Consider the following 56700-nt stretch of genomic DNA (forward strand, 5'->3'; position numbering starts at 1 on the left):
CCCGCCACGCCGATGAATGATGCATGCTTTATTTTGGGAGGAGAAAGCAATGAATATCAACAGACGTACCATGCTCGCCGGCGCCGGTTCCGCCGTTCTGGCCACAGCCTTCGTGTCGCGCGCCCGCGCTGCCCAGTACAATTATAAATATGCCAACAATCTGCCTGCCGCGCACCCGATGAACATTCGCGCCAAGGAGGCCGCTGACCGGATCGCCAAGGAAACCGATGGGCAGGTGATGATCAATATCTTCCCCAGCAGCCAGTTGGGCGCAGATACGGACGTGCTGAGCCAGGTGCGCTCGGGAGGCGTTGAATTCTTCACGCTGTCGCCGCTGATCCTGTCGACGCTGGTGCCGAACGCCTCCATCAGCGGCATCGGTTTCGCGTTCCCGAACTATGATTCCGTATGGGCGGCCATGGATGGCGATCTCGGAAAATATGTGCGCGGCGAAATTGCCAAGCAGAACCTCGTTGCCATGGACACGATCTGGGATAACGGCTTCCGCCAGATCACCAGCGCGTCCAAGCCCATCGCCACGCCGGCCGATCTCGAAAGCTTCAAGATCCGCGTGCCGGTAAGCCCGCTCTGGACCTCGATGTTCAAGGCCTTCAAGTCGGCCCCCGCCTCGATCAATTTCGCCGAGGTCTATACCGCGCTGCAGACCGGCGTGGTCGATGGCCAGGAGAATCCGCTGGCGATCATTTCCACCGCCAAGCTGTTCGAAGTGCAGAAATTCTGCTCGGTCACCAACCACATGTGGGACGGTTTCTGGTTCCTGGCCAATAAGCGCGCCTGGGAACGTCTGCCCGATGACCTGCGCGCCATCGTTGCCAAAAATCTCAACCAGTCCGGCAAGGATGAACGTGCTGACGTGGCGAAGCTCAATGCCTCGGTCAAGGAAGATCTGATTTCCAAGGGCATGACCTTCAACGACACGGATGCGACACTCTTCCGCGCCGCGCTGAAAGACGCAGGCTTCTATTCCGAATGGAAAGGCAAATACGGCGATGAAGCCTGGGCCATTCTTGAAAAGGCCGTTGGCGCAAGCCTGACCTGATCGGTCCGTTGTATAACTGGCCCCGCCCGTAGCGGGGCCAACCCGACTATGTCTGACGATTGGAATGGAGACTGCTTTGACAGGTCGCCTGACGGGAAAACGCGCGCTTGTGTTTGGCGCAGGATCATCGGGTCCGGGTTTTGGCAACGGCAAGGCTGCAGCCGTGCAATTTGCCCGCGAAGGCGCGCGCGTAGCCTGTGTCGATCTCTCCGCTGACGCGGCTGAAGAGACGGCTGAGATCATTCGCGGCGAAGGTCTGGAGGCGATTGCGGTTGCTGCCGATGTCACTGATCTACAGTCCGTATCGGTCACCGTTGACCGCGCCTGCGAGGCCTTTGGTGGCATCGATATTCTGCACAATAATGTCGGCGTGACCCATATGGGCGGGCCGGTTGAGCTGGATGAGGAAAGCTTTCGCGCCTCGGTCGATCTCAATATCGGCTCCGTTTATCGCACCTCCAAGGCTGTGTTGCCGGTGATGTTGGCGCAGGGCGGAGGGGCCATTGTCAATATCTCGTCGCTCGCCTCCATTCGCTGGACCGGCTATCCCTATTTTGCCTATTACGCCATGAAGGCAGCTGTAAATCAGGCGACTGTGGCGCTGGCCATGCAATATGCCCGGCAGGGCATTCGCGCCAATTGCATTCTTCCGGGGATGATCGACACCCCACTGATCTACAAGCAGATCAGTAATCAATATGCGTCTGTCGAGGAGATGGTGGCGGCGCGCAATGCCGCCGTCCCGGTGGGCCGCATGGGCGATGCCTTCGATATTGCCCGCGCCGCCGTTTTTCTCGCATCTGATGAGGCTAAGTTCATCACCGGCGTCTGTTTGCCGGTCGATGGCGGGCAAAGCTGTGCGGTGGGGGCGTTTTCCTGAAATGGCAACAACAACAACGATCCCGGTAGAAAACGATCTGACAGGCGCGCGCGCGGTGGACCGGGCTCTGGCGCTGCTTTCCATGGTCGGGAGGCACGCGGAACGCGGCGTGGCGCTTTCGGTCATCGTGACAGAAAGCGGACTGAACAAACCCACGGCCCGCCGCCTGCTGCTGGCTCTGATCCGCGCCGGCCTTGTGGAGCAGGATGAGGAAACGCGGCGTTATTACCTCGGCGAAGAAACCTATGTGCTGGGCAGCCTGTCATCGCGCCGGTTTGGCCTTCTTCAAATGGCGCAGGACGGCCTGACGCGCATTTCCCGCCGCTCGGAGGACTCGAGCTTCCTTTCCGTGCGCCGTGATACATTTGCCCTGTGCCTTTACCGCGAAGAAGGCACCTGGCCGGTGCGCACCCATGCGCTTCAGGCCGGTTTCGAACACCCCTTGGGTATTGGTGCGGGTTCGCTCGCCATGCTGGCGGCGCTGCCAGACGCCGAGGTGGAAAGTATCATTGCGGCCAATAGCGGGCTGATTGCCGCCAACTATCCCGGCATCACGCTGGAGGGGCTGCGCCGTGATGTCGAGTTGACGAGAACCAATGGCTATTCGCTGAACCCCGGCCTGATCCTTTCTAATTCCTGGGGCATCGGCGTCGCCATCCGCACGCCTGACGGCGCGGTGGCGGGAGCGTTGAGCATTGCCGCTGTGGATAGCCGCATGCGGCCGGAGCGCCAGCCGGAACTGGCGGCGCTGCTGCGCGAGGAAGTAACCCGCATCGAGACACGCATCGCAGAAATGATGGCCAGCCGCGCCCGCACGCGCGGCGAAGGCGACACGAAACGGCAAACAAGGAGAACGAGCAAATGAGCAAAGCGCAGATCGTTGGCTGGGCGCATTCGCCTTTCGGCAAGTCGGCCCTTGAAAATACCGAGCAACTGATGGCTTCGGTCGTGGCGCCGGCCATAGACCATGCGGGCGTCGATGTCGGCGATATCGACGGCATTTTCGTTGGCGTGATGAACAATGGCTTCTCGAAACAGGATTTTCAGGGTGCGCTAGTAGCCATGGGCGATGAGCGCCTCGCTTATACGCCGGCAGTGCGTTTCGAAAATGCCTGCTCAACGGGATCGGCCGCCCTCTACAGCGCCATGGATTTCATCGAAGCCGGGCGCGGCCGCATCGCGCTCGTTGTCGGCGCGGAAAAAATGACGGCGCTGCCGACCGCAGAGGTGGGCGAAATCCTGCTCTCCGCCTGTTACCGTGCGGAGGAGGCCAATATTCCCGGCGGGTTTGCCGGCCAGTTCGGCCGCATCGCACAGGCATATTTTCAACGTTATGGCGACCGCTCGGAAGAGCTGGCGATGATTGCCGCAAAGAACCACGCCAATGGCGCGGTCAATCCCTATGCCCATATGCGCAAGGATTTCGGCTTCGATTTCTGCAATACGGTTTCGGACAAGAACCCCTACGTCGCAGGCCCGCTGCGCCGCACCGACTGCTCGCTGATTTCGGATGGCGCTGCCGCGATCATTTTGGCCGACGAGGAAACGGCAGCCACACTCAACCGCGCCATCGGTTTCCGGGGCCGCAAGCATGTCAACGACGTCATGGCATTGAGCCGTCGCGATCCGTTGGCATTCGAAGGCGCGCGCCGCGCCTGGGCCGGCTCGCTGGAACTTGCCGGCGCAACGCTCGACGACCTCTCTTTCGTTGAAACGCACGACTGCTTCACCATTGCCGAACTTATCGAATATGAGGCCATGGGGCTTGCGAAGCCCGGTGAAGGATATCGCGTTGTCCAGGATGGAACGGCGCTGAAGACCGGACGTCTGCCAATCAACCCATCGGGTGGATTGAAATCGAAAGGTCATCCCGTCGGGGCGACCGGCGTTTCCATGCATGTCATGGCGGCGATGCAATTGATGGGCGAGGCAGGCGACATGCAAATTCCCAAGGCCTCCCTGGCTGGCGTGTTCAACATGGGGGGCACGGCGGTTGCCAATTACGTCTCGATCATGGAGCGTGTGAAATGACGATGCAAAGTGCCGTGCAGCATCCCGCGGGCGGGGTTGCGCCCTCCACCACGCGGGTGATGAACCTCTCGCATTTCCTGACGCAGGCGGCACGCCGCAACCCGGACCATATCGGTTTCGTCTGGGGTGAAAAGACTTGGAGCTGGGCTCAAATGGAAGCCCGCGTCGACGCAATGGCCCATGCGCTGGAGACTGAATTCAACGTCCGAAAGGGGGACCGCATTCTGGTGCAGTCCTCCAACAACAACCAGATGTTCGAATCCATGTTCGCATGCTTCCGCGTGGGTGCGGTGTGGGTGCCGACCAATTACCGTCAATCGCCCGATGAAGTTGCCTATCTGGCGAAGGCCAGCGGCGCACGCGGCATGATTTGCGCCAGTGCTTTTCCCGATCATGCTAAAGCCAGCCATGAGGCAAGCAAGATCGATTTCAGCATCGCCATCGGCACGGCAGAGTTCGGTGAGGATTACGATGCAATCGTGGCCCGTCATATGGGGCACAAAGTCAAAAGCCAGGCAGTGGATCGGGATGACCCGTGTTGGTTCTTCTTCACCTCAGGCACCACCGGCCGGCCCAAGGCTGCAGTGCTTACCCATGGCCAGATGGCGTTCGTCATCACCAACCATCTCTGCGATCTGATGCCCGGCACCGGACCGGACGACGCCTCCATCGTCGTTGCCCCGCTTTCACACGGTGCGGGCATTCACCAGCTGGTGCAGGTGGCGCATGGCGCGAAAACAGTGCTTCCGGCGGCGGAAAAACTCGATGTGCCCGCCGTCTGGGCGCTGATCGAAAAATGGGGTATCACCAACGCCTTCACTGTACCGACCATCCTTAAAATGCTCGTCGAAGACCCCTCTGTGGATCGTTTCGATCACTCCTCGCTGCGCTATGTCATCTATGCCGGCGCGCCGATGTATCGCGCGGACCAGAAACGGGCGCTTGCAAAGCTCGGCCCGGTGCTGGTGCAATATTTCGGCCTGGGTGAAGTCACCGGTAACATCACCGTGCTGCCGCCTTCTTTTCATAACGCCGAGGACGGTCCGGAAACGCGCATCGGCACCTGCGGCTTCGACCGCACCGCCATGGAAGTGCAGATCCAGAACGATGCTGGCGAGGAGGTTGGCGCAGGCGAAACCGGCGAAATTTGTGTAATCGGTCCCGCCGTTTTCGCCGGCTACTACGATAATCCCGAGGCAAATGCCAAAGCCTTCCGCAATGGCTGGTTCCGCACGGGCGACCTTGGTCATCGCGATGAGAACGGCTTCCTCTACATCACCGGGCGCGCCTCCGACATGTATATTTCCGGCGGCTCGAACATCTATCCGCGCGAAATCGAGGAAAAGATCCTCATGCATCCTGACATCAGCGAGACTGCGGTTCTGGGTGTGCCGGACGCGGTGTGGGGCGAGGTCGGTGTGGCCGTGTGCGTGGCCCGCGAGGGCGCGGATATCGCCGCCATCGATCTGAAGGCATATCTGGAAGGCAAGATGGCCCGCTACAAGCTGCCGAAATCAGTGGTGTTCTGGGATGCCATGCCGAAATCCGCCTACGGCAAGATCACCAAGAAAATGATCCGCGAGGAACTGGAGAAACGCGGTCAGATGCCGGCTTTCGAAGAAAAGCGGACAGGCTGACAGGCGTGACATTCAATCGGGAGGAGACGGTATGACACAAGAGAAAACAGGGACAAAAGGGGCCGTCGCGATCACGGGTGGTGCATCCGGCATCGGTTTCTCCACTGCGCAGCTCCTGATGGCGCGCGGCTGGCAGCCATGGTTGCTGGATCTCAAGCGCGAGGCGCTGGATATAGCCTGCGAAAAGCTCGGTATCGATCTCTCGCGGGGCATCGTCTGCAACGTTGCGGACGAGGCATCGATAGAGACGGCTTTCGCCGCCCTGACGGCTAACGGTGCCGATCATGCGGTTGATCTGGTCGCCGTCGTCAACAGCGCCGGCATCGGTATCGACAAGCTGTCCGTCGACACAAGCGTCGAAGAATTTCGCCGTATCGTTGATGTCAATCTCGTCGGCAGCTTCGCGGTAGCGCGCACTGCCGCACGTTACTGGCTGGAGCGCGATATTGCCGGCTCGATCGTGAATATCAGCTCTGTTTCCGGCATGTGTGGAAATCGTGGCCGCAGCGCCTATGGCGCTTCGAAAGGCGGCGTCAATCTTCTGACGATGGTAATGGCAAACGAGCTGGGTCAATCAGGCATTCGTGTCAACGCAATTGCTCCCGGTCCGGTCGACACCCCGCTGACCCAGGCGGTTCATACGGAAAATGTCCGCAACCAATGGCATAGCCGCGTTCCCATGCATCGCTATGGCAGGACGGACGAGATCGCCTCAGCCGTGGCGTTTTTGGTGTCGGACGACGCGAGCTACGTCAACGGACAGGTGTTGGCCGTGGATGGCGGCTTCATCACTGCAGGCCTTGCGGTATGACGGAGACAGCCACGCAAGAGCTTCCCCGCCGCATCGTCCATCCCGGACCGACAACGCCCGAGCGCTTTCGCGTTCTCGGCTGCCACGCGCATCCGGTCACGCTGATGGTGAGGCCCGGCGTGTGCGTTAACGAAGCGATTGCCGATGCCTTTGCGGAGCAGGGTTTCGATGGCGGTTATGTCCGGCTGAAAAATGTGCCGATGAAGCATTTGCACTACGTCATGCCCGCGGCCGCCCCCGATGACAGCCATGCCGCTTGGTACAGTGAAACCTTCTCCATGCCTGATGGCACCATCATCGACGCCGGCCTGCATATGGGCCGGCGGGATGGGGAGCCGTTTCTGCACTGCCATGGTTCTTGGAAAAGTGCCGACGGCGTTGTCTCCATGGGGCATCTGCTGCCCTTCGAGGCCGAATTTGCCGGGGAAACGCCGCTTGAGGCGCTGGCGCTGGATGGCGCAATCCTCGATGTGCAAAAGGATGAGGAAACCAATTTCCCCCTCTTCACCCCTATTCCGCAACCGCGCAGCCGAACAGGTTCAGGCCTGCGGGCGTTGTTATGTACGGTGCGGCCAAATACCGATATCTGCACCGCCCTTGAAGCGGCCTCTACCCAGTTCGGTCTTCGGGAGGCCGAGGTCAACGGCATCGGCAGCCTGATCGGTGCGGACTACGAAGACGGAACAAGTCTCACCGCCTATGCCAGCGAAATCCTCATCCGCAATGGCCGCATCGGCCCTTCCGCCGCGGGCGGCGAACAGGCGGTGTTGGATATTGCGATGGTCGATCTCACCAAGCATATCAGCGGCGGGCGGCTGGTGCGCGGCAAAAACCCGGTCTGCGTCACGTTCGAGCTGCTTCTGACCGAAAAACAAGGGCGCGCCGCATGAGTTGCCCTGCGCAACTTAACGGCCCGCCTCACCGCAATTCACGCCGCCTGCGGCTTTTCCGCGGGCAACCATTCTTCCAGCGTCACTTCAAACGTCATGCAAACCGGGTTGGCGCCGGCGATGAAGGGTCCGCCATAAACCGAACCTTCGGTATCGGCCACGACACCGGTCAACGCGGCACGCAGCGAGCCATCGGGCTGGGCGCGCACCTCACCGGCGATGGAGACGATTTCAACGGCGGGACCGCTTATCTGCAAGAATGCGCCGCTGCGCGTGCCAAGGCACGCATCGACCAGACTCCCCAGCGCACCGCGCACGAAGGCATTTCGAAAACCTTCGGCCAGACACAGTTTTTCGACACCGAGAACGAGGTCTTCATTGGGTGCGATGCGGGCATAGGCCACACGCCCCATGGAGCCGGTCTCGACAGTGTTATGCGTGTTCATCGGCGCGCTCCGTACGGTTCCTTGGTTGAAGAAGGGGAATATTGGTTTCAGGGTCGAAGGACTGCTGCAGCACGAAACTGTCGAGTGACGTCACCAGGGCGGAAACGCCGTTTTCGCCGACAATACAGGATTCAGTCAGCAAATGGCCGCCTTTGACCACACCCGCCGCCGTGCGCATGGCGGCATGGCAATGGACGATCGGCTCTCCCTTCATGCTGCGCCCAAGCGTGGCATTGCCGAAGACAAGCCAGGCAGCACCGGCGTCGATGGGCTTGGTATAGGCAATGACCGCCCTGCCGGAAGGGTCGGGCGGGGCCACGCAATAGGACAATATGTCAAAATAGCCGCCGAGAATGGTGAGCGAGGCATTCTCAATGCCGTTTTCGAAGAGCGGCCGCACGATGCCGTCGTAAAGGCTACGCCCCGGCGCGATGAACAGCCGCACATGGCGCGCAGATGGCGAGCGAAGGCTGTTGATGCGCACCGGCGCAGAAATGCCGGGATGGATGAGCGTTCTCGGCCTTGGAAAATGTTGCTGTTCTATCGGTGCCACGCCTGCTCCTCCTGCTGCCTGTACCTTGCAGTACGGTACTCAAAGATCAGCCGAAGGTGCTTTCGAATGACACCACCAAACGGCGCGTCGGAAAACACTTCTTTCGCAGGCTGCCGCCGCGACGGCAGATTTTTTTGCAACGTATTTTGGGGAGGCCGGCATGACGAAGCCGCTGGACAGAATTGACCGCAAAATATTGCGCACCCTGCTGGAGAACGGCAGGTTGAGCAATTCGGAGCTTTCGGAAAAGGTGGGGCTTTCGCCCAGCCCCTGCTGGCAGCGCGTCAAGCGGCTGGAAGACGAAGGGGTCATTCGCGGCTACACCGCCATTCTCGATCAGGCCAAGCTCGGACTGACGGAAACCGTCATCATCGAAGTGATGCTGGAGCGCCACGACGACGAGGTTCTGGAGCGTTTCGGGGAAGCGATGGCCGCTCTTCCGGAGGTGTTGGAAGCCTATCTGACAACAGGTGAATATGATTATCTCATCAAGGTGGCGGTGGCGGGAACCGCAGGTTACGAACAGTTTCTGCGGCGGAAACTCTATAAGATAGAGGGCGTGCGCCACTCCCGATCCTGTTTCGCGCTCAAATGTCTCAAACACACATTATCAGTCGTACCCGATCCCGAACCTCCTTTAATCGAAGCGACGGGCATTGGCCGCGTGCCGGCAAGATAGCGGAATGCATACCCCTTCTTTTGCCGGGTCTGCGGATGCCTGTCCCTAATATACGATCAAAGTTCTCACAGATCAGGTCAACGGCGCGATCATCCAGCATGAGGTCTATGCTGACGCCGGGATGCTCATCCAGTCGACCTCCCGGCATCCGGCCGACGGCTCTGACGATCATTGCACCAGCACGCGCGACGGCCGCCGCAACGGGCAGGTCATGACATATAGCACCGTCCCGACATTGCCGAGAGCTTCAAACGACTACGCCATCCGTTGCATACCGCCAATCATTGCGCTACTTTGGCCCCGTCGGAAAAGGCAGACTTGGTTTGGTAAGCCCAAGTCCTTCTGGTAACGGAAGCTCTGGTCTTTGGCCTCTGGTCGGAGATCCCCGCGACGAACGAAGGATGCATTGCGCATCCATCTGTTCGTCCGTGTGGGTCTCAGGTTGGAGAAACGCTCCGGTCGAACATCGACTTAAAGGAGCCCGACCATGCGCACACCCCCTGTTTATTTTCATGACGTCCTGATCGCCGGCGCTGGCCCGGTCGGCCTGTTTCTCGCCTGTGAGTTAAGGCAGGCCGGTTGCTCGGTGCTGGTTCTCGAAGCATCGCCATATCCGGATTCACCCCTGAAGCGGCCTCCTTTCGGCCTGCGTGGCCTGACGGCGCCAACGATCGAGAGCCTTGATCGGCGTGGTCTGCTAGAGGCGATCAAAGAGCGGGAGGCCGGCCGTGACACGCCCGGGACAGCGCATTGGATGAAAGAACAGCAGCGGCGGCCCGCCGGGCATTTCGCAGGCATCCAGTTTTTTCATGACCAGATCGACACGCAGCGCTGGCCCTATCGCCTCGCCGGTTCGCCCAGCAACCTTGCCACCGACATGGCGGGTATAGAGACCGTTCTGGCGGCGCGGGCCGAGGCTCTGGGCGTCGAGATACGGCGCGGTTTTGCCGTGGAAGGTTTCGAGCAATCCGAGGAGGATATCACCGTTCAGGCGGGCGGTGCGGTGTTTCGGGGCCGCTGGCTTGTCGGGGCCGATGGCGCTCGCAGCCTGGTGCGCAAGGTGGCGGGGATCGCTTTTGCCGGCACCGAACCAGAATTCACCGGCTATTCAGCACAGGTCGAACTGGCCGATCCCGAGGCGCTGAAGCCCGGCCGCCATTATACCGCTGCTGGCATGTATATGTTCACGCCAACAGGCACGATCGCCATGGCCGATTTCGACGGTGGCGCTTTTCACCGTTCCGCATCGATCACGCGCGAGCATGTCGAAGCCGTGCTGCGCAGGGTCTCGGGCACGGATGTTTCGGTAACAAGGCTTGATCTGGCCACCACATGGACCGACCGCGCCTTCATGGCGGCGGAGTATCGCCGCAAGCGCGTGCTGCTGGCGGGCGATGCCGCCCACATTCACTCGCCGCTGGGCGGCCAGGGGCTCAATCTCGGCCTCGGCGACGCGATGAACCTTGGCTGGAAGCTTGCTGCGGTCATCCGCGGCGACGCGCCGGCAGACCTGCTCGACAGTTATGCCAGCGAGCGCCAACCCATAGCCTCGCAGGTTCTGGACTGGTCGCGCGCGCAGGTGGCGCTGATGCGGCCCAGCCGAAGCTCGCGGGCGCTGGAAGGCGTCATCCGCGATCTCGCCGCCACGGGCGATGGCGCAACCTATTTCGCCGAGCGCGTCTGGGGCATCGGTATCCGTTACGATCTCGGCGCTCCTCACGCCCTTGTCGGCCGCAGTGCGCCGGATTTAACTCTCCTTGACGGCACACGGCTGAATGAGCACCTGCGGAGCTGCCGTGCGGTGCTGCTCGATTTCGATGCGCGTCCAATGTTCGGCGATGTCGCGGAACACTGGTCTGATCGGCTAAACTACGTTGCGGTGGATGCCGAAAATCGAATGGACGTGAGCGCATTGCTGATACGCCCCGATGGCATTGTCGCCTGGGCCTGTGAAGGCGCTCCTCGGGAAGCGGAACTTGAAGAGAGTATCGCTCGCTGGCTGGGCGTCTCGGTTCTGGAACCGGAGCGCCCAGACGGTGGATAGAACGGCGTGATGGAATCAACCGGATTTTGCGATCAGCGAGCGAAACCGCTCGCTCATCTCGGAATTGGCGGGATTATAGACCATCATGTTGAGATCCGAGCGTCCCTCCACCGCAAAGCTTGAAAACTCCAGTTCAATCGTTCCGAGAACCGGGTGGTGGAGGCGCTTGAGGCCCTCATGCATGCTTGTGACCTCGTTATCATCCCACATGGCCTTGAATTCGGGGCTGGCGGCCGAGAGCTCATCGACCAGTTGCTGGATGCCGGCCCCCGCGCCAGCGCGCGCCGCATCCGCCCGGAACGCGCCGACGACATAACGGGCGACATTGCGCCAGTCCTCCTGGGCGGTGCGCACCCGTTCGTCGGAGAAGATCAGACGCAGGATGTTGCGGTTCTCCCTCGCCAGCTTGCTGTAATCCGTCAGGATGAGGGCGGCGGCGCGGTTCCATGCCAGAACATCCCATGTCGCCGTCCTGATGATGGCGGGGCTGAAGGGCATGGCGTCAAGCACGCCCTGCAGCCGGGGCGTTATGGTCTCGGGCTGACGGTAACGCTGCTCGGGCGGATGTCCGAAGGCCAGTATATGCAGGTGGTCGCGCTCGGGATCGGTCAGCATCAATCCTTTTGCGATACGATCCAGCACATCCGCCGAGGGCGAACCGCCGCGGCCCTGTTCCAGCCAGGTATACCAGGTCGGACTTATGTTGGCGCGCTGGGCGACCTCTTCCCGGCGCAGGCCCGGTGTGCGGCGGCGGCCGACGGGAAAACCGAACGTTGCGGGATCAAGCCGCATACGGCGATCCCGCAGAAAGGTGCTGAGTGCATTATCCGCCATTGCATTTCCCGCCGCAGCCTGTTGAGAATTATACCATGATAAAGTCACTACTTTAACAGGACAATTCTTCATGAGATCACCGCCCCCGTCAACGCGGGAGATTTATATGCGTGTTTTTCTGACAGGTGCCACCGGGTTCATCGGATCCCGTATTCTTCGTGAACTGCTGGCGAGCGGCCATGAGGTTATCGGCCTAACCCGCTCGGAGGCCGGCGCAAGAGCGCTGCAGGCCGCAGGCGCTTCCGCCCATATCGCCACGCTGGAAGATGCGGCGGGGCTTGCCGCGGGCGCGGAAACTGCCGATGCCGTCATCCATACGGCTTTCGATCATGATTTTGCGAATTTTGCCGCCAATTGCGAAAAGGATCGCCGGGTGATCGCGGCGTTGGGCTCCGTATTGGCCGGCTCCGAACGGCCGATGCTCATCACCTCAGGGGTCGGCATGGGCGATCCCGGCAATGGCGAACCCGCGCGGGAGGATGTCTTCGATACCCATCATTTCAACCCGCGTATCGCCTCCGAACTGGCGGGCCAGGAGCAATTGCAGGCGGGCGTCAATCTCGGTGTCATCCGGCTTCCGCAGGTGCATGACACGGTGAAGCAGGGCCTCATCTCGCCTTATATAGAGATGTCGCGCGACAAAGGCGTCGTTGCTTATGTCGAGGACGGCGGCAATCGCTGGTCGGCCGGTCATGTAGACGATGTGGCGAAGCTCTACGTGATGGCGCTCGTTCGGGGTGAGCGGGGTGCTCGATATAATGCCGCGGCGGAAGAAGGCGTTGTCGTGCGCGACATTGCCGGGATCGTTGCTGAGGGCCTTGGGCTGCCCGTTGTCTCGCTGCCGAAAACGGAGGCTGCCGGCCATTTCGGCTGGTTTGCCCTGTTCGCCTCCATGGACCTCAGGGCCTCCAGCGCCCTGACACGGAAGAAGCTCGGCTGGGTGCCGAAAGGGCCCGGCCTGCTCGATGATCTCAGAGCCATGGACTACTAATTTGGCTGGCAGGCGTCCGTTGAGGCGGACGCCTGCCTCCAGCATCCAAGCGGCACCGTCCAGCTTTCGTAAAGTGCTGCAGGAACAAGGAAAACGATGAGGAACGAAAACACCATCAGCATGGGCGCCTGCGCACCGAACTGGCGTTCTCTTGGTGCTCTCAAACACAGGCTCATGGACAGGCTCGACCCGTCCGAGGTGCTTCCACGCATCTGTGAGGGGGCCTGCTCGATAGATCCCGGCAGCATCGGGAAACCCGATGCTGCCTCTCCAGATGGCGGATGTTCAGGCGGCAGTCATCACTTGCCTGACGCGAGCCTGCCAAGACCCAGCAGGTGGTAGAAGGCAATCGCCCCGATTGTTGCCGTGCCGATGCCGTCGAGCGTGAAGCCGGCGACATTGAGCTTGAAGTTGCCGGCGCCCAACACCAGCGCGATACCCACGGTGATGAGGTTGCGGGGTTCGGAAAAATCGACCTTGTTTTCAACCCATATCCGCCCGGCGGTCGCAGCGATCAGGCCGAAGACCACGACGGAAAGGCCGCCGATGACCGGCCCCGGTATGGTCTGAATGAGCGCACCGAATTTCGGCGAGAAGCCGAGGATGATGGCGACGAGCGCAGCCACGATGAAGACGAGCGTCGAGAAAATGCGGGTTATCGCCATGACGCCCATGTTTTCGGCGTAGGTCGTCATGCCGGTTCCGCCGAAGGCGCCGGAGAACATCGTCGCAATGCCGTCACCGATAAAGGCGCGGCCGAGATAACGATCAAGGTTCTGCCCGGTCATCGCGCCTATCGCCTTGATATGTCCGAGATTTTCCGCCACCAGAATGACGACGACCGGCGCGATCAGGGCAATCGCGGATCCTGAAAACACCGGTGCGGTGAATGTCGGCAATCCGAACCACGGTGCAGCCGCCACGCCCGAGAAGTCGACGGACTTGCCGAAGCCGAAGCCGTTGGCGAGCACGAGATAAGCGAGATAGGCAATCGCGCCGCCGAGAAGAATGGGCAAACGGCGCGCCATGCCGGGCGCATAGACCGCAATCGCACCGACCGATGTGACCGTCAGGATCGCAATCCAGCGCGACAGCTGGTCGCCATCGGGATTGCCGGGGCCGGAGCCGGAAGCGCTTGCGATCGCAATCGGGGCGAGAACGAGACCGATTGCCGCAACGATCGCCCCGGTCAGAACCGGCGGCATCAGCTTTTCGATCCAGTTATGGCCGGCGATCATGACGATGACGCCGATCAGCGCATAAAGCACACCGGCGGCGATGATGCCGCCGAGTGCGAGTGCGATATCAGGACTTGCCGCACCCGCGGCTGCGCCCGTTGCCACAAGCACCGGGCCGATGAAGGCAAAGGAGGAGCCGAGATAGCTCGGCACACGACCGCCGACGGCAATGAAGAAAATGAGCGTCGAGATACCCGAAAACAGGATCGAGACATTCGGATCGAACCCCATGATCAGCGGCGCAAGAACCGTGGAACCGAACATCGCCACGACATGCTGAAGACCGAGTACCGCTGTCTGTCCCGCAGGCAGCCGCTCATCGGGCAGGATGCGCCCTTCGGTTTTCAGTCGCCAGCGCGGAAAATAACCACCGGTATCGCTCATGTCGTCCCCCCAGGAAACAGCCGGCACGCGCTTCCCGGGTTTTCCCGTTTCAGTCCGTAGCCGCGCAGAGATTTGCTTTTATGATTTGCGCGTGTAACCGAGATCGAATCGGCAGCCGGCGCATCTTTTCTCCGTTAGCGCGATTGCCTGCCTCTGTCATCGGCAACGGCGTGTTACCCACTGTTACGCATTCCGGCGCGGAAAAATCGGCTCCCGCGCCGGTAAAAAGCACCAGATCGACGGACGGTCTTATTGCGCTTTTTCAAGCGCCGTCATGATCTCATAGGCAGCGGAAACCCGCTCCTCGTTGGGATAGTTTTTATTGGCCAGAATGACGATGCCCAATTTCTGTCTGGGGATGAACGCCACATAGGCGCCGAAACCATTGGTGGAGCCGGTCTTGTTGATGAAGACATCCTGACGCGGCTTCATCGGCGGCGAGATTTCGGAGACCGGAACGGTCTTGAGCAAGGCGCCGGAATTCAGGTCTCGCAGCGTCTTAAGCGGCGTTGGATGGGCATATTGCTCCCAGACCATATCCTGCGTCATGGCGTCGACGCTGAAATATCCCGTATGGGTGTTGATGAGCGCCTGCTGGATTTTTCCGTCCAGCTTTTCAAGGCCCATATTGGCGTTGACGAAGCGGATCATGTCCTGCGCTGTCGATCTGACGCCGTAGGCCTCGGATGAAAGAATGGCGGGCGTCATGCGGGCTGGTTCGCTGGTTCGCTTATAACCCTGCGCGTAGTCACCCATCTTTGCCTTGGGCACCACGGTGAAGGTGTTCTTCAGGCCAAGCGCGGGGAACAGCGTGTCCTGCATGGCGCCATCAAAGCTCTGCCCCATGGCTTTTGCGGTGATGTATCCCAGCATTCCGATGCTGGGATTGGCGTAGCTTCGGTGCGTTCCGGGCTTGTAGGAGGGTTTCCAGGCCTTGAGATAGGCCAGCAACTGCTGTTCCGTCTTGATGTTGTCGGGCACCTGAATCGGAAAGCCGCCGGCAGTGTGGGTGCCGAGATGCATCAGCGTGACATCGCCGAAAGGCTTGCCCTTCATGGAAGGAAGATAATCTTCGACCTTGCCGGAAAGCGAGAGCTGGCCGTTTATCTCGGCATAGGTGCTGAGCGTGACGGTGAATGTCTTGGAGATGGAGCCGAGTTCGAACAGCGTCTGCGGGGTCACGGGCTCATTCGTGCTTTTGGACATGACGCCATAGGTGAAGATGTGGCTCTGACCATCAACGCTGATACCAACGGCAAGACCGGGGATGCCGTTCTTCTCCATGACCGGCTTGATCGCGGCATCCGTTATCGCTTTCAGCCTCGTTTCATCGGCGGCAAAGGCCTCCGTGAACAGGCTCGTCGAGAGCAACGCAGCCAGTGCGATATGTCTGCGATTAAGTTTCATCTTTCGCATTCTCCAAAACCTTGAGTGGATTTTCGGCTTGTTCGCCATCCCCAGCGAAAAACGTTTAACCGCCCTACATTGCACGAACAAATCATGATATCTCGGAAGAGACACAAGAAAATCTAGGTCTTGAATGGTTCGGCAATTTCTTCCCCTGAACGGCTTGCGGGCCTTTGAAGCATCCGCCCGGCACCTGAGCTTCACCCGCGCGGCCATCGAACTGTGCGTGACGCAGGCGGCTGTGAGCCAGCAGGTGAAGGGGCTGGAAAAGCGGCTGGGGGTTGCGCTGTTTCAGCGGCTTCCACGCGGGCTGAAAATTACCGCCGAAGGTGAGGCCCTGCTGCCGACGGTGACCAGCTCCTTCGACCAGATGGCGACGACGCTCGACCGGATTGAGGCCGGACAGGTGCGCGAGCTGCTGTTTCTGGGTGTCGTGGGAACCTTTGCCGTGGGCTGGCTGCTGCCACGGCTGCAGGCGTTTCAAAAGCAGCATCCCTTCATCGATGTGCGGGTTTCCACCAATAACAACCGCGTCGATATGGCGGCTGAAGGGCTGGATTTCGCCATCCGTTTCGGCCAGGGCTCCTGGCACGGCACGGATGCCTTTCGACTATTCGAGGCGCCTCTTTCCCCGCTTTGCACGCCGAAACTGGCGGAGATGCTGAAAACGCCCGCCGATCTGATGGAGGCGACGCTGCTGCGCAGCTACAGGGCCGATGAATGGAGTAACTGGTTTGCGGCTGCCGGCGTGACGCCCGCGGCGCAAGTGAATGCAGGCATTGTTTTCGACACGTCTCTTGGCATGATGGAAGCCGCCCTGCAGGGGCTCGGCGTGGCGCTGGCGCCGCCATCGATGTTTTCGCGGCATCTCGCATCCGGTGCGATCATCCAGCCTTTTCCGGTTACCATTTCGCTCGGAAGCTATTGGCTGACCCGGCTGCAATCGAAACCGCCCACACCCGCCATGCAGGCCTTTTCCGACTGGATGTTCGAGACCATGGGCGTTACGGGATGACGCCTATATCAAGGCAAGCAGAACGCCGCCCGCCCCGCAGAGGACGACCACGGCCCATGGCGGCGTTTTCCAGATCGTCAACAGGATGAAGCCTGTCAGCGCCAGGGCGAAATCCTTCGGGGTGAAGATGGCGCTTGTCCAGACCGGATCATAAAGCGCTGCGCCGAGAATGCCGACGACGGCGGCATTTGCGCCACGCATGGCAGCCTGCGCCAGAAGGTGCTTGCGGAACCCTTCCCAGAAGGGCAGCGCGCCGACGAGCAGCAGCATGCCGGGAAGGAAGATCGCGACAAGGGCGATCGCCGCCCCAGCAGCACCGTTGGGCTGCGGCCCCACCACCGCACCAAGATAGGCGGCGAAGGTGAAGAGCGGACCGGGCACGGCCTGGGTTGCGCCATAACCCGCGATAAAGGCATCTTCCGTGACCCAGCCTGTGGCGACGACTTCCGATTGCAGCAGCGGCAGCACCACATGGCCGCCGCCGAAGACGAGCGCGCCTGCGCGATAAAAGGCGTCGAACAAGGAGAGGCCCTGTGAAGCCGCCGCAGCAGCAAGCAGCGGTAGGAAACCGAGCAGCAGGACGAAGGCGGCAAGCGCGATATATCCGACGCTTTTGGGTACGCGGAAGGCGAGATGGGTGGCCTGCCCCGCGGCATCGGAACGACAGAAGACAAGCCCGGCAACGGCGCCAATGGCAAGCGCCAGAACCTGCCCGAAGGCGCCGGCGACAAACACCACGCAGACGATGCCGACCAGCGCGATGCTGGCGCGCTCACGATCCGGCGCGAGGCTTTTCGCCATGCCCCAGACCGCCTGCGCGACGACAGCGACGGCGACAATTTTCAGCCCATGCAACAGGCCGGCGCCGACCGGCCCTTCGATGGAGGCGGCGACCATGGCGAAGAGAAGGAGGAGAATGGCGGATGGCAATGTGAATGCCGTCCAGGCCGCGAGCGCACCGAGCGGGCCTGCGCGCAGCAGCCCGAGCGCAAACCCCACCTGGCTGGAGGCTGGGCCGGGCAGAAACTGGCACAGCGCCACGAGATCGGCGTAACCGGTCTCATCGATCCATTTGCGCCGCACGACCAGCTCATCGCGAAAATAACCGAGATGGGCGATGGGACCGCCGAAAGAGGTGACGCCGAGTTTCAGGAAGGCCGCAAAAACCTCGCCGGGCGTGCCGCGTCTCTGGCTGCGCACCTCGGTCTCTATGGTTCGTGTTGACGATTTCACGAAAGAACTCCCTGCGTGCAACGGCTAGTCGTCAACACATATCGACCAAAAGGCGGTTTCGGTATCAGACACCATTATGACAGGGATATGAAGGGGCTGGCGGCAGGGACGCCGGAAAGTTGCGAGAACTTTCCGGCGTCGTCTGGCGATTATCCGACGATGGGCCTATCGCTCGGTCGGCAATAAATCGGAGAAGTGCGAAATCCAGCCATTTTCATCCGTACCACCGGAAAAACCCGTTGCCTCCCAGATGATGTGATGCCTGTTGCTGCCGTTGTGAATGGTTACCGCGGCGGCGATAGGGGTCGGCGACCGCCACGAAAAGTTTCGGTTGGGACCAGGCTCGAGATGGCTGAGGGATTCAAGCTGGACATCATCGAGGAACAGCACCGTACTCATCTGGGTCTCATAGAGGTTTTCCCATCGCGCCTGCGCCAGCGCATTTGCTGCCGCAACGAGAAGATTGCTCTCGCCGACGGGATCAGCCAGGGCCGCCAGACGCCATGCCGCGAAGATATTGGTGATATCCCCCGTGCTGAGCCCGAGGCTCGAGAGGAATTCGATCGTCTGCGCATTGCCGAAAGCATCATAACCCGCTTCACCAAAGGGCCGGATATGCTTGACCACGAAATTGCTGAGAATTGGCATGTGTGTCTCCTTTTTTGAACATGAGCCACCTGTTCCCGGGCGTTGACGTGCGGGATCGCGTGGCGGGATCTGGTGTTGATTGGGTGCCGGAATATCTCCGGCAGTCGATGGGAATGCAGTTGGCGGCCGGCGCTCCGGCCTAACCGAAGGTGATGGCGACGCGGGCCGGCATGCCCAAAAATTCCTGCAGTCCGAGGCGCGTTCTGGCGCCGCCCCGCCCGGCCGGCCATGGGTCGAGAATATGCAGTTCGAGATCCTTGCCGTTCACGGTGTAGCCGTAGACGAGGTAATAATGGTATTCGGTTCCGATCACGAAGACGCGGTTGTTATCAATCTCGCTCCTGACGATATCGGCGGTCAGACCGTTGACGAAATGGCCGCCGGTCGAGGTGTGATCGAAGGCGTTCCACTGGCTGGACACCAGCTTGACGATATTGCTGTTCGGATTTGCCCCGCCCAGTTCAAGGATGCCGGCGGATTGATCCAGAACCTGCGCCAGCTCCCAGCGTTCCTGAACCTGCGGATCGACGGTCGCGAGCGCTGCGGTATTGCGTCTCGCAATATCGTATTGCGTGGCCGCAGGAAGCCCGCGATAGGCCCGCACCATCTGCTCGACGGCGGCAAAGCACCAGGCGGGGGTGTCCTGAGGCACCAGAACGGGAGGGTTGTTGACTGTCGGCATGGTCTTCTCCTTTCTGAAAATGACGCGGCATGGGGCGCTTCGATGGCGGCCGGATGCCCGTCGTTGATTTGGTGAATGTCGAAGTTTCGGTGGCCGCCCTGCCGGCATATGCGCCGGCAGGACATTGCCCATGATCCATGCCAAGGGGGACGATTCCGGCTGAGACCATGGATGCGCTTCCTGCCGGGCCGGAAAGGGAACGGCAGGGTCTCAGGGGATCAGGCGGTCTTGCTCAGATCCTGACGATACGCCTGCAGCGACGCGATTTTTGCGTCCGCAGCGGCCTCGCGTTCGGCGACGATGGCCGAGAGCTTCTCCGAGGCTTCCGCCATATAGTTCGTCAGTGCGGGGCCTGTGATATATGAGCCTTGCAACCCGTTGAGCTTCGACCATCCGTGCGCAAAGCTGCGGTTGAATCTGTCACTGACGGTCACCACCGCGTGCCATTGGGCGGTCTGCCTGACGAAGAACTCGTCAACGGAGCGAACGAGCTGGGCGAAGCGGTTCCTGCGAATAGTCTCCTGCCCCGCGACATTTTCGATGCCGTCGATCTGATGCTGTGCATCGTCGGCTACGGCCTGCATGAAATCGGCGAAGCCTTTGAAGAAAAAGGCGATTTCCTCAATAATTTCCTTCATGCGTTTCAGCGCCGAAATGCTGACGTTAAGCGACTGGACCGCAAGCTTGATCTTGTCATCCTCGGCCTGTTTGCCCTTGAGCAGAGCGTTGATCTTTATGAGTTCGGCGGCCTGGTTCCGGCGTTCTTTCTCATAGGTTTCCACCTTGTCGATCATCTTCATTTGCATTTCACGCAGGCTCGCCGCCTGCTGCTGCTGCTCGTCGGTGAGCTTGCCAAGCCCCTTGTCGAGCGCGTCGAGCGAAGCCTGCAGGCTGGAAATCAGGGTTTGCTGACTTGCAATCTTCTCCTCCTGCGCTTTCAGTTCTGCAGCACGCGCGGTCAGTCGTTTATCGAGTTCGGCAAGCTCCACGGCCTTGCTCGATTTCGGATCGGCGCCGTCGGCCTCCTTCGCCAGCGCCGACCTGCTGTCCTCCAGCGATTTGATATCCGTCTTCAAGGTGTCGCGTTTTTCCTCGGCTTTGCGGAGTTCAGCCTTCTGCTCGGAAATCTTGCTCTGCGTTGCCGCCGCATCCGTCTTGCCGTCGCCGGTTGCGGGCGTGCGGCCGCCACCACCCTGCCCCTGTCCGTCAGCACCCTGCCCGCCTTTGGACTGCCCTGAGAGAGCACCGCCAACCGAGGACGCCAACATCGAAGCCGGTCCGCCCGCGACCATGGCGATGGCAGGAACGACGCCGGAAATCATCTGCGCGCCGACACGAACGATCGACATGACAAAAGCGCGCTGTTCGGCCGTATTCGCCCGCTGTTCGTATTCGCGGGCTTTCTTTTCAAATTCCGCAACCTGCGCCTTGAGATCGTTCACAAGTGATTCAAGCTGTTGGCGCCGCGCATCGGCCTCGTGGATTTCCCGCTCCATCACCGCCTTGTCTTCGAGACGCCTGCTCAAAGCCGTTTCGCTCATGCTGGTGGCTTGAGCCGTTTTCGCAATGATGGCGTCATATGTGTCGGCAAGATTAAGAAGATCGTTGCGCACCTCCAGTGCTCTATCGCGGATATTTTTCGCCAGTTTTATCAGGTCGTTGGAGACAAACGCCTTGATTTCGGCCTGATCATTTCCCTCCCTGATATCGAGCCAATCCGGGAAAAGATCGGCGATGGACGAACCGATGCGGGTGGCCGTCCCTATCGCGCCTCTCATGACTATTTCGCTCTTCTGCTGCGAATCAATCAATCCATCCATGATCGCAGTGATGCGCGCGCGAATTTTGTCCTCTTCCTGCGGTGTTGTGTTGTAGGCGATGTAAAGCAGGTCGATCGCATTGTCGGTGTCACGCTTGGCGCGCTCGACATCATAGGTTCCCTGGATTTTATCGACATAGGACCGGACAAGCGCCGTATCAGACTTGGGAAGGCTGAAATTCGGCTGCGAAACGATCGCATCGACGCCGGCGTCGATCGCGCTGTTGATTTGGGCGGTCCGGCTTTCAAACGTCACGACATTGTTCATTTTCCATGCTCCTGTTGATGGGTGGTTACGCACACTCATGGGGTTGATCGTTCACGATCCGCACTGCTTCTTCGCGTCGTCCGGCAGTCCGGCCTCGGTGGAGGAAATGAACTGCGGCACGTCTTTGGTCAGGCCGTCGATCTCGGCGGACAGCCGCGTAACCTGACGTATTTTCGCGTCGTCAGGATTGACCTCGCTCGCTTCCTTGAGAGCGCTGGTGAAGTTGCCGACCTGAATGTTGAAGTCCTGAACCTTGACGTTGATGGTGGAGATCGCCGCTTTGAGCCTGGTGATCTGCTCCTCCAGAGTTTTCACCGCCTTCTGGTTTTCCGCGTGGCTCTGCTGTGCCGCCGCAAGCTGGCGGCGATTGTTTTCGAGCTGGTTGCGAACGCCTTCAAGAGCCGCCCGGGCATTGTCCAGACGTGGCTGCGCGATGCGGTATTCCCTCTCCGCATCCTTCATCCAGCCCAGCGCCTTCACCGCGGCGTCACCGATCTGGCAAATTCCCGGCAGGAAGAAGAGGACGCCGCTGCATATTTTTACTCTCTTGGCCTGCTCGTCCATTTCCCTGCGGGCTTTTTCGAAGGTGGCCTGACGCGCCCTGACGTTCTCGCTCTCGGACTGAACCAGCTCCTCATAGCCCTTCACGCTGGTTTCGGACTGCACCACCTGCCGCTCCAGCTCGATCTGCAGGTACATGGCCTGCCCCAGCGCCTTCTCGCGGTCGGCGCTGAGCTGCTGTTGCGCCGTCAGATGTTCCATCAGGCACACGGATCGGCGGCCGAGCAGTTCGCGGCTAGCTTCCGCCTGTTCCAGTTTCGACTGGAAAGCCGCCGTCTGCTCGGCGGTGAGGGTTGCCGCGTTCGCAAGGGCCGGCTGGCCCATGGACGGGATATCGAATTGCATCGCGATGGCCGCAAGGCCAACAAAAGCAACATGTTTAAGTTGAATCATTTCAACCTCCTCTGAATAATCGGGGATGAATAAAAGGCATGACGGGCTCCACGCGCCGCCCGGCATCGCTGCCGACCGCGCCCGAGACATGGCAGTAACATTCGGGTGTCATGTGGTTTCGGATGCATCTTTCGCGATGTCGTCAATGCCTAAAAAGCAACCATCAAAGATTGTATTCACGGCAAATGGACGAAAGATTTCGCATCCACGGCTTCATTAAATTATGCAATAAAAACAGTAGATAACTTCATTTTCAGCGTCACCCTCGCAAACCGTCTCAAAAGGGAACACATTTTAACGCGCCCCTTAACATTCAATTTATGAGAGTATTTTTTAATACCGCGCAACAGAGCCTCGGGGGAGTGCAACAAAATGCACGCATCTTCCGGAGCGGAACCTTTCGGCTGTCACCCCTGCCCCAAGCGGCCGTCGTCAGCGAACAGAACTCACGCTTTCGAATTCGCCATAAAGTAGCGAATAGAAAAAACATGGGAGAAAGGTATCCGGAAAAGCAGGCGCTCCAGCTTCAAAGACGCACCCCAAAAGGGACTTCGTCCGGCCTCAGCCGGACGTGCTTCGAGAGAGGCTGGACTTACTTGCGAACCGCATCCTGAACGATGCCGCCTTTGATGATGCTGTCACCTATCTTTGCACCCACATATCGGCCGTCTTCAAACAGGAGCAGCGCCTCGTCCGCGCGTTTGGAGACTTCGGCGCGTTCGCCACCGTCATGTGCGCCATCGGCCTCGGATCTGGTCATGGCGGGCAATTTACGCTGGCGGCGGTTCAGGCAGTTGTCGTGCCACCCGGCTGGGCATCCAGCCGCAGGACACGCGCATTGATCGACTGGCTGGAGCTGGAAAATACCGCGCAGCGGCACCCGCCAGGCGGGGATAACCGCGAGCGGCCATGGCGCCTGAGCGGCTGGCTCATTACGGCAATCGAGACGCTCGCCACGGCCTATCTCACCGCGGCTTCGCCATGGGAAATCTCCCCGGCAATGGAGGCATCAGGCGAAAAGGCTGTCGGAACAGACGCCGTTATCGACGGTGTGAGCTGGTCACTGCGGCACGCGCAGGATTTGTCTTTTGTTTCGGAGGAGATGCGGATGTTCCTTGGGCATGCGCCCGGTTTCCCCATCCTGTTGGACTTACTGTCGGCCGCGAAAACAGAGGCGTGCGATGCGACGGGTTGCGTGTTCTCCCGCAAGGCGGCCGCCCGTGCGTACGGGATCAGCCGCGCTCACGTTACGGCCATGCTTGCCAGGGCCGAGCGGTTCAACATGCTGATGAGAAACGGATCAAGAATAGTTCTGAGCGATCCGGCATTGCAGAACGTCCAGCGCGATCTGGCCTATCAGCTCGCCTTCGTCGTTTTATGGACGGAGGCGGCGAAAACGTCTCCGCCGTCTGCCGATGGCCCGGAGAGCCTGTCCGGCCGAAATGCCTCCAGCAATCCGCGATAGGGCTTGGTGAGCGGCGTGGCATAAGCGCCGCGCTTGGCGGTTGATAACCCCATCGACACCAGAGATTCCGCCTGTTTGACGGCCGCCGCGACGCCATCGACAACCGGTACACCGAATTCATCGCGCAGTTCGGCGGCAAGGTCGGCCATGCCGGCGCAACCGAGCACGATCGCCTCCGCCCTGTCCTCTTTCAGCGCCAGCGAGATTTCCTCCCGCAGCCTTTCGCGGGCGTTCGAGCCGGGATCTTCCAGCGACAGGACAGGAATATCGGCAGCGCGCACGTTGCAGCGGGCGGACATGCCGTAACGGTGGACGAGATGTTCCAGAGGCAGCCGTGAGCGTTCCATCGTTGTGACGATGGTGAATTTCTGCGCGATGAAGGCGGTGGCGGAGACCGCCGCCTCGCAGATGCCGATAACGGGAATATCGGCGAGCGCGCGGGCCGCATCGAGCCCGGTATCGTCGAAACAGGCGATGACCGCCGCGTCGGCTCCCAGCGCCGGGGCCTTTGCAAGCTCCAGCAGGAGGCCGGGCACAGCGAAAACCTCGTCGTAATAACCTTCGATGGAGACGGGGCCCATGGACGAGGTGACGGCCAGTATTTCCGTATCGCGGCCGGCTATCCGCCTCGCGGCGTCGGCGATGGTCGCGGTCATGGATTGCGTGGTATTGGGATTGATGACGAGAATGCGCATTTTACGTTTCTTTATCCGCGTGAATGGCGGCGATTGAGCGTAACGATCAGGCCAAGCGTGGCCGCAATCACCAGGAAGGAAAACAGGGTTGTAACAGCACCGAGCGCATAAAGCACCGGCGTCGTGACATTGGTGGTCATGCCGTAGATTTCCAGCGGCAGCGTGTTGTAGGTGCCTGACGTCATCAATGTACGGGCGAATTCGTCATAAGAAAGCGTGAAGCCGAACAGGCCGACGCCGATCAGGCTCGGCGCGATCATCGGCAGCACCACATGGGCGAAGGTCTGCCAGGAAGACGCGCCGAGATCGCGGGCGGCTTCTTCATAGGACGGCGAAAAGCGGTTGAAGACGGCGAGCATGATGAGTACGCCGAAGGGCAGCGTCCAGGTGAGATGCGCCCCGAAAGCTGATGTATACCATGAAGGTTCCAGTCCAAGCTGCTGGAAAAGAACACCAATTCCGAGCGAAATGATGATCGATGGCACCACCAGGCTGGCAACCGACAGGTAGAATAGCGGCGTCGCGCCGATGAACCTGCGCCGGAAGGCAAGGCCCGCCAGCAGCGACACGAGCACCGTGACGGCCATGACCATCAGCCCGAGGCCGAATGAGCGGCGGAAGGAGCCGCCGAAATCGCCGACCGCCTGCTGTTCGAAGAGATTGCCGAACCAGTGCAGCGAAACGCCGTTCAGCGGGAAGGTCAGGCCGCCATTCGGCCCCTGAAAGGCGAGGATGAGGATGGCCGACAGCGGGCCGTAAAGAAACAGCACGAAGAGGGCGAAAAAGAAGGCGAGGATATAGAATTCGCGGCCGCGTTTTTCCTGATGCATGGGACTATAGCTCCTTGCGGATATCGACGATGCGCAGGATGCCCGCGACCATCAGAAGAACGAGGATGAGCAGGATGACGGCATTGGCGGCGGCGGCAGGATATTGCAGCAGCGACATCTGGTTCTTCATCATCAGCGCCACCGACGCGCTCTGGCCGCCGGACATGACCTGAACCGTGGAGAAATCGGCCATGACCAGTGTGACGACAAAGATGCTGCCGATGGCCATGCCGGGCTTGGCAAGGGGAATGATGACGTTGCTGAGCGTCTGCCAGCCCGTCGCACCGGCATCACGCGCCGCTTCGATCAGCGATTTGTCGATGCGCATCAGCGTGTTGAAGATCGGCGTGACCATGAACAGCGTATAGAGATGCACCATGGCCAGCACCACGGCGAAGTCCGAATAAAGCAGCCATTCGATCGGCTCGGGAATGATGCCGGTGCCCACCAGCGCGCTGTTGACGAGACCGTTTCGTCCCAGAACCGGGATCCAGGAAATCATGCGAATGATGTTCGACGTCAGGAAGGGCACGGTGCAGACGAGAAACAGCACCATCTGCATCGTGGTGGTGCGGATATGGAAAGCGAGGAAATAGGCCACCCAGAAACCGCAGAACAGCGTGATGGCCCAGACCACGGCGGCATATTTCAGGGTGTTGAGATAGGTCTGCCAGGTGACCCACGAGCCGAGCGTTTCCAGATAATTGAAGGTCACGAAGTCGGGATACATCTGGGCAAAATCGTAATCCCAGAAACTGACGACGGCGATCATGAGGATCGGCAAAGCCAAGAAAAAGCCGAGGATCAGCAGAAGCGGGGCGGCCTGCACATAGGACACAAGCTTTTGCGGCAGCGCGAAGCTACGGGGCGGCCTGTCCTTTTTGTCGCTGACGCCGATGAGCCTGACCGTCACCATCATGAAGCCTTTCCCTGAATTTGCGGAAGCGCCGGCGGCAATGCCGCCAGCCAGCACGTGACAAGCCCTCCACACTCTCGACGTCATCCTCGGGCTTGACCCGAGGATCCAACCACGTCTGAGGTGGTGGATCGTTAGATCCTCGGGTCAAGCCCGAGGATGACGGACGAGAGGTTTGTGCGCCTGCCGATTTCAGGACCGGCGACGATAAGCCGCCGCCAGTTCCGTCTGCATACATCAGGCCGCGATGAATTCGTTCCAGCGGCGGACCATGTAGCGGTCTTCGTCCATGACGGAGTTCCAGCACGCAACCTTGCCCATGCGCTCCTCGAAAGAGCCGCCATCGCGCACCGCGCCGGCCTTTTCCATGACCTTGCCGTCGGGCGCGATGATGTCGCCCTGCGCTGGCTTGCCTTCGACCCAGTAACCCCACTCGTCGGCGGACATGTGCTCCTTAGCCGTTTCCATGGCGGCGGAATAATAGCCCTGGCGGTTGAGGTAAGCGCCGACCCAGCCCGAGGTGTACCAGTTGATATATTCATAGGCCGCATCGAGTTTCGCGCCGGATAGATGCTTGGCGAGGCCGAGGCCGCCACCCCAGGAGCGATAACCCTCCTTCAGCGGCTGGTATTTGCAGGCGATGCCCTTGGAGCGGACCGCAGCAACCGCAGGCGACCACATGGACTGGATGATGACTTCGCCTGATGACATGAGGTTGACGCTTTCATCGAAGCTCTTCCAGAAGGCGCGGAACTGGCCGTCCTTCTTGGCCTTGATGAGGAAGTCGATGGTCTTGTCGATCTCCTCCTTGGTCATGTTGCCCTTGTCGGCATATTTGATGTTGCCCATGGCTTCCATGATCATGGCCGCATCCATGATGCCGATGGAGGGGATGTTGAGGATCGAGGTCTTGCCCTTGAACTTGGGGTCCATGATATCGGCCCAGCTGGTGATATCGCGGCCGACGAGATCGGGGCGGATGCCGAGCGTATCGGCATTGTAGATGGTCGGGACCATGGTGAAATAATCGGTCTCACCCTTGGCGAACTTCTTGTCGCCGGGCTTTTCGACGAAACCAACCGTGTGCGGGGCCGTGCCCTGCGCCACGACGCTGTCCGGCTTCAGCTTACCGTTTTTGAACAGCGGCACGATCTTGTCGTAATATTTGAGCTTCTTGATTTCCATCGGCTGGATGACGCCGGCGGGATAGACCTTCTTCAGGATCCAGTATTCGATATCGGCGATATCGTAGGAGTTCGGCTGGGTGACGGCGCGCTGGGCGGCAGCATCCGAATCCGTCGCCGTCATCTCGAGCGTGATGCCGAGATCGGCCTTGCACTTTTCGGCAATGGCGTTGAGGTTCGACACACCCGTGCCGAACTGGCGGATGGTAATGGGGTTCTGCGCCCAGATGGTCGGGAAGCCGGTGATGAGGCCGGAGCCGATTGCGGCGCCCGTGGCGGCAGCGCCCGCCTTCAGGAGGCCGCGGCGGGACAGGCCCATTTTGCTGTTGGTAGTATCTGTCATTTCAAAGTTCTCCTCTGGTTATTTTTGGGGTCACTTCTCTACCCGGCCGAGCACGATGGCATCGGCCGCATTCCATGAAAGCGGTATGGCGTCACCGGTCCTGACCGGATTTTCGAAGAAGGCGGCATCACTGAGGATGACGTTGAAATCCTCGATGCCCGCGCCGGTCACGGCGATTTTCACGCTCGCGCCGCGATATTCGACATTCGAGACGATGCCGGTGAAACCGAGCCCCGGCTGGTCTGCTTCGCCGACGCGGACGCGGTCGGTGCGCACGGCGATGTCGACTGCGCCGTCATCGGGGGCGACGCCGCTTGCTGTGAAAGTGCCGCCGCCCACCACTTCGAGCGTGACGAGATCATCTGATTTTTCCCGATGACGCCCGGAAATAACGTTGTGGTCGCCCATGAAACGGGCAACGAAGGCGGTGGCGGGACGCTCGAACACCTCGCGCGGGGTGGCTGACTGTTCGATACGGCCGTCATTCATGACGACGATGATATCGGCCAGCGCCATGGCCTCTTCCTGGCTGTGGGTGACGTGGACGAAGGTGATGCCGAGCGAGGTCTGCAGCTTCTTCAATTCGGCGCGCATGCGGATTTTGAGGAACGGATCGAGCGCCGAAAGCGGCTCGTCCAGCAGCAGCGCCTCGGGATCGGTGATGAGCGCACGCGCCAGCGCCACGCGCTGCTGCTGCCCGCCGGAAAGCTGGGCCGGACGCCTGCTGGCATAGGGCTCAAGCTGCATCAGCTGCAGCATTTCAAGCGCCTTCGCCCGGCGACCTTCCTTGTCCACACCCTTCATCTTGAGGCTGAAGGCGACATTGTCGACGAGATCGAGATGTGGAAACAGCGCATAGGACTGGAACATCATCGCCGTGCCGCGTCTGGCGGGCGGCAGATCGGTGACGACCACATTGCCGAGCCTGATGTCACCGCTGGAGATGCTCTCGTGGCCAGCAATCATCCTGAGCGTCGAGGTCTTGCCGCAGCCCGATGGGCCGAGCAGGCAGCAATAGCTCCCGGCCGGTATCTTGAGGCTAATCGCATGCACGGCGGTGGTGTTGCCGTAAATCTTCGATACGGAAGCGATGTCGATTGCTGCGGCTTTGCTCATAAACACTCTCCTGCGACGTCTTTGTCATGCAGGAGGCGTGCCAATCGGCTTAGCCATTGATGTAAAATGATATTTTTCTGCGCACCCGAAATCCGTGTGCGGACCTGCCCAATTTTACATCGATTGTTTTCGATTCATTGCAGAAATTGTATGCAATCTGAAAAGCCGAAATACCCCGTGTTTCAGCCGGCCTTGAACCTGTCGAAAGCGGTGAGATATTTGACTGTGGGGTCGGCATCCCAGCGGTAGATTTCGGTCCGCAGGAAATGCAGTTCCTCTTCGAGCTTTTCCTCCGGCAGTTCCACCCACCAGGATTTCGGCCGGCCATCGGAACCGTCGGACCAGCGATAACCCCGCTTTTTCAGATGATCCTTCATGTCGAAGGGGCTGTTTTCCGCGTAGATGCGCACCCTTGACCGCTGGCTCGCCTCACGGAGTTCGGCAAATGGCCTGCTGCTCTGGCCGGGGCGCGTCTGCTCCAGCACTTCCAGCAAGGCAAAACAATCGTCCACCGCGCGATGGCCGTCGTGGAAATAACCTGACTGTCCGATCAGATAACCAAGCTTGTTGCCCTCGAAACCACGCACACGCCAGTCTATTTCCGAAACCGAGCACGCCCATGCCTTGTTGCGGAAGATTGGCGAGAAGGCCTCGCAAAATGGGCGGTCGAAACCCGCATTGTGCGCGACGATCAAATCAGCATCGGCAATGAGGGAAGTCAGCCGCGCCATGTCGATCGACTGTCCCGCAACCATCTCGTCGGTAATCCCGGTCAGGCGGGTGATTTCTTCGGGAATGGCAATAGCAGGCTGCCGCAACCCGCCATAGATGCCGGTGACATCGCCGATCGCGCCGTTATCGTCGAATGTGAAGGTGATGACGCCGATTTCGATGATCTCGTCCGTGCGATGGTCGAGGCCCGTCGTTTCCGTATCGAGGATGACGCCCTGGCGGGGAAAATCCGGCCTTGGCCGGTCGACGACCGCGCGCGGCTGCAGCCGGCGCAGGACACGATAATTGCCGGTGGATTCAAGATATCCGGCAAGGGCCTCATCGTCCGTAGCGATCTTTTGGGTCGTTTCGCGACCACCCGCTTTTCGCCCTCTTTCAGCCTGCGGAAGCCGCGCTGACGCGGAAGCGAAAAAATCCAACTGGGAGGTCATTATGCGCCTGTCCGCCTTGCCCGCAAATCAAGATTAAGTACTCCAACATATGCGCACAGGCTCACAGTAACAACAGCGGTCACTCTCATCCACAGGAACGGGATATATCACGGGGTACAGTTAAGGGTTGCGGCTTCAATTTACGATGGTAAAAAAACACACCGTTCCCGTGTTTCAGGAGAGAAGAAGAATGCCGCTTCCATCACCTTCCAACCCGAAAACGCTTGCCGACCAGGGCCAGTTGAAGCTCTTTCCGCTGCAAAGCGGCCCGCATTTCGCCAATATCGGCCTGAACAACGGGGCGAGCGGCATTGTTTTTACGGGCTACACGCGCGATGCCAGTCTCGACAATGAAGCCTTCTCCTGCTGCGGCAGCTACACCCTGCGCAATTCCGTCCACGCCGCGATTGCCGGCACGACCAGCGATAATTGCACGGTCTTTGCCCTGAAGAGCATCATCAACCAGCGCCCCTGCCTCGCGGTCGGGAAATTCGACCCCGATGGCAAGCCGGTGGAATTGTCGAAGTCGGAGTTTGATCAGGTCACCAAACCCCTGTTCCAGTTCGCGGACAAGGTTTCGCCGATCCTCGGCAGCGAGCCGGCGCCGGGTATCCAGATCCGCAGCGGCGACGCCTCCTATAATTATCAGGTGGATGCGCGCAGCGGCCGCTTCCGCTTCACCTATAAGGACGCCATGAACGGCGGGCGTTTCGGACCTTCGGCCGACGGCAATTTCTCTCTCGAACATGACGGTCATCGCCTCGCCAGAATAAGTGCCGGCGGCAGCTACAGCAGTTCGGACAATTCGATTGCCGCCTCGGCCTATCGCGACATCGATTCCCGCGGCTTCGAAACGACGGTGCGCAGCGGCCAGGCTTCCGCCATGTTCGGAAGAACCTACACGGAAAACGCCATTACCCGCAAAATGGGCGTCGGTTACGGCAACACCTCGTTCCGACGCGAGGACACACCGGGCGGAACGATCAAGGAAAGCCTCGGGCACAAGCTGGACAAGGTCACACTTGAAGTATCCCGCACGCGCGACCGGGCGAAGGGCACCGAATATATGCTCACCATCAAGATGGAGCTCTGAGGCACTCGGCAACCGCAGCGGCTGCGACGGACCTTCTCAGGAGGCTGGACGATTGAGAAGCGTCTCGCAGTTGGCGGGATTGCCGATGATCTCACTCGTCTTGATAGTTGAGGCGGCATTCGCGGTGATCTTGATGATGCAGTCGCGGCGATGTTCCTTGATCTTCATGCCTTCGGTTTCCGAGACCCGCGACTGCCCGTCCACGTTCCTGACTTCGCGCCTGTTGCTGAGGCCGGCATAGGTCTCCACATCGACCTTCAGCCAGTAGGATTCGGTTTCGCCGTTTTCGATGATGACCTTGTTCGGGCGGCCAAGCCGGGCGATTGCGGCGTCACGCGGCTGTCCCACGAAACTTGCGACGGTGCGGGAGACCTGCGTCTCCCCGGCGCTGGTGCACGCCGCAACGACGACCAGAACGGCCGCCAGACATCCGGTTTCAAACCATTTCATTTCCAGATCATTCCCCACACATGCAGCCGACCCCTGTCGGCCAGCATTCGCGGCAAATCTATGCACGATCATTCCCCCCTGAAAGATGGGACGGCCTTCAAGCCGATCAACTTGTTATGATCAGCCTTGTCGCGGGAGGAAGACTTATCGGTCCGACGCGGCCGTTTTTACCGGTTGCGGAACACGGTGCAGGGAACGCCCGCTCGCCGGATATCGCCACAAAGGGTGTTGGCTTCGGCTCTGGTTTCGCGGCCGATGCGGGCGGCATAACGCGGGCGCGACCCGAAGTTTCCACCCCGCTGCCGCACGATCAGCGCCCTTTCGGCATTCAGCGGTTGCGAAAGCTGCAGGATCGCCCGGGTGAAAAGCCGGTTCGCTACAGCAGGATTATAATGCGCCGCAAGCTGCACGCCCCAGGGCGCCCAGTCTGCTGATGCAATGAGGACGGGATCGTTCATGGTGCGGGTGTCTGCGAGACGCACGCATGCATCGAGGAAAGGCCGGCTGTCATTCAGTGCCGGCGCCGCCTTGTCCGGCGGGTTGTCCTTCCAGGTTTCCACCGGATAACCGGTGATCGCAAACACATAATCCCGGGTTTCGGTCGGCAGGCGACCGTTGGCGATGAAGTTCCGCAAGCCCGCCTCCCCCGCATTATAGGCTGCGGCGGCAAGACCGAAATTACCGAACTGCACATTCAATTCGGAGAGATACCGGGAAGACGCTTCAAGCGCGGCGATGATGTTGAAACTGTCGTCAAGACCGCGCAGCCGCGCCGTTCCCGGCATGAACTGGGCAATGCCCTCCGCGCCCTTCGGGCTGACCGCACTCGCCCGGAACAGGCTTTCCCGCCAGATCAGCCGGGCGAAATAATCAGGCGGAACAGCATGGCGGGCGGCAAGGACCTCAATGGCGTGGCAAAGATCTTTATTGTAACTGCCGACATTGATGCACAGGTCCGGCGCGACATCATGGGTATAGGCGCAGGCGGCTTTTTCCCCGGCGGGCTCTTCGGCTTGCGCCGCGCCGAAGGCTGCGGTCAGCAGACACAGGGCAAGAGCCACGCGGCTTGTCGATATCCCTGCCAAGCGAAAGTCCCCGAAAACTCCAAACGCGATGTGCCGATTATCGGCCAATCCGGAAGATATGCCCAGCTTTCCGGCTTGTCATCACGTATCGAACACCGAATGGACTGGCGTGATCGGATGGGGCGCAGACGGCGGGCAGCGCCTTTCAAGTCAGTAATGGAGGATCAACATTCTGTCGACGTCATCCTCGGCCCTGTGCCGAGGATCTAATCACGTCGAATAAAATCAATACGTTGCAGATCCTCGGGACAAGCCCGAGGATGACGTTGGCGTGATTGGCTCGGCTTGCTGAGGCCTCACCCTAAAAGTCCTGCCACTCCTCATGCTTGACGGCAACCGCAGCGGAACCGCGCGCCGTAAGCGGGCGGGATGCGCTGCGATGCGAGCTCACCGGCGCGGATTGCTGCTCAAAGCCGCCCCGCGCCGGGGCTGTGTATCGCGTCGCGTCGTCGAACCGGAATTGCCCGAGAAGCTCGAACAGGGCGGCCGCTTCCCGCGCAAGGCTGTGGCTTGCGGCGGTCTGTTCCTCCACCATGGCGGCATTCTGCTGGGTGCCCTGATCGACGGTGTTGACCGCCTGATTGATTTCCGCAAGCGCCGTCGACTGTTCCCGCGCGGCATCGACAATCGCCACGACATTGGTGTTGATATCCCGCACCTGCTCGGCAATTTCCTGCAGCGCCGAGCCAGCCCTGGTAACAAGACCGACGCCGTTTTCCACCTGCGCGCCGGAGGCATTGATCAGGCTCTTTATTTCCTTTGCGGCCGTTGCGGAACGCTGCGCGAGTTCGCGAACCTCCTGCGCAACCACGGCAAAACCCTTGCCCGCCTCGCCTGCGCGGGCTGCTTCCACGCCGGCATTCAGCGCCAGAAGGTTGGTCTGGAACGCGATCTCATCGATCACGCCGATAATGTTGGAGATTTCGCGCGATGATTTTTCGATCTGGTCCATGGCGCCGATCGCATCGCGCACCACCTGGCCCGAATGTTCCGCATGGTCACGAGCGCGGGTGACGATCTTGCCCGCCTCTTCCGCGCGGCGGCTTGAATCATTGACGGCAGTGGTAATCTCTTCCAGCGCGGCTGCCGTTTGCTCGATGGAGGCGGCCTGCTGTTCGGTGCGCCGGGCGAGATCATCGGCGGCGGACCTGATCTCGTTGGAACCGGAAGAAATCGCGCCGGCATTTTCAGACACCAGCGTCATGGCCCTTTTGAGCTTTTCCGACGCTGCGTTGAAATCGGTGCGCAATCTTTCAAGCGAGGGGATGAAAGGTTTATCGATGTTCTGGGCAAGATCGCCCTCGGCCAGATCGGTAAGGCATTGTGCGAGTTTTTCGACATTTTCGACGCGGCCGGTGACATCGGTCGCGAATTTGACGACCTTGAACACCTTGCCGTTCAGATCGAAGATCGGGTTATAGGACGCCTGAATGAAGACCTTGCGGCCGCCCTTGCCAAGCCGCATGAACTCGTCCGCAACGAGATCGCCGCCGGCCAGCCGCTTCCAGAACTGCTTATATTGCGGCGACTGCGTATAGGCCGGTTCGCAGAACATGGAATGATGCCTGCCCTGCACTTCCGCCAGCGAATATCCCAGCGCCGCCAGAAAATTCTCGTTCGCAGTCAGAACCTCTCCATCAGGGGAGAATTCGATGATGGCCTGCGCCCGTGACAGGGCGTCGATCTTGCCCGCATCTTCCGCCACCTTCAGCTTGCGATCGGTGATATCGGTGGCGATCTTGACGACTTTCACCGGCTTGCCGCGACGAAACACCGGATTGTAGGATGCCTCGATCCAGACTTCCCGGCCGCCCTTGCCGATGCGCTTATATTGCTGCTGATCGAATTGGCCGGCCGATAGCTTGGACCAGAAGGCCTTGTAATCCTGAGAAGACACGACGGAGGGCTCCACGAACATGCTGTGGTGCCTGCCGACAATTTCCGAAAGCTCATAACCGAGCGCCCGACAGAAATTCTCATTGGCGGTAAGAATCTTTCCCGAAAGGTCGAATTCTATGATGGCCTGCGATTTGGAAAGCGCGGCGAGAACCGCGACAGCATTGGCACCACGATCAAGAATACTCACGCGCAATCCTCCGATAAAAAGGAATGTTTCCATCCAAAATTATTCACAAATATTATGATTTCATTCTTAAATAATATTTAATGATAATATTGATTTTCGTCAGATACATTGAATGGCTCAGAAAAATTTCCGTTCGCTGGCCTTCCTTTCATGCCTGTGCCCTTGGCCGAAGTCACGACGATGCAATAGTTCTATCGTTACTTTACGTCCGAGCCGGGGACTTGCTTTCCGTAGAGATCGCAAGACCCGGCAATGCATCGGGAAGACACAATTGATTTGACGACCGTGTTTGCGGTGCGCGCCTGTACCCGCGGATTTTATGGCTGACGGCCCCATTGACGCTGGCTTTAGCGGTGATCGATGCAGCGTTTTCGGAACGTTTGCGCCGCGGCTGCATTTTATGCCTGATCGGGAACTGGCAATAGGCAAGCAAGTTGCCCGGCGGCAGGGGGGACGATTTCAACTAGGGAGGATTATGCAGGTGGAAAAGAACACGATCTGTATCTGGTACGACAAGGATGCGGAAGCAGCCGCCAGATTTTATGCCGAGACCTTTCCGGACAGCGCGGTAACCGCCGTCCACCATGCGCCGAGCGATTATCCGTCCGGCAAGAAGGGAGATGCGCTGATGGTGCAGTTCACCGTTGCAGGCGTCTCCTGCATCGGCCTCAATGGCGGACCGGCCTTCAAACAGAGCGAGGCTTTTTCGTTCCAGATATCGACCGAAGACCAGGAAGAAACCGACCGTTACTGGAACGCCATCGTCGGCAATGGCGGTGAAGAAAGCGCCTGCGGCTGGTGCAAGGACAGATGGGGCGTCTCCTGGCAGATTACGCCGCGCGTGCTGATGGACGCCATGGCCGCCGGCGGCGCGGAAGCCAAGCGCGCCTTCGAGGCGATGATGGATATGAAGAAAATCGACGTCGCCACCATCGAGGCCGCACGCCGCGGTTGACTTTCGAGAACCGTTCAGCAGCAGGTAGTAAAACGGGCCGAAAACGTAAACCGATTGATAAATAAGGATAAATCCAGATTTTTCGGCTTTTCCGCCGCGCAGATTGGGCTGCGCGGCCAGTCATCATAAAATGTTCAACAAAATGTAAGCGATCCGTCAAAGACGGCTGTTAGCAGAGCCCGTGGCTACGTGCCGGGGACATGAGGTCCTTGCCGAGCAGGCCATCATTCCATCAACGGGGCTAACTCATGAAATCTTCCGCTCTGACTTCCTTCGTGGCCGGCGTCGCCATCGCCGCCGCCTTCGGCGCCACGGCCGCCCAGGCAGAAAAGACCAAGTTCGAATTCTGGTACGGCCTTTCCGGTGATCTTGGTGACCGCGTCCAGGAAACCTGCAAGAAGTTCAACGATTCCCAGGCCGAATTCGAGATCGTCTGCACCTCGCAGAACGATTACGAATCCACCCTGCAGAACACCATTGCCGCCTACCGCGCCAAGAAGCAGCCAGCCATCACCCAGATTTATGACGCCGGCACGCTGGACATGATGCTGTCCAAGGCTTTCGTTCCCGCCAAGAAGCTGATGGCCGACAATGGCTACAAGATCGACTGGAACAATTATTTCCCCGGCATCGCCAATTATTACGCCACGGCCGCCGGTGAGCTGAACTCGTTCCCCTACAACTCCTCCACGGCTGTCTTCTATTACAATGTCGACGCTTTCGAAAAAGCCGGCATCACCTTCAAACCCGACACCTGGGAGCAGGTTGAAGAAGCTTCCAAGAAGCTGAAGGCTGCCGGTTTCGAATGCCCGCTCGCCTTCAACTTCGACACCTGGATGCTGATGGAGCAGTTCTCCGCCATCCACAACCAGCCGATCGCCACCAAGGGCAACGGCTATCAGGGTCTCGACGCGGAACTGACGATCAACAAGACCAAGTTCGTCGATCAGGTCAAATTCTTCAAGAAGATGCAGGACGAGAAGCTGTTCGTCGTCAAGACCAAGCAGCTTGGCATGGACATCCTGCCGGCCTTCACCTCGCAGACCTGCCAGATGTTCATGTCCTCGATCGCCAGCCACGGCACCGTCGGCAAGGCCATGCCTGAAGGCGTAAAGTGGGACGTCGCCATGCTGCCGATCTGGAAGGGCGCGGAACGTCACAACTCGCTGGTCGGCGGCGCTTCGCTGTGGGTCATGGCCGGTCGTCCGGACGCCGAATACAAGGGTGCAGCCGCATTCCTCAACTTCATCGCCCAGCCTGCTATGGTTGAGTGGTGGTCGACCGTCACCGGCTACATCCCGGTCACCAAGACCGGCTTCGACGCCATGAAGGCCAATGGTTTCTACGACAAGGCTCCCTATAAGGGCCGCGAAAAGGCGATCGAGAGCCTGACGTTTACGCCGCCTTCCGAATATACCCGCGGTATCCGCCTCGGCGGTTTCACGCAGATCCGCAAGGAAGTCGCCACTTCGCTCGAAGCCATCTTCATGCAGAACGCCGATATCCAGGCTGAACTCGACAAGGCCGTCGAGCGCTCCAACACCGGTCTGCGCCGCTTCGAAAAGACCTATGAAGGCGCCAAGCTGAACTAAGCGCTCTTTCATCGCTCTCAGAAGCCTGTCCGGACGATCTCCGGGCAGGCCCGCCGAAATCTCGAACATTGCCGGACTCCAATGGAAAAGCGTACCGTCTTCAAAAGCACGTGGCTGCCTGTGCTCTTCGCCCTGCCGCAGTTCCTGCTCATCCTTCTGTTCTTCTATTGGCCGGTTGCGGCTGTGCTGAACTGGGCATTCACCCTGGAGCCGCCCTTTGGCGGCCAGGCGGAATTTGTCGGCCTAGCCAATTTCGTTGAAACCTTCGGCGATCCGCTTTATTGGCAATCGATCCTCACGAGCCTGATCTTTGCGATCGCCGGTCCGTTTTTCGCGATCCTCATCGGCCTCGTGCTCGCCCTTGCAGTCGACCGCCAGCTTCCCGGCTCCGGCTTTTTCCGGGTGCTTTATATCCTGCCTTATGCGATTGCCGGTCCCGCCGCCGGCATGGCCTTCCGCTTCATCCTGTCGCCGGAACGCGGTCTCGCCGCATCGCTGAATTCCTGGTGGCCGGATATCTGGAACCCGGCCAAATACGGCGAACACGCGCTCATCCTCGTCATCGTCATCTTCATCTGGAAATGGGCGGGTTACACCTTCATCTTCCTGTTCGCCGGCCTGCAATCCGTGCCGCGTTCGCTGACGGAGGCCGCCGCCATGGACGGCTCCGGGCCCATTCGCCGCGCCATCGACATTCAGGTGCCGCTGCTCGCGCCGACCCTGTTCTTCCTGACCGTGATCATGATGACCGAGGGTTTCGTCGGCGCCGATACGTTCGGCATCGTCGCCTCCACCACCGAGGGCGGCCCCAACCACGCCACCGAAGTGATGGTCTATCGCATCGTCAGCGAAGCCTTCGAGGGGCTGAACTATTCCGGCGCCTCGGCGCAGAGCCTCGTCCTCATCGGCCTCATCATGGTCTTCACCTTCATCCAGTTCCGCTTTGTCGAGCGGCAAGTCCATTACAAGTGAGGCGGCCATGATCCAGCGCACCCCTTACGCCGACGCCCTGACCTATGCGATCATGGCGGCCGGCCTCCTCCTGCTCATCGGCCCCTTCATCGTTGTTATTTCCGGCGCCAGCCAGACGGTCCAGCAGGTCAACAGCGTCCCCTTCAGCTTCATGCCGCAGGGCGAATTCTTCACCAATGCGCAGGCTGCCTGGCAACGCGCCAATCTCGGCAACGCCCTCCTCAACAGCATCATCATGGCGACGCTGGTCACCATCGGCAAGGTAGCCCTTTCGGCCTTCACCGCCTTTGCGATCGTGTTCTTCCGCTCGCCGCTCAAACACCTGTTCTTCTGGACGGTGTTCATCACGCTGATGCTGCCGCTCGAAGTGCGCGTGGTGCCGACCTATTCGGTCGCCGCCGATCTTTTCCAGCCGTTCCGCTCGATTCTCGGTCTGTTCGGCATCGAGGTCACGCTGGAATGGAACCTCCTCAACTCCTATGCCGGCCTTACTTTGCCACTGATCGCCACCGCAACCGGCACCTTTCTCTACCGGCAGTTCTTCATGACGATACCGGACGAGCTGGCGGAGGCCGCGCGCATGGACGGTTCGGGCGCGGCGCGTTTCTTCGTGGACATGCTGCTGCCGCTGTCGCGCACCAACATGCTGGCGCTCACCACCATCATGTTCGTTTATGCCTGGAACCAGTATCTCTGGCCGCTCCTGATGGTCACGGACCCGTCCTACAAGACGGTGATGATGTCGCTCCGCGCGCTTTTGCCCGCCGATGACGGCACGCCGGACTGGAACGTCACGCTGGCTGGCTCCCTCATCATCATTCTGCCGCCGCTTCTCGTCGTGGCCTTCCTGCAACGCTGGTTCGTCCGCGGCCTCGTCTCGTCCGACAAGTAACAGCGCGGCTCTCAACAACAAGGTTTTCTATCATGGCTCAGATCGATATTCGTCAGGTTCGTAAATCCTACGGCAAGACGCCCACCCTGCACGGCGTGGACCTCTCTTTCGACTCCGGCGAATTCGTCGTCATCCTCGGCCCCTCCGGCTGCGGCAAATCCACGCTGCTGCGCATGATCGCCGGTCTGGAGGACATCACCTCGGGCGAAATCGCCATTGGCGGCCGCGTGGTCAACACGCTGGAGCCGCGTGAACGCGGCTGCGCCATGGTGTTCCAGAATTACGCGCTTTATCCGCATATGTCGGTGGCCGGCAATATCGGCTATGCGCTGAAGGTTGCCGGTGTTCCCAAGGCCGAACGCCAGCGCCGCATCGAGGAAACCGCAAAGATCGTCGGCCTTTCCGATTATCTGGAGCGCAAGCCGGCCGCCCTTTCCGGCGGCCAGCGCCAGCGTGTCGCCATGGCCCGCGCCATCATCCGTGAACCTGCCGTGTTTCTTTTCGACGAGCCGCTCTCCAACCTCGACGCCAAGCTGCGTGTGACCATGCGCGCGGAAATCCGCAAGCTGCACCAGCGCCTCTCCGCCACATCCGTCTTCGTCACCCATGATCAGGTGGAGGCCATGACGCTGGCCGACCGGCTGGTGGTGATGAACAAGGGCAATGTCGAGCAGGTCGGCCATCCCCTGGATATCTATCACCGCCCGGCCAGCACCTTCGTGGCGTCCTTCATCGGCTCGCCGGCCATGAACCTGTTTGCCACAAGGGTGGAGGTGGAATCCCCTGCCGTGATGCTGGATGGCACACCGGTGAAACTCTTCCCCGAAACCGCACTGGAACTGCGCGGCCGCGACGTGACTGTCGGCATCCGCCCGGAACAATGCGTGGTCAGCACGGAAGGCGCGGGCGTACCGGCTATCGTGGATTTCGTCGAAGAACTGGGCTCCGGCCGCATCGTCCATGCCAATATCGCCGGCGAGACCTTCTCCGCCGCCATCGGTGAAGACCTCTCGGTAAAACCCGGCCAGCGCGTCCAGCTGGACTTCCCCACCGCCCACCTTCATTTCTTCGATCCCGCCACCGGCAAGCGTATCGAAACGGAGGGCGCCATCGAAACCACCCGTATCGGGAATGAGAAACTGCTGGCGGTTTAAGCGCCGCGCAAAATGCTCCGGTGCGGATTTGGATAGTCCGTCCGCACCGGCTCCTGCATCGAGGTAATCTTGGCGCCTTACGGCTGATCAAACCAGATAAATTACATCAGGAAATTCAGCCAATATTCTGATTTTTATACACTTAATAAAACTTATTCATCAGAAAGATGGTTGCCGCCATCCGTCTTACTGCGGCCGCTCCGCTGTTACACTTCGAAGATGACCGAGCGGCTGTCGCCATGGGATCATCGCCAAATGCAGAATTTCAGCAAAAATCTTTCGGTTCGGAAATCATAATCGGAATAGTCTTTGCCGCGTCGATCCTCCGGCAGGGATATCGTCGCGACGAGCAAAGGCCTGTCTGCATTTAAAGCCATCAGCAATACGCCGCGCAAGCCGAGAACATCAACGAAAGCGAATCCCATGGCAAATGATCGCAAACTGCATCTCGGCGCCTTCATGCGGCCCGTCAGTCTCCACACGGGTGCATGGCGTTATCCGGGCGCCTTTCCGGATGCGAATTTCAATTTCGCCCATCTCGCGCGTTTCGCACAACAGCTCGAGGCCGCGAAATTCGATGCATTCTTCATGGCGGATCATCTGGCGGTGTTGAACATGCCCACGGAGGCATTGCGCCGCAGCCACACCGTCACCTCCTTTGAGCCCTTCACCCTGCTTTCGGCGCTTGCCGCCGTCACCTCCCGCATCGGGCTGGTCGCCACCGCCTCCACCACATTCGATGAGCCATATCATGTGGCCCGGCGTTTCGCCTCGCTCGATCACCTCAGCAACGGCCGCGCCGGCTGGAACATCGTCACCACGTCAAATCCCGACGCAGCCCGGAATTTCGGCCGCGAGGAGCAGCCTGACCATGCCGAGCGCTATGGCCGTGCGCGGGAATTTTACGATGTCGTCACCGGCCTCTGGGATTCCTTTTCGGACGACGCCTTTATCCGGGATGTCGATAGCGGGCTGTTCTTCGATCCGGAAAAAATGCATGTGCTTGATCACAAGGGACCTGAATTTTCCGTGCGCGGACCGCTCAACATCGCACGTCCGGTGCAGGGTTGGCCCGTCATCGTGCAGGCCGGCGCATCGGAGCCGGGACGTCAGCTTGCCGCCGAAACCGCGGAGGTCGTTTTTGCCGCAACACCCACGCTTGCGGCAGGAAAGGCCTTTTATAAGGACGTCAAGGACAGGACCGTCGCAGCGGGTCGTTCCCGCGACGGAATTGTCATCCTGCCCGGCGCTTTCGTTCTCGTGGGTGAAAGTGTGGAAGAGGCCAAGGCCAAACGCACCAAACTCGACAGCCTTGTCCACTATGACAGCGCCGTCGCCTCGCTTTCGATTGCGCTTGGCCATGATGTTTCGGCTTTCGATCCAGATGGCCCACTGCCTGATATTCCCGAGACGAACGCCAGCAAATCCAGCCGTGAAAGGGTGATCGAGCTCGCCCGAAGCGAAGGCTTGACGGTGCGCCAGCTTGCCCAGCGGCTGGGCGGCTATGCGGGTCTAGCCTTCGTCGGTACGCCGAAGACCATCGCCGACGAAATGGAGCAATGGCTCCACGAAGAGGGCTCGGACGGTTTCAATGTCACCTTCCCTTTCCTGCCTGCCGGCCTTGACGGCTTCACGACGCAGGTGGTGCCGGAACTGCAAAGGCGCGGGCTGTTCCGCAAGGACTATGAGGGGCCGACATTGCGCGACCATCTTGGTCTGCAACGGCCGGCCAATCGTTTTTTCCCTGAATAACGCGCCGTCGCGCCGATCCCGCTCGCGGTAGGGAGATTTTCCACGCCGGTCGCAAAGTTTGGCATGGGGTTCCAGAACGGCGGATTGACCTCAAAAACACCCGCCCATACCCTTAAAGTATACAAATTACATAAATTAGGTGAATTAACATGAAGGCCGAACATTCCCGCCGCCAGATCCTCAAATTCGGCATTGCCGGCGCGCTCGCAGCACCACTTGTCACGGGCAATGCCCTGGCCCAGAGTTCGCCGGAATTTCCTGCGGAGCTGAAGCTGGACTGGGGGTTTTACTCCTCGCACACGCTGCTGATAAAGAACAAGGGCTGGCTTGAGGAAGCTTTCAAGGATGTCGGCACCAAGATCACCTGGGTGCAATCCCGCGGCAGCAACAATTCGCTCGAATTCCTGAAAGTCGGCTCGACGGATTTTGCCGGCTCGGCCGCACTATCAGCCTTTCTCGCCCGCGCCAACGGCGTGCCGCTGAAGGTTATCTATGTGGCGAGCTGGGGCGGTTCCTCCATCATTCAGGTGCGCCCGGACTCGCCGGTCAAGACCGTCGCCGATCTCAAGGGCAAAACCATTGCGGTCACCAAGGGCACCGCGCCCTATTTCACCCTCGTCCGCGCGCTTGACCAGAACAAGCTGTCCATCGATGACCTCAAGGTCGTGAACCTGCAGCATCCGGAAGGTTTCAACGCGCTTCAGCAGGGTCAGGTGGATGCCTGGGTCGGCATCGATCCGCATACCTCCCAGGCCGAGCTTGCGGGCGACCGGGCGATTTTCGATGAGCGCAGCTGGCGCGACGGCAGCGTCTTCAGCGTTTCCGAGGAGTTTCTGGCGAAGCACCCGAAAGCGGTCGACAGGCTTCTTGGCGTCTGGGTGCAGACGCAGAAATGGATCCGTGAAAACAACGGCGAATTCATCGATTTTGTCACGCAGGTCACCGGCAACGATCCCAAGATCACTAAGCTGACGATCGAAAAGCGCGACTGGAAGGATCCCGTTCCCGGTGAGGAATTGCTGAACTCGATCCGCATCGTCACACCACTCCTGGGCGACGACGTTCTGCGCCCGGGCGTCAATGTCGACACTGTCCTGTCATCGCTGATCGATCCGGCGCCGGCGAAAAAGGCACTCGGCGCATGAATTCCCATCCGCGCGAATTCCAGCGCGTGAAACAGACTGCGAAACAGTTCCCTTCCCGATTGCCGCTTGTGCAAAGGGTGGGGAATTTCCTTGGCCGCTTTGATCTGCGCGGCGCAATCGTGCCGGTCGGATCATTGCTGCTGCTTGAGCTTTTCGTTCGCCTCGGCTGGGTCAGCCCCTATGTGCTGCCGCCGCCCTCCGAACTTTACGACACTTTCCTGCGACTTGCGGAAGGCCCCTTGTGGACGAATGTCGCGGCCAGTACCGCGCGCGTCTTTGTCGGCTTCGTCATCGGCTCCCTGCTCGCCATCATCGTCGGTTCGCTCGTTGGCCTGGTGATTGCCGCCGAACGTTATCTCGAGCCGACATTTCAGGCGCTGCGGGCGGTCCCAAGCCTTGCATGGGTGCCGCTGCTGATGATCTGGTTCGGCATCGGCGAAACCTCGAAAATCGTGCTGATCGCCAAAAGCGCGTTTTTTCCGGTTTATCTCAATCTCTTCTCGGGCATCCGAAATGTCGACCGCAAGCTGGTGGAGGTGGGCGAGATGTATCGTCAGCCGCTGCCCGTGCTGGTTTGGCGGATTTTCATTCCCGCCTCGCTGCCGCATCTCTTCACGGGCCTGCGTTACGGGCTGTCGCTTGCCTGGCTGAGTGTCGTTGCGGCCGAACTTCTGGCCGCGTCAGAAGGTATCGGCTACATGCTTTCCGACGGACGGGAGCTTTCCCGACCTGATCTCGTCATGATCGCCATCATCTGCCTTGCGGTGCTGGGCAAGATTTCCGACAGCCTCTTCAAGATCGTCGAAGACCGCTGCCTGCGCTGGCGCGACACCTATCCCCTTCAGCAGGAAGGACGCCTGCGATGAGTTTGCTCAATGTCGATGTGCGCGAAAAGGCTTTCGGCGACACAGTGATCCTTCAGGATATCCAGTTCACGCTGGGTGATGGCGAAGCGGCGGTTCTCCTTGGCCCCAGCGGCTGCGGAAAGAGCACGCTGCTGCGCATCGCCGCCGGCCTCGACCGGCGTTTTTCAGGCGCTGTCAGAATTCAGCAGGACGAGGAAAAGGCATCGGACTCACCGCCCATCGCCTTTGTCTTTCAGGAGCCCCGCCTGATGCCCTGGCTGACGGTTGCCGAAAACATCGGTTATGCGGCCGGAAGGAAATATGATGTCGAGCGCGTGAAGGGGTTGATTGACGATGTCGGTTTGAGCGGCCACGGCGGCGCGCTGCCGAAGGCCCTTTCGGGCGGCATGGCGCAACGCGTGGCGATCGCAAGGGCGCTCTATACCGAGCCGCGCATTCTGCTGCTCGATGAACCTTTCAGTGCGGTCGATGCCTTCACCCGTATGAAGTTGCAGGACCTTGTGCTGAAGCTCATCGAACAGCGCGGCATTTCCTTCCTGCTCGTCACCCACGATATCGACGAGGCGCTCTATCTCGGCGACCGGATCTACATGATGGGCGCCCATGATGGCCGTATCCAGCAGCGGATAGAGGTGGATGTGCCGCGCCCGCGCGACCGGCGATCTCCTGAACTCGCACACCTCAAGAACGAGGTGCTGACCGCCCTGCACAATGCCCACGTCATCTAAGCAGCGCCGCCCTCACCCCTTCACGCCGGACGAGATCATGATCGCTTCCGTCACGCGCCTCTGGAAGATGACATAGGCGATGATGACCGGCAGCGCCGCCAGCATGGCTATGGCCATCAGGCGCGCATAAACAATGCCGAAAGTGTCGTTGACCTGGGTGATGCCGACGGGGATCGTCATCATGTTTTCAGAGGTGACGACCAGGAAGGGCCAGAAGAAGGCGTTCCACACCGTGATGAAAGTCACGATCGCCATGGCGGTGGTGATCCCCCAGTTCAGCGGCAGATAGACCTTGAACAGGATGGTATATTCGCCGCCGCCATCCAGAACCACCGCTTCGCGCATCTCCTTCGGCACGCTGTCGAAGAACTGCTTGTAAACGATGATGACGATGGGCGTGATGAGCTGCGGCAGGATGATGCCCGCCCAGGTGTTGATGAGGTTGAGGTTCTTCATCAGGATGAACTGGGTGACGACGAGCGTCTGCGCCGGCACCATGAAGCTCGCAAGCACGACGCCATAAAGCAGACGCCGTCCCGGAAAGCGGATCTGCGACAGGGCATAGGCGCACAGCATCGAAATCAGCAGCACGGAGACCGTGACGATTGCGGCGGTGCCGATTGAATTTACGTACCAGGTCAACAGCCGCGTGTTGAAGAGCGCGTTCACATAAGCCCCCAGCTGAAACTCATCTGGCAGCAGCGACATGTTGCCGGCAACATTATTGTCCGAACGTAGCGACGTCACGAAACCCCAATAGAGCGGAAATATCCAAACGAGCGCCGCCGAAAATGTCAGCAGGGTCAGAACGACATTTTCTAGTCTTTTCGTGAAGCTCATGAGTTCCTCCGGATGCGCAGCAACTGGAACTGGAGAATGGAAACGGTGACGATCAGCAGGAAGAGCACGGTGGCCACGGCGGAGGCGTAACCGCCATTGTTCAGCTGGAACGCCTCGCGATAGACCTTGAGCAGCAGCACGAAGCTGGAATTGAAGGGCCCGCCGCCGCTCAGGAGATAGATCTGGTCGAATATCTTCAGCTGCAGGATCAATTGCAATGTGAGAATAAGCGCCGTGACCGGCCAGAGAAGCGGCCAAGTCACCCGCCAGAAGCGCTGCCACGTCGTTGCGCCGTCAAGTGAGGCCGCCTCATAAAGCTCCGCCGGAATATTGCGCAAACCGGCGATGAACAGCAGCACGTTGAAACCGTTCGTCCACCAGATGGTGACGACGGCGACCATCGGCATGACCCAGTAGGGATTCTTGAAAACCGCGACCGGTTTGCCGGCAATCAGCGAAATCACCGGCTGGAGAATGCCGAACTGCAGATCGAGCATCCACGCCCAGATTTCCGTGACGACCGAAACCGGCAGCACATAGGGCAGGAAAAACAGGCTCATGGCAATCGTCTGCTTCACGCCCGAAAGGCGGCTGACGGCGAGAGCGATCATCAGGGCGATGACGGTCGTCGGCACGACGGTCAGAAGCACGAAATAGCCGTTGTTTTTCAGCGACGTGACGAAGAGGCGGTCGCTCAGCAGCTTTGCGTAGTTCGCAAACCCCACCCAGTCACCGTCGCCGATCAGCGGCGCATCGGTGAAACTGATGCGCACCATCTCGATCAGCGGGTAAAGGAAGAATGTGACGAAGACCACGATGAACGGCGTCACCATCGACAGCGCGATCAGCGATTTCTTGCGCCGGTTTTCAATCATAGCCATGGAGTGTCTCCGGGACCTTGCATTGTGTGCTGCCCTCCGGCCAGAAACCGGAGGGCAGGTTCTGTTACTTCAGCTTGCTTTGCAGCTCTTCCTTGATCTGCTCCACCGCATCCGTGCCGCTCATGAAGCCCTGAATGGCCGGCGCGATGACGTTGAGAGCTGCATCATAGGCGGGCGAGGCCACACCGGTGATCGTCGTCTTCGGATCGAACACCGCCGCTTCCGCCAGCGATGCATAGGTGGCGTTCGGCTGCATCGCCTTGTATTCGCTGCTTTCGGTGATCGATTTATAGGCCGGAATATGGCCGGCATCGGCCCAGCTGATGGCGTGTTTTTCCATCCAGCCGATCACCTTCATCACGGCGGCGCGCTTTTCACCGGAAACGGTCTTGTCGCCCTGATTGGGGATGGCGAAAGCGTGCGAATCCGCCCAGGTGGCGCGTTTGCCCATGAAGGGCGGAACCTCGACCGCGCTCCACTTGAAGCCCAGCTTGCCGTTTTTCTCCAGGTCCTTGTAGGTCGGCACTTCCCAGACACCGTTCAGCTGGAAGGCGGATTTTCCGGCGGAGAAGAGCGCGACGGAGGCAGGATACTCAGCCTGTTCCGGCGCCCAGCCGTTTTCGCGCCATTTCGACATGGTGTCGATTGCCTTGGCGGCCTTTTCGGCATTGTCGCCGGCCAGAACCTCACCATTGGTGACGAGTTCGCCACCCTGTTGCGAGAACAAAGTGTAAAAGACGCGCCAGACACCGGCTTCGCCGCCGGACTGATAGGTGACCGGCGTTTGGACACCCTTTTCCTTCGCCCAGGCCAGCGCCTTTTCGAAATCATCCATCGTCTGGATGCCGGTCAACTTGCCTTCGGCATCGAGGTAGGGCGAGCCTTTCAGGAGATCGGCATTGTAATAAAGAACAAGCGCGTGAATATCGAAGGGCACGCCATAAAGCTTGCCGTCATGGGTCGCCGCTTCAAGCGGCGCGCCGAAGAAATCGTCTTTCTTCAGGCCGGCCTCCTCGAGATCCTTGTCGGTAATCTCGCTCAGCACCTTTTCCTGCAGGGCGAGCGGCGCACGCGACAGGTGGTAGGTCATAACATCAGGCCCTTCCCCGACGGCAGAGGCGGTCCGCACCTTGGTATAGAAGGGAACGCCCCATTCCAGCGTCGTCCCCTTGACCTGGATATCCGGGTGCTCCTTGTTGAAGGCATCGATCAGCGCCTTCATGCGCACGCCGTCACCGCCGGACAGAAAGTCCCACCAGACGATATCCTGTTTGGCCAGCGCCGGCAGGGCGGTCAAACCCAGAACCGTGCCAACAAGCAATGTCTTGATCAATCGCATCGTTCACTCCTCCCGTTTATGTGGAAACACCCCTTGAAGAGGCGGTCTGCTGCATCGAAAGACGCCTCCTCGCGCCTATCGCAACCTTTTGCCGTCCGTGTCGAAAACCAGAATATGGTCGGGCGCAGCGCTCAGCGACACGGACCGGCCGTCCAGACTTTCGCGCGATCCCTGACGTTGCACGATGATTTCCTTGCCGGACAGCGCGCGAGTATAGAGGTAGGAGACATCACCCAACTCCTCCGCCACCTCGACATTGACAGGCAGGGCGCCATCTTGCGAAATCATCAGATGTTCCGGCCGAACGCCGATTTCGACCCGCTGGCCGGTGGAAACAGGCTGTGAAAGCCGCGCTTCGAGATGTCTCTGGCCGCCATCGAGCGAAAGCGTCACGACGCCGTTTGCCTGCTCGACAATTTCCGCCTGCAGGAAGTTCATCGCCGGCGAGCCGATGAAACCCGCCACGAAGCGGTTATCCGGATCGTCATAAAGGGTAAGCGGCGCACCCGCCTGTTGCACCACGCCGCCCTTCAGCACGAAAATCTTGTCCGCAAGCGTCATGGCCTCCACCTGGTCATGCGTGACATAGATCATCGTGGCGCCGAGCTTGCGATGAAGCCGTGTCAGCTCCAGACGCATCTGGACACGCAGCTCCGCATCGAGGTTCGAAAGCGGCTCATCGAACAGGAAGACCTTCGGCTGGCGGACGATCGCGCGGCCTATCGCCACGCGCTGCCGCTGGCCGCCGGAAAGCTGCGACGGCTTTTTATGCAGGTGGTCTTCAAGCTGCAGGATGCGGGCAGCCTCGCCCACTCTCTCATTCACCTCCGCTTTCGGGCGGCGCGCGAGACGCAGGCTGAAGGCCATGTTCTCGAACACGCTGAGATGCGGATAAAGCGCATAGTTCTGGAACACCATCGCGACACCGCGATCGGCCGGTTCGACGGCCGTGACATCACGGTCGTCGATGGCGATATGGCCGCCGCTGGTCTCCTCAAGACCAGCGATCATGCGCAGCAATGTGGATTTGCCGCAGCCGGAAGGCCCGACGAAGACCGCAAAACTGCCGGTCGGGATTTCCATCGAGACATCCCGGATCGCAGCGAAGGAGCCGAAGGACTTGGCGATATTGTTGAGACGGACACCCATGGCCGCCTCACTGAACCTTCAACCGCAGCACATGGTATGACAGCGCCGGCACGGAACCCTTCAGCGCCCCGTCCTCGACACCGACGCCGCTGCCTTGCACCGGCACGACGCGATCCGGCTGATCCGGGCCGTTGCCGACACGCAGGTCATAGCCCGCCATGGCCAGATGCAAATCGAGCGTGGCGGAGGAGAAGCCGGTGAGGCTGACATTGACCTCTGCCGCCTCGGTCAGATGACGATTGAGCACGAACAGCGTCACCATGCCTTCCGCCTCGTCATAGACACCGGCGACATCCAGATATTTGACGTCATCGGCCGCGTTGCAATCATAAGTCGGGCAATCGACCGCAACGTTCAGCGCAACACCACGGCCATAAAGCGAGGCGAACTGATAGGGATAATAGATCGTCTGACGCCAGGCCGGCCCGTTCTTTTCCGCCCGGATGGGGGCGATGACATTGACGAGCTGGGCGATGCAGGCGATGCGCACGCGGTCCGAACGGCGGATGAACTCGTTGAGCAGGCCGGCGACAAAAAGCGCATCTTCGAAGTTGTATGTCTCTTCCAGAAGTGCGGGCGCTTCCGGCCAGTCCCAGCTCTTGATGCGTTTGCCGTCTTCTTCGCGGATGTGATACCAGACGTTCCATTCGTCGAAGCAGATGGAAACATCGTTCTTGGCGCGCTTCTTCGCCTTCACATAATCGATGACGCCGGCGATGGTCTGGATGTAACGCCCAGTTTCCTCGATCTTGCCGAAATAATTCAGCGTGTCGCGGCTGTTATTGCCGAAATATTTGTGCAGCGAGATGTGGTCGACATTCTCATAGCACTCCTCCAGCACCTCGCGCTCCCATTCGGGATAGGTCGGCATGCCGTCATTGGAGCTGCCGCAGACAATCGCTTCAATCGTCGGATCGAAACCCTTGAAGGCCTTGGCCGTCTCGTTCGCCAGGCGGCCATATTCCACCGCGGTTTTGTGGCCGATCTGCCAGGGGCCGTCCATCTCGTTGCCAAGGCACCACATTTTCACGCCGTGGGGTTTTTCCGTGCCGTGGCTGCGGCGCAGATCGCTCAGCGCGGTGCCGCCCGGAAAATTCACATATTCGAGGAAGTTGCGGGCGTCATCCAGACCACGGGAGCCGAGATTGACGGCAAGCATCATCTCGATACCGGCCATCTGCGCCCAGTCGGCGAACTCGTTGATGCCGATCTGGTTGGTTTCCTTGGAGCGCCATGCGAGGTCAAGACGGATCGGGCGCTGGTCGCGCGGCCCGATGCCGTCTTCCCAGCGATAGGCCGAAACGAAGTTGCCGCCGGGATAACGGATGGCCGGAATTTTCAGGTCCTGAACAAATTTCAGAACGTCCTGGCGAAAGCCGTTTGCATCCGCCTGCGGATGGCCGGGCTCATAAATCCCGCCATAAATCGCACGCCCCATATGCTCGATGAAGGCGGAATACAGACGATCGTCGATACGCCCAATCCGGAAGTCCCGGTGGACTGAAACCCGCGCTTTCATAGGCTCTCCTCCCTGCGCATTTATATCTCAAAATATGATATGAACCATATTTGATAATATAGTTGCCGAGGGAATCCGCGCCTGTCAACCGCGAAAATCATACTTTTGAAAATTGGCTGGATCAGTCAGCGGTGCGCAGGCGCAGGACGATGTCCTGATCGTAATTTCCGAAGCCGCGGCCAAAGATATTCAGCCCGCCCGGATGTTTTGCATCGGCCTTGACCTCGATGCGCAACCGGATGGAGCGGTGGCTGGCGAGATCAATATCTGCGAGCGTCACATCCGAAATCCGGGTTCCGTCGACATAGGTTCCCTGCGCGGTGATGCGCCAGGTCTTGAGCATGCCGTATTGGGAACCGGAAAGCTTCCACCAGTCAGGCGTAAACACGCCCCGCTTGTCGCCGAAGTCCCCGGGCGATGTCCAGACACCGATTTCCCTGCCGTTGACGGACAGCGTAATGTCCGAGGGCCAGTCGCTGTGCGTTCCCGGCACCTCGGAACTAACCTCCATCGAAAACTCTATTTCCTCGACGCTCCGCCCCTGAATCTTGGCATTATTGGGGAATTGATACTCCACGAAGCCCGATGTCAGCCACAGCAGCGCCGTCTTCATCCGGTCTGGATCCATGAAAGTATCGGGCACATCAAGAAGGCCGATAATGCCCTCCGGCGAGCAGATACCGCAGGGCGCGGTGACCGAACTCTGGGTATAAAGGCCGAGCGGCATGGCGACCGCGATGTAATTTGATGCTGCCGGAGCCTCGGGTTTGCGGAAGGAAACGATGAGTTCGTCACAGGTGGCGAAGCAGATTTTCTGGTTGCCCTTGCGCGCCTTGCGCGTCTCGGTTCGCAGCAGCCCCGCCTCCTCGAGAACGGCCACGCCGGCGGAAACTGTGGACTGCGGCAAATCCAGCCTCTGCGCAATTTCGTTGACATTGAGGCCGCTCGCCTCGTGCAGCAGCTTCAATATCTGCACGCGGATCAGCGACGCCGCCGCTTTCAGGACATCGAACTCTTTTTCAGCATCAACGAGAAGGAAATTGGGCGCCATATTCTAATCTTCAGATTTATCGATCCAGATCAGAATTTCTGGCTTAAATGCCATATACTTGTCCAGTACTGTTTGTCGTACAGACCATTTTGAACGGCGTGAAGCGCCATTTATCTCAGGCACTTCATAAAAAGCACCGCCACACGGCTTCGATTCCGTGTGGCGGCGCCCGTTTCGTCGTCAGCCGCGCTTGCGCAGGGTCCGCGTGCCGGTGTCGACGAGGTTTTGCGCCGCTTCATCCACGCTGGCGCGGCCGAAGGCGAGCGAATCGGCGATGGGACGCATCACGCCACGGTCAAACTCGTTGGCGCCGATCGGGGCGGGCTCCGGATAGGAATCGAGCTTGCCCGACAGGCTTTCGATATAATCCACCGTCTTGCGCTCGGTCTCGTTGAGGCTTGGCAACAATGCCTCGCGCACGACCTTGGCCGGCGGCACGCCACGCTCGACGCCGAGCACCTTGCCCGCTTCCAGATCATTGACGAAGAAGTTGATGAATTTCGCCGCCGCTTCCGCATTGGTCGAGGTGGACGAGATGGACCAGATGAGGCCAGGCCGGTAATAATGCCCGGTCGGCTTGCCCGCCCCCTCACCCGGCAGCATGCCGATGGACAGCGTCTGTTTATTGAGCTTCTGATAACCGACAAGCTGGTTGGAATAGGCAAAACCAATGGCCGAATTGCCAAGCGTCAGGGCGTTGGATTCGATGGTATTGTCGTCACGCGTCTGGATATCGGCGGAAACGCAGAGCTTGTTCTCGCGCAGGTCCTCCCAATAGGCGAACCATTCCTTCGCATCTTCCTTGTTGAAGCCGATGGTGCCGTCCTGAAACAGAAGCTTGCCGCGCTGGCGCAGCCAGACATCGAAAACATAGTGATAACGCGCACCATAAGGCACCGCCCAATAGTTCCGTTTTGCCGGGCCGTTCTTCTTGAAATCGCGCGCCAGTTCCGCCAGCGCCTTCCAGGTGATCTGGTCCTGCGGCACGGAAACGCCGGCTTCCTTCAGCGTATCGGCGTCATACATCATGCAGAAGGAATTCAGCCCGAGGCCGACGCCGTAAAGCTTGCCATCGATACGGCAGAGATCGACTTCGCTTTTGCCGAAGGTGGAAAGATCAAGCGACTTGCCGACGAACTGGTCCAGCTCCATGCAGGCGCCACGGCCGGAATAATCGGCAATGGTGGAAGGTTCTAGCTGGAAGATGTCGGCGACGTTCCGTCCCGCCATCGATGTCGCGAGCTTGGTCCAGTAATCGGAACCGGCGATCATCTCACCGCTGATCTCCGTCTGCGGGTTCGCCTTCTGGTAAAGGGCGATCACGTCGTTGGTGCGCTTGCTGCGGTCGGCAGATCCCCACCATACGCAGCGAAGCCGGGTTTCGGCCGCGGCCGCGCGAAAACCGCCCGCCGCCACGCCGAGACCGGCCAGCGCCGCCGTCACCAAAAATCCACGTCTGTCGATAGTTTGCATCTGCTCCTCCCGCGTTTTGCAAATTTTTTACTGACCACTTAAATTCTTGCAAATTTTCTTAGTTTGCAATATTTGCATCATATTAGATTTTTTTGCAAGCGCAGGAGACGATATGAACGATACGCCCGACATCAGCCGCCCGCGCCAGTCGGATATCGCCCAGCGCGCCGGCGTTTCCATCAGCACCGTCTCGCGGGTTCTCGCAGGGGAAAAGGGTATCAGCGCATCCATCCAGACCAAGGTTCTGGGGGTAGCGGCGGAGCTTGGTTATCCATTGCGGCCGGCCACAACCCAAGCCGGCGGTGTGCCGCTGGAGGGCAAGAAAATCCTTGCCCTCATGTCCGCCGAAAGGGCGACTGGCGATATCGGCGCTTTTTATCACGATATTTTCGACATGCTGCGCAGCCTTGCCCAGACGGATGGTTTCGAACTCGATATCAGGCTTTTGCACCAGAAGCAGATCGACGACGCCCTGACGCAGCGGGTCTGCGAGGTGGACGGTCTTCTCGCCATCGGTCTCGATCCCGAGGATGAAATCATCCACCGCATCACGCAGGGTGTGCTGCAACCGGTTCTGGTCAATAGCGCCGATCCCTCGATGATGCTGGATTGCGTCTCGCCTTCCAATTTTTATGGCGGCGCGATGGCGGCGCGGCGGCTTCTGGAACTCGGCCACCGTAAGGTCGCCTATATCGGCCCGCATCATCGCCACACCATAAGAGAACGTATGCGCGGCTTTCGCCACACGATCCTCGAGGAAGAGGGAGCGACCTATGACGAGTTTCTGCTTTCGACGGCGGATAGCGGTTTCGGGCAAGCGGGCGATGCGGTTCGTCAGCTATTGGCCAAAAACCCTGAACTCACCGGTATTTTCTGCATGAATGACGCGATTGCGCTCGGTGCGCTGGGGGCAGCGCAGGAGCTTGGCCTCGGCGTACCGGACGATCTTTCCATCATCGGCTTCGACGACCTGCCCTTTGCCGAACTTTCCACGCCCCGTCTCAGCACGATCCGGGTCGACCGGCGCGAAATCGCCCGCGAGGCGGTGGAACTGATGCGCCGCCGGCTGACTGAACCTTCCGCCAATGCCCGCCAGGTGCAGCTTGGCGTGCAGCTGGTGGAAGGACAGACGGCCGGCAAGGCGAAAAAGACGGGAAAGGCGACACGCGATGCATGACACCATGACCAAGGTAAATATGGCCAGGTTTAATCCGCTGCACGGCAATCCGCTCAAAAGCCGCGCCGATGTCCGGCGGGCGCTGGATGACAGTTTCGCGCCGCTTCTTGCCTATTTTTCGCCGGGCGGCGCGAGAGTGACGCTCAGCGGGGCTGCCGCGCATTTCGACCGGGCGGCGGCCGATCTGGAAGGTTTCGCCCGGCCGCTCTGGGGCATCGCACCGCTTGCGCTCAGTGGCGATCATTTCGACCATTGGCCGCTTCTGGCACGGGGAATAGCCAACGGCACCGATCCTTCCCATCCCGAATATTGGGGCGACGTGCGCCAGAAAGACCAGCGGCTGGTGGAGCTTGCCGCAATCGGGTTTGCGCTGCGGCTTGCGCCGCAGCGCCTGTGGGAACCGCTGTCCGATGCGCAGAAGGACAATGTGCGGCGTTATCTGCTGACGGCGCGCGAGCGCAATTACGCCGATAATAACTGGAAGTTTTTCCGGGTGATGGTCGATATGGCGCTTGATCACCTCGGCATCGAATTCGATCGCAGCCTGACCGAGACATTCCAGAAGGAACTGGACGAGTTTTATATCGCCGACGGCTGGTATCGTGACGGCAATTATCGCCGCATAGACCATTACATCGCCTTCGCCATGCATTTTTACGGCCTGATCTACGCGAAGCTCAGCAAGCCTGATGATGCCTATGCCGAACGCTACCGCGAGCGCGCTCGCCTCTTCGCCGGCGATTTCGCCAGCTGGTTCGATGAGGATGGCGGCACCCTCGCCTTCGGGCGCTCCATGACCTACCGCTTCGCCTGCGGCGGCTTCTGGGCAGGTCTGGCCTTTGCGGATGAGGAGGCGCTGCCCTGGGGAGAGATCAAGGGGCTTTATCTGCAGCATCTGCGCTGGTGGGCGAAAAAGCCGATTGCCGACCGCGACGGCGTGCTCTCCATCGGTTACGCCTATCCGCAGCTTACCATGTCCGAAAGCTATAATTCGGCGGGTTCGCCCTACTGGGCCTTCAAGGCCTTTCTGCCGCTGGCCCTGCCGGAAAGCCACCCCTTCTGGCAGGCGGAGGAAAAACAGCCTGACACATCCGCAAGACCAAGGCCGCTCGTTCATCCCGGCATGGTGATGATGCGGGCGACAGGCAATGTCACGGCGCTTTCCAGCGGCCAGGAAAACCTTTCCATGCGTGGCGGGCCGGAAAAATATGCCAAATTCGCCTATTCCTCCCGTTACGGTTTCGGCGTGGAAGTGGACGAGCGTGGTTTCAAGACCAACGGTTTCGACAACATGCTGGCCTTTTCCGAAGACGGCCTGCATTACCGCGTGCGCGAGACCAACGAGAAGGTTCTGCTGGCCGGGGCAAGCCTGCGAGCAACGTGGAAGCCGTTCCCGGATGTGGCGGTTGAAACGACGCAGGTTGCGGCTGGCGACTGGCATATCAGGCTGCACCGGATCAGGTCGACCCGCCCCCTTTCGGTAACCGAAGGCGGCTTCGCCATCAGCCGCAACGACGGCGACCGTGATGCCGTGAGCGAAGAGGCGGGCCGGGCGACAGCCGATTGCGGCGCCGACATATCCGCCATCATCGATCTCGGCTCCAGCATAACCCGTCACGGCGTGGCGCTGAAGGCGCTGCCCAACACCAATCTCATCAACGCCAAGACCACGGTGCCGCAATTGCGGGGCGAGATTTCGGCGGGCGAAACCCTGCTTGCCTGCGCGGTCTTTGCGGGGGTGGCCGGGCCAGAAAGCGAAAAAGCACTGGCGACGGTTCCGGCACTTCCGGATATTGATGCGCTCGACCGCCTGTTTGCGGAACAGGGCGTTCCGGTCAGCAGCATGGCGGCAACGGGAGAGCCGCAATGACGAGCCCGCTTCCGCGTCTCAGCCTCGCCATGGACCCGGAGCGAACGCAGCATGTGCTGACACCGCAGGCTCTTGAAAGGCTGTCGCAGAGCGTCGAGATTCTCGACGCAGGGCGAATCTGCGATTTCCACGCCGCTTCAGTGAAAGAGCAGCTGGCGCGGACGGATATTCTCTTAACCGGCTGGGGCTGTCCGGATATCGGCGCGCGGGAACTGGCCTTGATGCCGCGTCTCAGCCTGATCTCCCATGCCGCCGGCACGGTCAAATATTTCCTGTCGCAAGCGGTGTTTGATCGTGGCATTACCGTATGCAGCGCGGCAGAGGCGAATGCGCAGCCGGTCGCCGAATTTTCGCTGGCAATGATCCTGCTGGCCGGCAAGCGCACTTTCGGCTTCCGACGTCTTTATCTGGAGCA

The 56700-nt window shown here is 59.8% G+C and carries 53 protein-coding genes (1 of these 53 only partly in view); 25 read left to right on the plus strand and 28 right to left on the minus strand.

Annotation, left to right across the window (positions count from 1 at the left end; translation table 11 throughout):
• Positions 1-49: 49 nt before the first annotated feature.
• The 7 genes from CFB10_RS22450 (at position 50) to CFB10_RS22480 (ending at position 7309) form a co-directional block, all read left to right on the plus strand.
• Entirely contained in the window at positions 50-1060 is a 1011-nt protein-coding gene (locus CFB10_RS22450) for a TRAP transporter substrate-binding protein (protein WP_026372383.1), read from the plus strand.
• A 76-nt stretch (positions 1061-1136) separates the two neighbouring features.
• Positions 1137-1940 carry an SDR family NAD(P)-dependent oxidoreductase gene (locus CFB10_RS22455; protein WP_026372384.1) on the plus strand — a complete coding sequence of 268 codons (804 nt, stop codon included), beginning with the start codon at positions 1137-1139 and terminating at the stop codon, positions 1938-1940.
• A gap of 1 nt (position 1941) precedes the next feature.
• A complete protein-coding gene (locus tag CFB10_RS22460) occupies positions 1942-2805 on the plus strand; it encodes an IclR family transcriptional regulator (RefSeq protein WP_026372385.1) in 864 nt (287 codons plus the stop codon).
• Positions 2802-3971, plus strand: a complete 1170-nt coding sequence (locus CFB10_RS22465) for an acetyl-CoA acetyltransferase (protein ID WP_026372386.1) — start codon at positions 2802-2804, stop codon at positions 3969-3971. Before CFB10_RS22460 ends, CFB10_RS22465 begins: the two co-directional genes overlap by 4 nt.
• Positions 3968-5608 (plus strand): acyl-CoA synthetase, encoded by a 1641-nt coding sequence (locus tag CFB10_RS22470; protein ID WP_026372387.1) that lies wholly within the window; start codon positions 3968-3970, stop codon positions 5606-5608. The genes CFB10_RS22465 and CFB10_RS22470 overlap by 4 nt, the downstream gene beginning before the upstream one ends.
• 31 nt (positions 5609-5639) lie before the next feature.
• Complete coding sequence (locus CFB10_RS22475; RefSeq protein ID WP_026372388.1) at positions 5640-6419, plus strand: SDR family NAD(P)-dependent oxidoreductase; 780 nt, start codon at positions 5640-5642, stop codon at positions 6417-6419.
• Positions 6416-7309 carry a DUF296 domain-containing protein gene (locus CFB10_RS22480; RefSeq protein WP_026372389.1) on the plus strand — a complete coding sequence of 298 codons (894 nt, stop codon included), beginning with the start codon at positions 6416-6418 and terminating at the stop codon, positions 7307-7309. The genes CFB10_RS22475 and CFB10_RS22480 overlap by 4 nt, the downstream gene beginning before the upstream one ends.
• A 38-nt stretch (positions 7310-7347) precedes the next feature.
• On the opposite strand, the gene CFB10_RS22485 is transcribed toward CFB10_RS22480, so the two are convergent.
• Complete coding sequence (locus CFB10_RS22485; RefSeq protein WP_026372390.1) at positions 7348-7755, minus strand: PPC domain-containing DNA-binding protein; 408 nt, start codon at positions 7753-7755, stop codon at positions 7348-7350.
• Positions 7742-8308 (minus strand): hypothetical protein, encoded by a 567-nt coding sequence (locus CFB10_RS22490; RefSeq protein WP_026372391.1) that lies wholly within the window; start codon positions 8306-8308, stop codon positions 7742-7744. The genes CFB10_RS22485 and CFB10_RS22490 overlap by 14 nt, the downstream gene beginning before the upstream one ends.
• 160 nt (positions 8309-8468) lie before the next feature.
• Here CFB10_RS22490 and CFB10_RS22495 point away from each other — a divergent pair, with 160 nt between their 5' ends.
• Positions 8469-8987, plus strand: coding sequence for an Lrp/AsnC family transcriptional regulator (locus CFB10_RS22495; protein WP_026372392.1), 519 nt, complete (start codon positions 8469-8471; stop codon positions 8985-8987).
• Positions 8988-9474: 487 nt separating this feature from the next.
• Positions 9475-11031 (plus strand): FAD-dependent monooxygenase, encoded by a 1557-nt coding sequence (locus CFB10_RS22500; RefSeq protein WP_026372393.1) that lies wholly within the window; start codon positions 9475-9477, stop codon positions 11029-11031.
• A 15-nt stretch (positions 11032-11046) separates the two neighbouring features.
• Here CFB10_RS22500 and CFB10_RS22505 read toward each other — a convergent pair whose 3' ends face one another.
• Positions 11047-11865, minus strand: a complete 819-nt coding sequence (locus tag CFB10_RS22505) for a helix-turn-helix transcriptional regulator (protein WP_026372394.1) — start codon at positions 11863-11865, stop codon at positions 11047-11049.
• Positions 11866-11971: 106 nt separating this feature from the next.
• Here CFB10_RS22505 and CFB10_RS22510 point away from each other — a divergent pair, with 106 nt between their 5' ends.
• The gene (locus tag CFB10_RS22510) at positions 11972-12856 is read left to right on the plus strand and encodes an SDR family oxidoreductase (RefSeq protein WP_026372395.1); all 885 of its coding nucleotides are present in this window, start codon (positions 11972-11974) and stop codon (positions 12854-12856) included.
• Here CFB10_RS22510 and CFB10_RS24105 read toward each other — a convergent pair.
• From CFB10_RS24105 to ampC, 3 genes are all read right to left on the minus strand, one after another.
• The gene (locus tag CFB10_RS24105) at positions 12853-13020 is read right to left on the minus strand and encodes a hypothetical protein (RefSeq protein ID WP_156037634.1); all 168 of its coding nucleotides are present in this window, start codon (positions 13018-13020) and stop codon (positions 12853-12855) included. The two genes, CFB10_RS22510 and CFB10_RS24105, sit on opposite strands and share 4 nt — an antisense overlap.
• Before the next feature lie 135 nt (positions 13021-13155).
• Positions 13156-14478: a solute carrier family 23 protein gene (locus CFB10_RS22520; RefSeq protein ID WP_026372397.1), complete on the minus strand. Its 1323-nt coding sequence runs from the start codon at positions 14476-14478 to the stop codon at positions 13156-13158.
• Positions 14479-14727: 249 nt separating this feature from the next.
• Complete coding sequence (gene ampC / locus CFB10_RS22525) at positions 14728-15885, minus strand: class C beta-lactamase (protein ID WP_026372398.1); 1158 nt, start codon at positions 15883-15885, stop codon at positions 14728-14730.
• A 133-nt stretch (positions 15886-16018) separates the two neighbouring features.
• On the opposite strand from ampC, the gene CFB10_RS22530 reads away from it, so the two are divergent.
• A complete protein-coding gene (locus tag CFB10_RS22530) occupies positions 16019-16900 on the plus strand; it encodes a LysR substrate-binding domain-containing protein (RefSeq protein ID WP_026372399.1) in 882 nt (293 codons plus the stop codon).
• A 3-nt stretch (positions 16901-16903) separates the two neighbouring features.
• Here the strand turns inward: CFB10_RS22530 and chrA are convergent, their stop codons facing one another.
• From chrA to CFB10_RS24110, 6 genes are all read right to left on the minus strand, one after another.
• Complete coding sequence (gene chrA, locus CFB10_RS22535) at positions 16904-18133, minus strand: chromate efflux transporter (RefSeq protein ID WP_035213832.1); 1230 nt, start codon at positions 18131-18133, stop codon at positions 16904-16906.
• 165 nt (positions 18134-18298) lie between these two features.
• Positions 18299-18781 (minus strand): hypothetical protein, encoded by a 483-nt coding sequence (locus tag CFB10_RS22540; RefSeq protein ID WP_026372401.1) that lies wholly within the window; start codon positions 18779-18781, stop codon positions 18299-18301.
• Between the two features lie 139 nt (positions 18782-18920).
• Positions 18921-19463 carry a hypothetical protein gene (locus CFB10_RS22545; protein WP_026372402.1) on the minus strand — a complete coding sequence of 181 codons (543 nt, stop codon included), beginning with the start codon at positions 19461-19463 and terminating at the stop codon, positions 18921-18923.
• Between the two features lie 218 nt (positions 19464-19681).
• Positions 19682-21550: a hypothetical protein gene (locus tag CFB10_RS22550; protein WP_026372403.1), complete on the minus strand. Its 1869-nt coding sequence runs from the start codon at positions 21548-21550 to the stop codon at positions 19682-19684.
• A 51-nt stretch (positions 21551-21601) separates the two neighbouring features.
• Positions 21602-22504: a hypothetical protein gene (locus tag CFB10_RS22555; protein WP_026372404.1), complete on the minus strand. Its 903-nt coding sequence runs from the start codon at positions 22502-22504 to the stop codon at positions 21602-21604.
• A 592-nt stretch (positions 22505-23096) separates the two neighbouring features.
• Positions 23097-23264 carry a hypothetical protein gene (locus CFB10_RS24110; protein WP_003508218.1) on the minus strand — a complete coding sequence of 56 codons (168 nt, stop codon included), beginning with the start codon at positions 23262-23264 and terminating at the stop codon, positions 23097-23099.
• Positions 23265-23342: 78 nt separating this feature from the next.
• On the opposite strand from CFB10_RS24110, the gene CFB10_RS22560 reads away from it, so the two are divergent.
• Complete coding sequence (locus CFB10_RS22560; protein WP_026372405.1) at positions 23343-23969, plus strand: hypothetical protein; 627 nt, start codon at positions 23343-23345, stop codon at positions 23967-23969.
• Here the strand turns inward: CFB10_RS22560 and CFB10_RS22565 are convergent.
• From CFB10_RS22565 to CFB10_RS22590, 6 genes are all read right to left on the minus strand, one after another.
• Positions 23861-24664 (minus strand): aspartate/glutamate racemase family protein, encoded by an 804-nt coding sequence (locus CFB10_RS22565; RefSeq protein WP_026372406.1) that lies wholly within the window; start codon positions 24662-24664, stop codon positions 23861-23863. The two genes, CFB10_RS22560 and CFB10_RS22565, sit on opposite strands and share 109 nt — an antisense overlap.
• Before the next feature lie 11 nt (positions 24665-24675).
• Positions 24676-25494: an ABC transporter permease gene (locus tag CFB10_RS22570; protein WP_026372407.1), complete on the minus strand. Its 819-nt coding sequence runs from the start codon at positions 25492-25494 to the stop codon at positions 24676-24678.
• A gap of 4 nt (positions 25495-25498) precedes the next feature.
• Positions 25499-26410, minus strand: a complete 912-nt coding sequence (locus tag CFB10_RS22575; protein WP_003508215.1) for an ABC transporter permease — start codon at positions 26408-26410, stop codon at positions 25499-25501.
• A 237-nt stretch (positions 26411-26647) separates the two neighbouring features.
• Positions 26648-27937, minus strand: coding sequence for a PotD/PotF family extracellular solute-binding protein (locus tag CFB10_RS22580; protein ID WP_026372408.1), 1290 nt, complete (start codon positions 27935-27937; stop codon positions 26648-26650).
• Positions 27938-27967: 30 nt separating this feature from the next.
• On the minus strand, positions 27968-29053 hold the full coding sequence (locus CFB10_RS22585) for an ABC transporter ATP-binding protein (RefSeq protein WP_026372409.1): 1086 nt from the start codon (positions 29051-29053) through the stop codon (positions 27968-27970).
• Between the two features lie 182 nt (positions 29054-29235).
• Positions 29236-30216 (minus strand): 3'-5' exonuclease, encoded by a 981-nt coding sequence (locus tag CFB10_RS22590; protein ID WP_026372410.1) that lies wholly within the window; start codon positions 30214-30216, stop codon positions 29236-29238.
• A 190-nt stretch (positions 30217-30406) separates the two neighbouring features.
• Here CFB10_RS22590 and CFB10_RS22595 point away from each other — a divergent pair, with 190 nt between their 5' ends.
• Complete coding sequence (locus CFB10_RS22595) at positions 30407-31309, plus strand: hypothetical protein (protein ID WP_026372411.1); 903 nt, start codon at positions 30407-30409, stop codon at positions 31307-31309.
• Between the two features lie 36 nt (positions 31310-31345).
• On the opposite strand, the gene CFB10_RS22600 is transcribed toward CFB10_RS22595, so the two are convergent.
• The 3 genes from CFB10_RS22600 to CFB10_RS22615 all read right to left on the minus strand — a co-directional run bounded on the left by CFB10_RS22600 (position 31346) and on the right by CFB10_RS22615 (position 34930).
• Entirely contained in the window at positions 31346-31759 is a 414-nt protein-coding gene (locus CFB10_RS22600; RefSeq protein ID WP_026372412.1) for a hypothetical protein, read from the minus strand.
• Between the two features lie 167 nt (positions 31760-31926).
• Entirely contained in the window at positions 31927-32820 is an 894-nt protein-coding gene (locus CFB10_RS22605; RefSeq protein WP_026372413.1) for a transglycosylase SLT domain-containing protein, read from the minus strand.
• 325 nt (positions 32821-33145) lie between these two features.
• Positions 33146-34930: a PAS domain-containing methyl-accepting chemotaxis protein gene (locus tag CFB10_RS22615; protein ID WP_026372414.1), complete on the minus strand. Its 1785-nt coding sequence runs from the start codon at positions 34928-34930 to the stop codon at positions 33146-33148.
• Between the two features lie 475 nt (positions 34931-35405).
• On the opposite strand from CFB10_RS22615, the gene CFB10_RS22620 reads away from it, so the two are divergent.
• The 9 genes from CFB10_RS22620 to CFB10_RS22665 all read left to right on the plus strand — a co-directional run bounded on the left by CFB10_RS22620 (position 35406) and on the right by CFB10_RS22665 (position 44986).
• Complete coding sequence (locus CFB10_RS22620) at positions 35406-35885, plus strand: VOC family protein (RefSeq protein WP_026372415.1); 480 nt, start codon at positions 35406-35408, stop codon at positions 35883-35885.
• A gap of 248 nt (positions 35886-36133) precedes the next feature.
• Positions 36134-37477 (plus strand): extracellular solute-binding protein, encoded by a 1344-nt coding sequence (locus CFB10_RS22625; protein ID WP_026372416.1) that lies wholly within the window; start codon positions 36134-36136, stop codon positions 37475-37477.
• A gap of 81 nt (positions 37478-37558) precedes the next feature.
• Positions 37559-38449, plus strand: a complete 891-nt coding sequence (locus tag CFB10_RS22630) for a carbohydrate ABC transporter permease (RefSeq protein ID WP_003508200.1) — start codon at positions 37559-37561, stop codon at positions 38447-38449.
• Between the two features lie 7 nt (positions 38450-38456).
• Complete coding sequence (locus CFB10_RS22635; protein ID WP_026372417.1) at positions 38457-39341, plus strand: ABC transporter permease subunit; 885 nt, start codon at positions 38457-38459, stop codon at positions 39339-39341.
• Between the two features lie 32 nt (positions 39342-39373).
• Positions 39374-40495, plus strand: a complete 1122-nt coding sequence (locus CFB10_RS22640; RefSeq protein ID WP_026372418.1) for a sn-glycerol-3-phosphate import ATP-binding protein UgpC — start codon at positions 39374-39376, stop codon at positions 40493-40495.
• 423 nt (positions 40496-40918) lie between these two features.
• Positions 40919-42247 (plus strand): LLM class flavin-dependent oxidoreductase, encoded by a 1329-nt coding sequence (locus CFB10_RS22650; RefSeq protein ID WP_026372420.1) that lies wholly within the window; start codon positions 40919-40921, stop codon positions 42245-42247.
• Between the two features lie 149 nt (positions 42248-42396).
• The gene (locus CFB10_RS22655; protein WP_026372421.1) at positions 42397-43392 is read left to right on the plus strand and encodes an aliphatic sulfonate ABC transporter substrate-binding protein; all 996 of its coding nucleotides are present in this window, start codon (positions 42397-42399) and stop codon (positions 43390-43392) included.
• On the plus strand, positions 43389-44258 hold the full coding sequence (locus tag CFB10_RS22660; RefSeq protein ID WP_026372422.1) for an ABC transporter permease: 870 nt from the start codon (positions 43389-43391) through the stop codon (positions 44256-44258). Before CFB10_RS22655 ends, CFB10_RS22660 begins: the two co-directional genes overlap by 4 nt.
• Entirely contained in the window at positions 44255-44986 is a 732-nt protein-coding gene (locus CFB10_RS22665) for an ABC transporter ATP-binding protein (RefSeq protein ID WP_026372423.1), read from the plus strand. Before CFB10_RS22660 ends, CFB10_RS22665 begins: the two co-directional genes overlap by 4 nt.
• 12 nt (positions 44987-44998) lie before the next feature.
• On the opposite strand, the gene CFB10_RS22670 is transcribed toward CFB10_RS22665, so the two are convergent.
• From CFB10_RS22670 to CFB10_RS22700, 7 genes are all read right to left on the minus strand, one after another.
• Entirely contained in the window at positions 44999-45826 is an 828-nt protein-coding gene (locus CFB10_RS22670) for a carbohydrate ABC transporter permease (RefSeq protein ID WP_026372424.1), read from the minus strand.
• Positions 45823-46707, minus strand: a complete 885-nt coding sequence (locus CFB10_RS22675; protein ID WP_035213836.1) for a carbohydrate ABC transporter permease — start codon at positions 46705-46707, stop codon at positions 45823-45825. Before CFB10_RS22675 ends, CFB10_RS22670 begins: the two co-directional genes overlap by 4 nt.
• Before the next feature lie 64 nt (positions 46708-46771).
• Positions 46772-48046, minus strand: coding sequence for an extracellular solute-binding protein (locus tag CFB10_RS22680; protein ID WP_026372426.1), 1275 nt, complete (start codon positions 48044-48046; stop codon positions 46772-46774).
• A gap of 75 nt (positions 48047-48121) precedes the next feature.
• Positions 48122-49195, minus strand: a complete 1074-nt coding sequence (locus CFB10_RS22685) for an ABC transporter ATP-binding protein (RefSeq protein WP_026372427.1) — start codon at positions 49193-49195, stop codon at positions 48122-48124.
• A 7-nt stretch (positions 49196-49202) separates the two neighbouring features.
• Complete coding sequence (locus tag CFB10_RS22690; RefSeq protein WP_026372428.1) at positions 49203-50714, minus strand: alpha-N-arabinofuranosidase; 1512 nt, start codon at positions 50712-50714, stop codon at positions 49203-49205.
• A gap of 121 nt (positions 50715-50835) precedes the next feature.
• Positions 50836-51765, minus strand: a complete 930-nt coding sequence (locus tag CFB10_RS22695) for a transcriptional regulator (RefSeq protein ID WP_020812829.1) — start codon at positions 51763-51765, stop codon at positions 50836-50838.
• A gap of 180 nt (positions 51766-51945) precedes the next feature.
• Entirely contained in the window at positions 51946-53238 is a 1293-nt protein-coding gene (locus CFB10_RS22700) for an ABC transporter substrate-binding protein (protein ID WP_026372429.1), read from the minus strand.
• Between the two features lie 112 nt (positions 53239-53350).
• On the opposite strand from CFB10_RS22700, the gene CFB10_RS22705 reads away from it, so the two are divergent.
• The 3 genes in view from CFB10_RS22705 to CFB10_RS22715 are tightly spaced (each overlapping or abutting the next) and all read left to right on the plus strand, a layout consistent with a single transcriptional unit that may run on beyond the window.
• Positions 53351-54415: a LacI family DNA-binding transcriptional regulator gene (locus CFB10_RS22705; RefSeq protein WP_026372430.1), complete on the plus strand. Its 1065-nt coding sequence runs from the start codon at positions 53351-53353 to the stop codon at positions 54413-54415.
• A complete protein-coding gene (locus CFB10_RS22710) occupies positions 54408-56285 on the plus strand; it encodes a DUF2264 domain-containing protein (protein ID WP_026372431.1) in 1878 nt (625 codons plus the stop codon). The genes CFB10_RS22705 and CFB10_RS22710 overlap by 8 nt, the downstream gene beginning before the upstream one ends.
• Positions 56282-56700 carry the 5' end (the start) of a hydroxyacid dehydrogenase gene (locus CFB10_RS22715; RefSeq protein WP_026372432.1) on the plus strand. The gene runs 598 nt beyond the window's last position, so only the first 419 of its 1017 coding nucleotides appear in the window; the start codon lies at positions 56282-56284; its stop codon lies beyond the right edge, outside the window. Before CFB10_RS22710 ends, CFB10_RS22715 begins: the two co-directional genes overlap by 4 nt.

It is taken from the genome of Agrobacterium sp. 719_389, from assembly GCF_900188475.1.
GTDB classification, from domain to species: domain Bacteria; phylum Pseudomonadota; class Alphaproteobacteria; order Rhizobiales; family Rhizobiaceae; genus Agrobacterium; species Agrobacterium radiobacter.

Excerpts from the sequence above, each read along its gene's own strand:
- CFB10_RS22500 (WP_026372393.1), top strand. The coding sequence starts at position 9,475 with ATGCGCACACCCCCTGTTTATTTTCATGACGTCCTGATCGCCGGCGCT.
- CFB10_RS24110 (WP_003508218.1), bottom strand. The coding sequence starts at position 23,264 with ATGACCAGATCCGAGGCCGATGGCGCACATGACGGTGGCGAACGCGCC.
- CFB10_RS22530 (WP_026372399.1), top strand. The coding sequence starts at position 16,019 with ATGGTTCGGCAATTTCTTCCCCTGAACGGCTTGCGGGCCTTTGAAGCA.
- CFB10_RS22555 (WP_026372404.1), bottom strand. The coding sequence starts at position 22,504 with ATGATTCAACTTAAACATGTTGCTTTTGTTGGCCTTGCGGCCATCGCG.
- CFB10_RS22510 (WP_026372395.1), top strand. The coding sequence starts at position 11,972 with ATGCGTGTTTTTCTGACAGGTGCCACCGGGTTCATCGGATCCCGTATT.
- CFB10_RS22540 (WP_026372401.1), bottom strand. The coding sequence starts at position 18,781 with ATGCCAATTCTCAGCAATTTCGTGGTCAAGCATATCCGGCCCTTTGGT.
- CFB10_RS22460 (WP_026372385.1), top strand. The coding sequence starts at position 1,942 with ATGGCAACAACAACAACGATCCCGGTAGAAAACGATCTGACAGGCGCG.
- CFB10_RS22565 (WP_026372406.1), bottom strand. The coding sequence starts at position 24,664 with ATGCGCATTCTCGTCATCAATCCCAATACCACGCAATCCATGACCGCG.
- CFB10_RS22520 (WP_026372397.1), bottom strand. The coding sequence starts at position 14,478 with ATGAGCGATACCGGTGGTTATTTTCCGCGCTGGCGACTGAAAACCGAA.
- ampC (WP_026372398.1), bottom strand. The coding sequence starts at position 15,885 with ATGAAACTTAATCGCAGACATATCGCACTGGCTGCGTTGCTCTCGACG.
- CFB10_RS22640 (WP_026372418.1), top strand. The coding sequence starts at position 39,374 with ATGGCTCAGATCGATATTCGTCAGGTTCGTAAATCCTACGGCAAGACG.
- CFB10_RS22675 (WP_035213836.1), bottom strand. The coding sequence starts at position 46,707 with ATGGCTATGATTGAAAACCGGCGCAAGAAATCGCTGATCGCGCTGTCG.
- CFB10_RS22635 (WP_026372417.1), top strand. The coding sequence starts at position 38,457 with ATGATCCAGCGCACCCCTTACGCCGACGCCCTGACCTATGCGATCATG.
- CFB10_RS22705 (WP_026372430.1), top strand. The coding sequence starts at position 53,351 with ATGAACGATACGCCCGACATCAGCCGCCCGCGCCAGTCGGATATCGCC.
- CFB10_RS22590 (WP_026372410.1), bottom strand. The coding sequence starts at position 30,216 with ATGACCTCCCAGTTGGATTTTTTCGCTTCCGCGTCAGCGCGGCTTCCG.
- CFB10_RS22710 (WP_026372431.1), top strand. The coding sequence starts at position 54,408 with ATGCATGACACCATGACCAAGGTAAATATGGCCAGGTTTAATCCGCTG.
- CFB10_RS22685 (WP_026372427.1), bottom strand. The coding sequence starts at position 49,195 with ATGGGTGTCCGTCTCAACAATATCGCCAAGTCCTTCGGCTCCTTCGCT.
- CFB10_RS22625 (WP_026372416.1), top strand. The coding sequence starts at position 36,134 with ATGAAATCTTCCGCTCTGACTTCCTTCGTGGCCGGCGTCGCCATCGCC.
- CFB10_RS22545 (WP_026372402.1), bottom strand. The coding sequence starts at position 19,463 with ATGCCGACAGTCAACAACCCTCCCGTTCTGGTGCCTCAGGACACCCCC.
- CFB10_RS22465 (WP_026372386.1), top strand. The coding sequence starts at position 2,802 with ATGAGCAAAGCGCAGATCGTTGGCTGGGCGCATTCGCCTTTCGGCAAG.
- CFB10_RS22680 (WP_026372426.1), bottom strand. The coding sequence starts at position 48,046 with ATGCGATTGATCAAGACATTGCTTGTTGGCACGGTTCTGGGTTTGACC.
- CFB10_RS22470 (WP_026372387.1), top strand. The coding sequence starts at position 3,968 with ATGACGATGCAAAGTGCCGTGCAGCATCCCGCGGGCGGGGTTGCGCCC.
- CFB10_RS22670 (WP_026372424.1), bottom strand. The coding sequence starts at position 45,826 with ATGAGCTTCACGAAAAGACTAGAAAATGTCGTTCTGACCCTGCTGACA.
- CFB10_RS22690 (WP_026372428.1), bottom strand. The coding sequence starts at position 50,714 with ATGAAAGCGCGGGTTTCAGTCCACCGGGACTTCCGGATTGGGCGTATC.
- CFB10_RS22485 (WP_026372390.1), bottom strand. The coding sequence starts at position 7,755 with ATGAACACGCATAACACTGTCGAGACCGGCTCCATGGGGCGTGTGGCC.
- CFB10_RS22660 (WP_026372422.1), top strand. The coding sequence starts at position 43,389 with ATGAATTCCCATCCGCGCGAATTCCAGCGCGTGAAACAGACTGCGAAA.
- CFB10_RS22585 (WP_026372409.1), bottom strand. The coding sequence starts at position 29,053 with ATGAGCAAAGCCGCAGCAATCGACATCGCTTCCGTATCGAAGATTTAC.
- CFB10_RS22495 (WP_026372392.1), top strand. The coding sequence starts at position 8,469 with ATGACGAAGCCGCTGGACAGAATTGACCGCAAAATATTGCGCACCCTG.
- CFB10_RS22575 (WP_003508215.1), bottom strand. The coding sequence starts at position 26,410 with ATGGTGACGGTCAGGCTCATCGGCGTCAGCGACAAAAAGGACAGGCCG.
- CFB10_RS22650 (WP_026372420.1), top strand. The coding sequence starts at position 40,919 with ATGGCAAATGATCGCAAACTGCATCTCGGCGCCTTCATGCGGCCCGTC.
- CFB10_RS22570 (WP_026372407.1), bottom strand. The coding sequence starts at position 25,494 with ATGCATCAGGAAAAACGCGGCCGCGAATTCTATATCCTCGCCTTCTTT.
- CFB10_RS22700 (WP_026372429.1), bottom strand. The coding sequence starts at position 53,238 with ATGCAAACTATCGACAGACGTGGATTTTTGGTGACGGCGGCGCTGGCC.
- CFB10_RS22450 (WP_026372383.1), top strand. The coding sequence starts at position 50 with ATGAATATCAACAGACGTACCATGCTCGCCGGCGCCGGTTCCGCCGTT.
- CFB10_RS22695 (WP_020812829.1), bottom strand. The coding sequence starts at position 51,765 with ATGGCGCCCAATTTCCTTCTCGTTGATGCTGAAAAAGAGTTCGATGTC.
- CFB10_RS22595 (WP_026372411.1), top strand. The coding sequence starts at position 30,407 with ATGCCGCTTCCATCACCTTCCAACCCGAAAACGCTTGCCGACCAGGGC.
- CFB10_RS22600 (WP_026372412.1), bottom strand. The coding sequence starts at position 31,759 with ATGAAATGGTTTGAAACCGGATGTCTGGCGGCCGTTCTGGTCGTCGTT.
- CFB10_RS22665 (WP_026372423.1), top strand. The coding sequence starts at position 44,255 with ATGAGTTTGCTCAATGTCGATGTGCGCGAAAAGGCTTTCGGCGACACA.
- CFB10_RS22655 (WP_026372421.1), top strand. The coding sequence starts at position 42,397 with ATGAAGGCCGAACATTCCCGCCGCCAGATCCTCAAATTCGGCATTGCC.
- CFB10_RS22580 (WP_026372408.1), bottom strand. The coding sequence starts at position 27,937 with ATGACAGATACTACCAACAGCAAAATGGGCCTGTCCCGCCGCGGCCTC.
- CFB10_RS22505 (WP_026372394.1), bottom strand. The coding sequence starts at position 11,865 with ATGGCGGATAATGCACTCAGCACCTTTCTGCGGGATCGCCGTATGCGG.
- CFB10_RS22475 (WP_026372388.1), top strand. The coding sequence starts at position 5,640 with ATGACACAAGAGAAAACAGGGACAAAAGGGGCCGTCGCGATCACGGGT.
- CFB10_RS22620 (WP_026372415.1), top strand. The coding sequence starts at position 35,406 with ATGCAGGTGGAAAAGAACACGATCTGTATCTGGTACGACAAGGATGCG.
- CFB10_RS22630 (WP_003508200.1), top strand. The coding sequence starts at position 37,559 with ATGGAAAAGCGTACCGTCTTCAAAAGCACGTGGCTGCCTGTGCTCTTC.
- CFB10_RS22550 (WP_026372403.1), bottom strand. The coding sequence starts at position 21,550 with ATGAACAATGTCGTGACGTTTGAAAGCCGGACCGCCCAAATCAACAGC.
- CFB10_RS22480 (WP_026372389.1), top strand. The coding sequence starts at position 6,416 with ATGACGGAGACAGCCACGCAAGAGCTTCCCCGCCGCATCGTCCATCCC.